Consider the following 56,635-nt stretch of genomic DNA (forward strand, 5'->3'; position numbering starts at 1 on the left):
CGGCCGCCGGCGCTCGCCCACCGCCGGCCGCCGCCGCCCGCCGCGGCCGGCCGCCGGCGCTCGCCCGCCAGGGCAACACACCGAGGAACCCCCAACCCACCGGGTCCGGATCCCGGTGAGTTGACTGCTTCTCGGTGTGTTGCGGTCGGAGGCTCATACGAGTGGCATCCGACCGCCACAGCGCTCGCACAGGCGGCCATCCGACGCTGAACGCATGACGACCCTCGCCCTGCCGGAGAGCCGCGACGTGCAGCTGCCCGACGGCACGCCAGGACCCACGCCGCGGTGGTGGCGTGACGCCACGGCCGGGTTCGGATGGGCCGCAACGCTCTTCGTCGTGGCCCTCTGGGTCGCCGGGGGCGGACTCACCGCCTTCGGGTCGGCCGGCGAGAGCCTCACGAACCTCGGCCGGCTCAGCGGGCTGCTCGCCTCGGTGCTCATGCTGCTGCAGGTGCTGCTCATGGCGCGCATCCCGGTCGTCGAGCAGGCGTGGGGACACGACGAGCTGGCCCGTGTGCACCGCCTCGTGGGCATCACGTCGTTCAACCTCATGCTGGCCCACATCGCCTCGACGATCGTCGGCTACAGCGCCGGCACCGACCTCGGCGTCATCGGCACCTTCGTCGACGAGGTGCTCCACTCACCGGGCATGCTCCTGGCCCTCGCCGGCACCGTCGCCCTCGTCATGGTCGTCGTCACCTCGGTCCGCAAGGCGCGGGCGCGGCTGCGCTACGAGTCCTGGCACCTGCTGCACCTCTACGCGTACCTCGGAGCCGGTCTCGCCCTCCCGCACCAGCTGTGGACGGGCCAGGACTTCACCACCAACGCGATCGCCACGGTCTTCTGGTGGGGCCTCTATGCCGCGGCGCTCGCCGCCGTGCTCGTCTTCCGGGTCGGACTGCCGCTCGTCCGGTCACGGCGGCATCGTCTCGTCGTGTCGCACGTCGTCGCCGAGTCGGCGACGGTCACGTCCGTCGTCATGACGGGGCGCCGGCTCGACCGGCTCCCGGTACGGGCGGGGCAGTTCTTCCAATGGCGGTTCCTCGACGGGCCGGGCTGGACCCGCGCCAACCCCTACTCCCTGTCCGCGGCACCCGACGGCCGAACGCTGCGCATCACCGCCGAGGCGGTCGGCGGGTCGAGCTCACGACTGGCCACGGTGCGACCCGGCACGAAGGTCCTGCTCGAGGGACCGTACGGCCGCCTCCACACAGGCGTGAGCACGGGAACCAAGGTCCTGCTCATCGGTGCCGGCATCGGGATCACCCCGCTGCGGGCGATCCTCGAGGAGCTCCCGCCGGCGCCCGCGCCGAAAGACGGCGTCGTGGTCATCTACCGCGTCGGCACCCAGGCAGACATCGTCCTCGGCGACGAGCTGCTCGACCTCGCGCACTCACGCGGCGGCAGGGTCGTCGCGGTCGTGGGCCATCGCAACCGCGACCGGACCAGCTGGCTGCCCGCCGACTCGAGCCACCTCGGTGATGCCGAGGCCCTGACCCGCATCGTCCCGGACATCGCCGAACGCGACGTCTACGTCTGCGGCCACCCGGCGTGGATGGACTCCGTCATCACCGCCGCGCACCAGGCCGGAGTCCCGCGCCAGGCCGTGCACCACGAACGCTTCAGCTACTGACCTCCCACCACCACGTACGCCCCCACGAATCGAGAGCCCCATGCGCCGGATCGTCCTCTGGGCGATGAGCACCGTGACGGTGCTCGTCCTCCTCTTCAGCTACAGCACCTCGCGCAGCTCGACCGCGGTCGTGGCCGCAGAGACGCGGCAGGTCGTCGTCAGCAGCGCCCCGTCCGGCACCTCAGGCGGCTCCGACTCGGCAGGCGCCAACGACACGTCCGACACCTCCGACACCTCCGGCACGTCGGACACCTCCGAGGCGTCGGCTGCGTCGGCTGCGTCGACCGGGGCGAAGACGTACGCCGGTGACGCCGTGATGACGCGATTCGGCAACGTCCAGGTGCAGATCACGGTCGTCGACGGGACGATCTCCGCGGCCGAGGTGCTCCAGGTGCCGATGGAGGACCGGCACGACCAGATGATCAACTCACGGGCGGTTCCCGTCTACAACGAGGAGACCGTGTCGGCGCAGTCGGCCGACATCGACGTCGTCTCCGGGGCGACCGTGACGTGGGAGGGCTACACGCAGTCCCTCCAGTCGGCCATCGACCAGGCCAACCTGTGAACCGGCCGGCAGCGACGACCACGCCCGTCTCGCGTCGGGCGTGGGTCGAGCGCGTCATGGGGATGCCGGTCAGCATCCACCTGCGCGGCCACGACGTTGACGGCACGGTGGCGCGGGCGGCAGTCGGCGACGCGTACGCCACCCTGCGCGAGATGGACTCGGTCTTCTCGACCTACCGCGACGACTCGGACGTCATGCGGCTGCGCCGGGAGGAGGTCGAGCTCTCCCAGTGCAGCGCCCTCGTCGAGGAGGCGCTCCGCATCGGTCAGCGCGCCGAGGTGCTGACGTGCGGGGCGTTCACGACGTTGCTGCCCACCGGCGACGGTGACCTCTCCTTCGATCCGACCGGCCTCGTGAAGGGATGGGGTGTCGACCTCGCGTCGCGAGCGCTGCGGACGTTGGAAGGCGTGTCGTTCTGCATCAACGCCGGCGGAGACATCCTCATCGGTGGGCACGCGGAGCTGCCGACGGATGGTGCGGACGCGATCGTCTGGCGGGTCGGCATCGAGAACCCCCGTGACCCGCGGCAGATCGCCAGCACCCTGACCTTGACCCGTGGTGCCGTCGCGACCTCGGGCACGGCCGCCAGGGGAGCGCACCTCTACGACCCCGCCGCAAGGGAGCTCGTGGGGCGACCGGGCTCGGTGACCGTGACCGGCCCGACGCTGCTGTGGGCCGACGTCTGGGCGACCGCACTCTTCGTCGGCGGTGACGAGACGAGAGAGGCGTTCGCGCGCGCGACGGACTACCTCTCGACGGCTCTCTGAGGAAGGCGCGCTCTGCTTGCGTCTTGACTTAATTAACCAAGGGCGCAAACAATGGATCGTGCACGCGCTCGACGTCCTAGGAGCCCCGGTCCGCCGACGCATCCTCGTGCTGCTGGCCGACGGTGAACGGTCATCGGGCGAGCTCGCGGCCGCGATCGGTGCCGAGTTCGGCATCTCCCACCCAGCCGTGTCCCAGCACCTGAAGGTCCTACGCGACAACGGGTTCGCGTCGGTGCGCGCGGCCGGCACGCGTCGGCTGTATGCCGTCGACCCCGCGCCGCTGGAGGAGCTCGACGCCTGGGTGGACCAGTTCCGGGGCTTCTGGACCCAGCGGCTCGACGCGCTCGGCACAGAGCTGCGTCGGGGGCGTCGGCGAACCGCGGCTTCCGACCGTCCACCCACCACAGAGGAGCAACCATGACCGCCACCGACCACCTCGCCACCGTCCGCCGGACCGTCTCGTCGGGGGAGCGTGACGGCACCCCGACCAAGGTCGTGTCCATCGCGCAGGACTACCACGTCGGGGTCGACGAGCTCTGGCACGCCATCACGACCGGCGAGCGGATCTCCCGCTGGCTCATGCCGGTCAGCGGTGAGCTGCGCCTCGGCGGTCGTTACCAGCTCGAGGGAAACGCCGGCGGCGAGGTTCTCGAGTGCGAGCCCGGGCGGCGCCTCGCCGTCACGTGGGAGTACGGCGACGAGGTCTCGTGGGTCGTCGCGACGCTCGCGGGTGACGACGAGACGAGCACTCTCGAGGTCGAGCACGTGGCCCACGTCGACCAGGGACGGTGGGACGAGTTCGGTCCCGGTGCCGTCGGCATCGGCTGGGACATGATGTTCCTCGGCCTCTCCCTGCACCTCGCCTCCGGTGGCGCCCCGCGTGACGGGGCGGAGGCGTGGGTCGCCAGTGACGAGGGGCGAGCGTTCATGACTGACAGCGCGAGGTCGTGGCTCGACGCGCAGATCGCCGCCGGGGAGGACGAGCACGCGGCGCGGGCCGCGTCGGAACGCTGCCTCACGGCATACCTCGGCTGACCTCCACGAGCACGCGCAGGCGCCCGTCCGCCACCGGCGGGCGGCGTCCCCATGCCCTCGACCCTTGCGGCTTTCTTGCGGAAACCCTGCGCGCGACAAGCCTTACGGCTTGCAGTTGGCGCTGCAGAGTCAACTCATCGGCGAAACGGTCGGGGGACCGCTCGCCGACAGAGAACCTTCGGGCGAGTGCCCGCCGATCCGGGGAGGAGCGCCATGGCCAGCACCATCAGCACTGACCCTGCAGTGCCGGTGCGCGGCCACGGCGCCTTCCCCGGACGGCGGGCTCACTCGAGGACTTCTTCGGGGGGAGGAGACCAGGCCGGGGTGGGTCGTCAGGTGGGAGGCCGACCCGCCCCGAGCCCGGCTGATGCACCCCGCCGCGGCGCCCCGTCGCCGAGGCGGGGTGCGTCGCGTACCCCCGGCGCTCGTCATGTCCGCTGAGGCGGTCGTGGGCCCGGCCTGTCCCGGACTCACGGTCGACGAGCTCGACCCGGCGGCGCTGTCCCGCCTGGCGTCCGAGCTCGAGAGTGAGGACCTCGCACGCTCCATCGCCGACACCTACCTGCGGATGCTCGACACCCGGCTCGCGCGCGCAGCGTCCGCCCTCGCGAACCACGACGACGTCGCGGCGATGGACGTGCTGCTCAGCCTGCGCGTCTCGTCAGCCACGGTCGGCCTTGTCCGTCTCGAGTCGGCCGTGCTCTGCGTCATCGACGCCGTGCGGCGCGGCGATCCCGACGTGGCCCGCGAGCGCGGAGCCTCGCTGCTCGGGCTCGCCACGAGCGCGCGGTCGGCGCTGCGGTCGCACCTCGACGGCACCCTGCCGACGGGTCCGGGGACGGGTCCGCCGACGGGTCCGGAGTGACCCCTGCGGCGACGCCACCTGCGTGACCTCTGCGCCGACCGGAACGGCATGACTCGCGCCGGCCCGGATCGAGCACGCGACGCTCAGAAGGCGTCCGGCTCCTCCATGCGGTAGCCGACGCCGCGTACCGTGCGGATCGGTGCCCGGTGGCCCGCCGGCCCCAGCCGGCTCAGCTTGCGGCGCAGGTTGCCGACGTGGACCTCGACGAGGTGCTCCTCGGTCCAGCCCGGTCCCCACAGGCTGTCGAGCAGGACTGCACGTGACCACACGCGCCGGGGAGCGCTGATCAGCGTCGTCAGCAGGTCGAACTCGGTGCGCGTCAGGTCGGCCTCGTTGCCGTCGACGGTGACGATGCGGGCCTCGGGGTCGACCGCGATGCGCCCGTGCCGCACGAGCGTGTGCGGGGCGTCGTCGCGGGATGCCTCGTCGGCACGCGCATCGGTCGTGGCCGTCGTCGCCGCGCTGTCGGTGGCCGCCTCGGAACCATTGACCCGGACCGCGCGCGGCCGACGGAACATCGCGTTGACGCGAGCCTGCAGCTCGCGGGGACTGAACGGCTTCGTCAGGTAGTCGTCGGCGCCGATCTCGAGTCCCATGAGGCGGTCGATCTCGTCGGTGCGGGCGCTGATCATGACGACGTACGCCTGGCTGACGTCGCGGACCCGGCGGCACACCTCGATGCCGTCGAGGTCGGGCAGGCCGAGGTCGAGCGTCACGAGGTCGGGGTCGGTGGCGACGACGAGCTCGACGCCGGCCAGACCCGAGGCAGCGGCCGAGACCTCGAAGCCCTGCATCGTCAGGCTGTGCGTGATGAGTTCGCGGATGTCGTCGTCGTCTTCGACGACGACGGCAGTACGCGTGGGGCTCATGCGGTGATTGTTGCAGAATGTTCGGGTTTGACCCGTCAGAACGGCGGGAGTGGCGGATTGCCGCTCACGATGACCCGCCGGGGCCACTCGAGTCTGCGGAGCGACCCAGCTGTGATTCCAGTGCCGATGGGCTCGTCGCGGGCAGGTCGCACACCATCCCGCGACAGACGTATGCCGCCGGCTGGCCGTCGACGAGGGGTCGCCCGGCCAGCAGCGCGATGCCGTCGGCGTCCGGTTCACCACGGACCACGACGAGCCCGGGGCTCGGTGACCGGCGGGCCAGTGCCTCGAGGTCGTCGGCGCGCACCCCGTCGCCGACCACCGCCACCTGCAGCGGCCCGGCGACGAGCGCCTCGGCCACGGAGAGCGACCACCCGCCGAATCGGGGCTCCCGGACGGCGAGCCCGAGGCCCGCGGCCGTGGCCCGGGCTCCGGCATCGAGGGCGGCAACGTCACCGGTGAGCGCACCGAGGGTCACGAGCGCGCCGGCGAGGGCCGACTGGCCCGCCGGCTCGGCGTTGTCGGCGGCGCTCCGCGGTCGCAGGTAGAGAGTCTCGGCTCCCTCTGCCGTGTCGTGGAAGCCGCCGTCGTCCGCGGCGAAGGCCCGCGCGGCGTCGAGGACGTGCCTCGCGGCGTCGAGCCAGCGGACCTCGCCCGTCGCCTGGTGCAGTGCGAGCAGCCCCTCCGCGAGGTTGCCGTGGTCGTCGGCGACGCCACGGGCCGACCCGACGACGCCGTGCCGCGACGCCCGCCGCAGCTCGCCGTCGACGGTGTGCACGTCGAGCACGTGCGCCGCGCAGCTCCGGGCCGCCTCGACCCAGCCGCGCTCGTCGAACGTCGCGCCGGCCCCGGCCAGGGCGGCGACGGCGAGGCCGTTCCACGACGTGACGACCTTGTCGTCCCGACCGGGCTGCGGCCGTTGCGCGCGCGCCGCCAGCAGCCGGGAGCGCACGCGCTCGAACCATGCCGCGTCGTCCGGGTCGACCGGCAGCTGGAGCGTCGACGCGCCGTGCTCGAACGTGCCCTCCGGCGTGACGACGAAGAGGGCGGCGGCCGCGTCGCCGTCCGCGCCGAGCACGTCGCGCACCTGCGCGGGTGTCCACGCGTACGTCAGGCCCTCGACCCCGTCCGCGTCGGCGTCCAGGGACGAGGCGAAGCCTCCGCCCGGGGTCCCGAGGTCGCGGAGCAGGAACTCCACCGTCTCGCGGACCACCCGCTCGGCCAACGGGCTGCGCGTCACCTTCCACCAGGTGGTGTACGCGCGCAGCAACAGGGCGTTGTCGTAGAGCATCTTCTCGAAGTGGGGCACGACCCATGCCGCATCGACGGCGTAGCGCGCGAAGCCCCCGGCCAGCTGGTCGTACATCCCGCTGCGCGCCATGGCCTCGAGGGTGCGCCCCGCCATGGTGAGCGCGAGCTCGGCGCCGGTGCGCGCGTGGTGGCGCAGCAGGAACTCCAGCACCATCGACGGCGGGAACTTCGGCGCACCGCCGAATCCGCCTGCGGTCCGGTCGAACTGGCGCGCCAGCTGCTCGACCGCCGTCGAGAGGGCGACCGGCTCCACGGCGTACGGCGTCGGCGGTTGGAGCGCGCCGGCGAGCGAGGTGGCGATGTGTGTGCCCGATTCGCGGACCTCGTCCTCGCGGGTGCGCCACGCCTCGTCGATGGCGGCGAGCACGCGGAGGAAGTGGTCCCGCGGGTAGTACGTGCCGCAGAAGAACGGCTCGCCCTCGGGGGTGAGGAACACCGTCATCGGCCAGCCGCCGTGGCCCGTCGTCGCCGAGACGGCCGCCATGTAGACCGCATCGATGTCTGGGCGCTCCTCGCGGTCGACCTTGACGGACACGAAGCGCTCGTTGAGCGCCGCCGCAACCGTCTCGTCCTCGAAGGACTCGTGGGCCATCACGTGGCACCAGTGGCAGGCGGCGTAGCCGACCGAGAGCAGGATGGGCACGTTGCGCTCGCGGGCCTCCGCGAACGCCGGCTCTCCCCACTCCTGCCAGTGCACGGGGTTGTCACGGTGCTGGAGCAGGTACGGGCTCGTGGCATCGGCGAGGCGGTTGCTCATGGCTCCACGCTAGGCGACCGTCGTGGCCTGCACGTCAGGCCGCCTGGGCGACCAGCGTCTCCCAACGGATGCGGCGCGCGCGGTACGCGAAGATCGCGAGCTTGGCGAGCTCCTCGACGATGCGGGCCGCGAAGATCCCGACGTAGCCGAGCGGTGTGTGCAGGCCGAGCAGGATCGCCAGCGGCAGCCCGACGAGGAACGCGCCCACGACGTCGCCGAGGATCACGCCACGGACGTCGTTGCCGCTCGGGAGCACGCCGGCGCCGATGATCATGTTGCGCACCTTGACGACCTGGAACACGGCGTTCATGAGGATGCCGACGCCGGCCATGAGCCGCACGTCGGGCCCGGCCTCGCCGTAGAGCGGCTCGAGGAGCAGCACCGACACACCGAAGAGCACGCCGAAGGCGGCGGCCGTACCGATGCCGGCCCGCTTGACGCGCCGGACCCAGGCCACGGCCTCGGCGATGTCGCCGCTGCCGACGGAGCGGCCGACGAGCGTCGTCGTCGCAGCCATGAGGCCGATGCTGCCGACGATGAAGATGCCCTCGAGCGTCGTCACGATCTGGGCCGCAGCCAGGGCCTCGTCGCCGAGCTGCTGGAACACGACGTTGTAGAGAAAGGTGCCGACGGTCCAGAAGAGCTCGGTGACGCCGAGGGGGAGGGCGAGCACGAAGAGCGGGACCACCACCGCCCGCCACTGCGCGCGGCTGTCGGGCAGGCTCCAGCCCACCGTGCGGCGCGCCCCGAACACCATCCACGCGAGGATGATCGTCTTCACCACGGCGGTGACAAGAGTGGCCCAGCCGGCGCCCGCGACCCCGAGCTCCGGGAACGGGCCGAGCCCGGTGACGAGTGAGTACGCGATCGCGGAGTTCGCGACGACCGTGACGAGGGTCGCCAGCATCGGGCTCGACGGCCGTCCGGCCGAGCGGAGCACCCCGGAGAGGATCGCGCTCAGCATGACGGGCAGCGTGGCGAGGACCGTGAGGCGGAAGTAGTCGGTGCCGGCGGCGGCGACCGAGGGTGACGCACCGACGAGCGAGAGCAGGTGGTCGGCGACCAGCCACGGCACGAAGGACACGACCGTCCCGAGGCCCAGGGCGACGACGAGCGCGGCCGTCACCGTGTGGTCGAGCGCCTCGCGGCGACCGGCGCCGACGGCGCGCGCCACGAGGATCGCGACGGACGTGCCCAGTGCACCGAGGGTGACACCGAGGATGAAGGTGAGGCTGTTGGAGAAGCCGACCGCCGCGATGGCGGTGGCTCCGAGGCCGCCCACGACGATCTGGTTGACGAAGTTGAGCACCAGCATCAGGACGAACTCCATGCTCACCGGCACGGCGATGCGCGCGATCTCGCGAGCCGGCGTCGGCGGGGCCGAGCGACGGTCGCGGGCGGGCATGACGAGGCGAGGCATGGGAGTGCCTTTCAACGGACGAGAAGGGGTGTGCCGATCCAGAGTAGATGTTTCGACATCGAATATCGAAACGATTTGATCCGCGGTCTCGACGCGCGGACCCAGGCGCAGGTCAGTCGTTCATCGCCTTGATGATCGTGACCGCGAGACTCACCTGGTCGCGGGCGTGGGCCTGCGACGTGGCGTCGCCCGAGGCGCCGGCGGCGGCGGCGACGGCGTTGTCCGCCTCGCGCACGATCGTCCACGCCCGCGCCCGGCCTTCGTCGATGCCGGCCCGCTCGCAGATGATCTCGAGGCGGCGGCGCAGCGACCACCGGACCTGCGAGCCGGTGCCGAGCTCGTCGGTGCGGTTCCACAGGGCCGGGGCCACCTCGAAGGCGGAGTCCCCGGCCATCGGCTTGGGGTCGATTGCCAGCCACGGCGAGCGATACGCCGCAAGGACGTTCGTGTAGTGCAGGTCGGTGTGGAGCAGCCGCTCCTCGGCTGGTCGTTCCGCGAGCTCCGTTGCGAGGGCGGCGGCCTGGTCGAGGTAGCGGCGGGGCAGCACCGGCGGGGCCGCCCGCAGCTCGTCCGCCTGGCGCAGGGCGTATGCCGTGAGGCTGGGCATGCGCGGGTGTGCCGGACGACGCAGCACCCTGAGGAGGTCGCCGATGACACCGCACGCGTCGTCGATGTCGACGTTGCTGAGGTCGCGGGTGTGCAGGCGCTCGAGCAGCAGGGCGAACCGCGACGGGTCGGCGCGCACGAGCCGCACGGCGCCGTGACCGTTCCAGGCCTGCAGGGCGAGGTGCTCGGTGGCCGCCTCTGGATGGGGCCAGGTGATCTTCAGGACACCCTCACCGCTGACGCCGACGACGTCGCGACCGGCGCCGAGCAGGCGTACCGGGATCACGACGGCGCACACCCCACTGCTCGGGCGACCGATGGGCTCGAGCTCCCACTCGGCGAGCAGGTCGGCGATGAGGCCGGGCAGGTCGTCGATCCAGTCCTCGCCCGACACGTAGCCCATGGACGGACGACCGCTGAGCTCGTGCGCGAAGTGGGCAGGGATGAGGTCGTACATGGGGTCGTAGGTCACGACGCGGCTCCGGGAAAGGCGGTGAGGGGAAGGTCCCAGTCGACCGCGAGGGCCTGGACGTTCGCGCTCCACCGGGCGACGTCCTCGAGGGACGTCGGTGAGGGGTTCGGACCGCCGAGCTCCAGGCCGGCGCCGACGGCCGACGCGAGGGTCAGCGTCGCGAGGCGGCGGGCGTCGGCGGCGGAGGTGACGGGGAACGGCAGTGCCCACCCGCCCGGCGTCGTCGAGGTCGTCCCCGACACGGCGACCTCGAGGCGCGACAGCCCGGCCAGGGTCGACTCCGCCGCGCGACGCTGCTCGCCGGTGCTCTGTGCGGCGACGACCTCGAACGCGTAGACGAGTGGCTGGGTGCGGGCGACGATCGCCGGTCGCACGGGGCTGGGGGACTCGAGGACTGCCACGTCGCGCCCGAGCAGGACGGCCGCGGCCAACCGCTGGGCGTAGGCGGCGGCGAGCAGGTCGCGGGTCGCCGCGGAGGCGCGCGCCACGGCCGTCCACTCCGAGGGGCCGAGCGCGTCGAGCCGGGCCGCGAGCTCCTCGCGGGTGCGCACCGGGTCGTCCGGCCCAGACGCATCGGACGCGGTCGCCGTGGGCGACGACCCGGGCGCGGGTGTTCCGGCGGCCGAGCCGGTCGAGGTCGTGGGCGGCGCGGGTCGAGCGGCAGCGGCGGCGTCGATGACCGTGGTGGGCACACCGGCGTTGGTCAGCCGTCCTCGCAGGACGCGCAGCTGCTCGCGGTTCAGCGCACGGAGCCGGCGCACGGTCGCCCCGGCCTCGGGACCCGCGAGGACCTCGGTCTCGGCCTCCACGAGCCGCGTCAGCCCGGCGACCGCGGACAGCAGCAGCGCCTCGTCGGGAGCCGGGCGGCGCGTCGGCACGGGCGGGGGAGGCGGTGGGACGTCGAGCCGCAACCCACGATCGACCAGGAGCGCGAGGGCGGCCGCACCGCCACCGACGACGAAGAGACGCCGGGGTGGCTGACCGAGACCCGCCATCACCCGTGACCCGAGCCCACGGGTGTCGCCGTCCATGGCGTGATCTTCGCACGCGCCCGGCGGTCTGCGACGACCCGCCGGCGCCGATAGAGTGGAGGGCACGCGGTGCCGGTCCGCCCCTCGGGGCGTCGGCACCGGACATTCGAGAAGAGCAGGAGGCGTCGACTGATGAGCACGGCCCAGGAGATCAGAGCGGCGCTCGAGCCGGTGCTCGCGCCCCTCGGGCTGGTCGTCGAGGACGTCTCCGTGTCTCCTGCCGGCAAGCGGCGCCTCGTGCGCGTGCTCGTCGACTCCGACATCAGCGACCTCGACGTGACCGACGACGCCAGTGCCGTGCCACCGCTCTCGCTCGACGCCGTGGCGGACGCCACCCGTGCGGTGAGCGACGAGCTCGACGCAGGGGACGTCATGGGGCAGGCCCCGTACGTGCTCGAGGTGTCGTCGCCGGGCGTCGGCCGCCCGCTGAGCTCCCGCGACCAGTTCCGCCGTCAGGTCGGACGCCTGGTCGAGGTGACCCACCAGGCCGGCTCCGAGACCGGCCGCCTCACGGCCGTGGGCTCCGACTCGCTCACTCTCGAGGTCCCGGCCACCAAGAAGACCCCGGCCCGCCAGGTGACGCTCGACCTCGACGCCGTGCAGCGCGGCATCGTGCAGGTCGAGTTCAAGCGGGCCGACACCGGCGACGACACCGCCGCCACCGACGACCCGGACGAGACGTCCGCCCTGGAAGGGGACCACTGATGGACATCGACCTCGCCGCCCTGCGCGCTCTCGAACGGGAGCGTGACATCAGCCTCGACGTGCTGATCCCTGCCATCGAGCAGGCGCTCCTCGTCGCCTACCACCGCACCGACGGCAGCCAGCGGCTTGCCCGCGTCGAGCTCGACCGCAAGACCGGTCACGTCATCGTCTGGGCCCGCGAGGAGGGTGAGCTGCTCCCGCCGACGGAGGAGGGCGAACGCCCTCAGCGCGGCGAGCCGGGGCCGGAGTTCGACGACACGCCCGAGGGCTTCGGCCGCATCGCCGCCTCGACGGCCCGGCAGGTCATCGTCCAGCGGCTGCGTGACCTCGAGGACGAGGCGATCCTCGGCGACTTCAAGGGTCGCGAGGGCGACGTCATCTCGGGCATCGTCCAGCAGAGCCAGGACCCTCGGAACGTCCTCGTGGACTTCGGCACCGTGGAGGGCATCCTGCCGCTTGCCGAGCAGGTGCCGGGGGAGCGCTACGGCCACGGCGAGCGTCTGCGCTGCTTCGTGGTCAGCGTCAAGCGGGGTCCCAAGGGCCCCCAGGTGGGGCTGTCACGCACCCACCCCAACCTCGTGCGCACGCTGTTCAAGTTCGAGGTGCCCGAGATCGCCGACGGCACCGTCGAGATCGCGGCGCTCGCCCGCGAGGCAGGGCACCGCACGAAGATCGCCGTGCACAGCAAGGTCGCGGGTGTCAACGCCAAGGGCGCCTGCATCGGGCCGATGGGCGCTCGTGTCCGAGCCGTCATGACCGAGCTGCGAGGCGAGAAGATCGACATCGTCGACTACTCCGACGATCCTGCCTCGTTCGTCGCGGCGGCCCTGTCGCCCGCGCGCGTGCAGTCCGTCGAGATCGTCGACGCGGCCGCCCGCACGGCACGTGTCATCGTCCCCGACTACCAGCTGAGCCTCGCCATCGGCAAGGAGGGCCAGAACGCCCGTCTCGCGGCCAAGCTGACCGGCTGGCGCATCGACATCCGGCCCGACACCGAGGCCGCCGGGGCCCCCGGCGGTGGGGTCGAGGTCGCGCCCGACGACCTCTGAGCGCCCACGAGGACCGCGCCCGGGCCTGCCTCGCCGGCCCGCCGGCATACGTCGGCAGGTCTGTCCGGGCACCCCGTGGAGCGGTGGAGGTCGCAGACGCGGTAGACTCGTCTGTGGCCGACCGGACTGGACTCCGTGCTGAGCCATCCCGCACCTGTGTGGGATGCCGAGGATCGGATAGCTGGTCGGCCCTGCTGCGAGTGGTCGCGGTGACGGAAAGAGATGCCGAGGACTCGTCCTCGGTCATGCTCCGCCCCGACCCGCGACATCGGATGCCGGGTCGTGGTGCATGGCTGCACCCGACGCCCGAGTGCTTCGAGCTGGCAGTGCGCCGCAAGGCGTTCGGACGTGCCCTGCGACTGCAGGCGGCGGTCGACGTGAGCGCGGTCGCACGACACCTCGGCACGCACCACCCGTAGGAAGAGAGCCGGCGCCGTCCGTGAGCGGACGCGTCGGCACAGTCAGAGATCAGTCAACGAACCACAAGGCGGGTTGAAACGCTATGAGCACCCGATGAGTACTCAGCGATGAGCAAGCCCCAGCAATAACCCACGGTTCGGCCACATCCTGTTCAGGCCGGACCAGGAACAGGAGAGATGTGGCTAAGGTCCGGGTCTACGAGCTCGCCAAGGAGCTCGGAGTCGAGAGCAAGACCCTGCTCGCACACTTGAAGAGCCAGGGAGAGTTCGTCCGGTCGGCATCGTCGACCATCGAGCCCCCCGTCGTCCGCAAGATCAAGGAGACGTTCCCCGCGGAACTGCGCTCCGGCGGCGGCACCAAGCCGGCGGCCCCCAGGGCCGCCACCCCCAGCGCGGCCCCCGCCGCGCCCCAGAAGGCTGCCCCGGCGCCGTCGGCTCCGGCCGCGCCCGCCCCGGCAGCCCGACAAGTGTCGGCGCCCGCGCCGTCCGCTCCCGCAGCACCTGCCGCCCACGAGGCCGCCCCGGCTCCGGCCAAGGCCGCTCCCGCACCGGCAGCCCCCGCACCGGCAGCTCCCGCACCGGCAGCTCCCGCACCCAAGGCGCCGGCCCCCGCCGCCCCCGCGGCGTCGGCACCGGCTCCCGTGCAGTCCAGCCGCGACGGTGGTCGCCAGACCTCCGGCGTCCCGGCCTCCCCCCGCCCGGCACCGCGCCCGGGCCAGCCCCGTCCGGGCAACAACCCGTTCGCGCCGAGCCAGGGCATGGGCCAGACCCGTGCGCCCCGGCCCGGTGGCGACGCCGGTCCCCGTCCCGGCAACAACCCGTTCAGCTCCAGCCAGGGCATGCCGCGTCCGCAGCAGCGCCAGGGCCAGCGTCCGGGTGGTCCCGGTGGCGCCCCGCGCCCCGGTGCCCCCGCGGCCGGTCGCCCGGGTGGTGCCCCCGGTGGCGCGCCGCGTCCCGGTGGTCCGCGTCCGAGCCCCGGCATGATGCCCGAGCGCAGCACCGTCGCCCGACCGGGTCAGCGCCCGGCCGGTGGACCTGGCCGTGGTGGCCCCGGCGGCCCCGGCGGCGGCCGTGGCGGCTTCGGCGGTGGACCCGGTGGCCCCGGTGGTCCTGGTGGACCCGGCGGTGCACCAGGCGGCGGCCGTGGCGGTTTCGGCGGCGGTCCCCGCGGTGGCGGCGGTCGTGGTTCCACGGCTGGTGCCTTCGGTCGCGGTGGCGGTCGTCCCGTCCGTGGACGCAAGTCCAAGCGCGCGAAGCGCCAGGAGTTCGAGCAGATGCAGGCGCCGTCGCTCGGTGGCGTCACCGTCCCGCGCGGCAACGGCACGACTGTCATCCGCGTCCGTCGCGGCTCGTCCCTGAGCGACTTCGCCGACAAGATCAACGCCAACCCCGGCGCGCTCGTCACCGTCCTCTTCCACCTGGGCGAGATGGCCACGGCCACCCAGTCCCTCGACGAGGACACCTTCAAGCTGCTCGGCGCTGAGCTCGGCTACGACATCCAGGTCGTCTCCCCGGAGGAGGAGGAGAAGGAGCTCTTCGACTCCTTCAACATCGACCTCGAGACCGGCATCGAGGGTGAGGACGAGGAAGACCTCGAGGCACGTCCTCCGGTCGTCACCGTCATGGGTCACGTCGACCACGGCAAGACGCGCCTGCTCGACGCCATCCGCAACGAGGACGTCGCGGCCGGCGAGGCGGGCGGCATCACCCAGCACATCGGTGCCTACCAGGTGCACAAGGAGCACGAGGGCTTCGAGCGGGCGATCACGTTCATCGACACCCCGGGTCACGAGGCGTTCACCGCCATGCGTGCCCGTGGTGCCAAGGTCACCGACATCGCGATCCTCGTGGTGGCGGCCGACGACGGCGTGATGCCGCAGACGATCGAGGCGCTCAACCACGCCCAGGCGGCCGACGTGCCGATCGTCGTCGCGGTCAACAAGATCGACGTCGAGGGTGCCAACCCCGCCAAGATCCGCCAGCAGCTCACCGAGTACAACCTCATCGCCGAGGAGTACGGCGGCGACACGATGTTCGTCGACGTCTCGGCCAAGCAGGGCCAGAACATCGACGGCCTGCTCGAGGCGGTCCTCCTGACGGCCGACGCGGCCCTCGACCTCCGGGCCAACCCGGAGAAGGAGGCGCGCGGTGTCGCGATCGAGGCCAACCTCGACCGTGGCCGCGGTGCGACCGCGACGGTGCTCGTCCAGACCGGCACGCTGCGCGTCGGTGACTCCATCGTCACGGGTTCGGCCTATGGCCGCGTCCGCGCCATGCTCGACGAGCACGGCAAGAACGTCGACGAGGCCGGGCCCTCCCGCCCGGTCCAGGTGCTCGGCCTCTCCTCGGTGCCGCGCGCCGGTGACACGTTCGTCGTGGCCCCGGACGACCGCACGGCCCGCCAGATCGCCGAGAGGCGTGAGGCGGCCGACCGTCAGGCGAGCCTGGCCAAGGCCCGCAAGCGCATCTCGCTCGAGGACCTCAACGAGGCTCTCGCGGCGGGCAAGGTCGAGACCCTCAACCTCATCCTCAAGGGTGACGTGTCGGGTTCGGTCGAGGCGCTCGAGGACGCCCTGCTCAAGATCGACGTCGGCGACGACGTGGACCTGCGCATCATCGACCGTGGCGTCGGTGCGATCACGATGAACAACATCAACCTCGCGATGGCCTCCAACGCCATCATCATCGGCTACAACGTTCGGGCCGAGGGCCAGAACGCCGACTACGCCGAGCGCGAGGGCGTCGAGATCCGCTACTACTCGGTGATCTACCAGGCCATCGAAGAGGTCGAGGCAGCGCTCAAGGGCATGCTCAAGCCGGAGTACGAAGAGGTCGAGCTCGGCACGGCGGAGATCCGCGAGATCTTCCGTTCGAGCAAGTTCGGCAACATCGCCGGTTCGATCGTGCGCAGCGGCGAGATCAAGCGCGGCTCCAAGGCGCGGATCACGCGCAACGGCGTCGTGGTCACCGAGAGCGTCGAGGTGGCCGGTCTGCGCCGCTTCAAGGACGACGTCACGGAGGTCCGCGAGGGCTACGAGTGCGGTATCAACCTCGGGTCGTTCAACGACCTGCAGCTCGGTGACCTCATCGCCACCTACGAGATGCGCGAGAAGCCTCGCGCCTGAGCTCCACGAGACGGACGGCGCCGATCCCTCCGGGGGTCGGCGCCGTCCGGCGTCTGCGGGCCACCACCCGACCCGCGACGTCCGACTGGGAATGCACGGGCCCCGCGGCCCGCTACTAGGGTGAATCACCACGTCGGACCCGTCCGGCCGCACGTCACACGAAAGCAGAGGTAGCCATGGCTGACCCCGCCCGCGCCCGCAAGATCGCCGACCGGATCAAGGTCATCGTCGCCGAGTACCTCGAGTTCCGGCTCAAGGACGAACGCCTCGGCTTCGTCACGATCACGGACGCCCGTGTCACGGGCGACCTGCAGCACGCGTCGATCTTCTACACCGTCTTCGGCAGCAACGAGGACCGCGCGGCCTCGGCCGACGCTCTCGAGGCCAACAAGGGCCGCATCCGCTCAGCCGTCGGCAAGGGCATCGGCATCCGCCTGACGCCGTCGATCGAGTTCATCGCCGACGCGCTGCCCGAGGGCGCCGCGCACCTCGAGGACCTCGTGGCCCAGACGCGTGCCCGCGATGCCGAGCTGGCTCGCGCCGCCGCGAATGCCAAGCCCGCCGGCGACGCCGACCCGTACCGCAAGCCGGCCGACCGCACCGAGGACGGCGGCGAGTCCGTGGAGTCCCTCGACGAGGTGGACGCGGACGTCGACGCCCGATGACCCGTTCCGGGGGCCTGCTCGTCGTCGACAAGCCGGCAGGGTGGACGAGCCACGACGTCGTCGCCCGCGCGCGCCGGCTCTGCGGCACGCGTCGAGTCGGCCACGCCGGCACCCTCGACCCGATGGCGACGGGGGTGCTCGTCCTCGGCGTCGAGCGTGGCACCAAGCTGCTCACCTTCCTCGTCGGCTGCGACAAGTCGTATGCCGCGACGATCCGTCTCGGCATGTCGACGCTCACCGACGACGCGGAGGGTGAGGTGACGCAGGCGCTCGGGGTCGACGACCTCGACCGCCTCCGGGCGGGGTTGCCCACCGCTGTGGCGGACCTGACGGGAGACATCGAGCAGGTGCCGAGCTCGGTGAGCGCCATCAAGGTCAAGGGCGTGCGCAGCTACACGCGGGTGCGTCAGGGCGACGCCGTCGAGCTGCCCCCTCGGCCGGTCACCGTGAGGCGCTTCGACGTGCTGTCCGTGCGACCGGGCAGCGCCTCCGAGGTCGGACGGGCCATCGAGGTCGTCGATGTCGACGTCGAGGTGGACGTCTCCTCCGGCACGTACGTCCGTGCCCTCGCGCGCGACCTGGGAGCCGCGCTCGGGGTCGGCGGGCACCTGACGGCGCTGCGGCGTACGCGGGTGGGCGGGTTCACGCTCGACGGGGCCGTCTCGCTCGACGCGCTGACCGCCGTCTCCGAGGCCGACGGACCGGACGGCATACCCCTGCTGCCGATCGCCGACGCGGCTCGCGCGCAGCTGCCCGTGCACGAGGTCTCCATGGCGGAGGCCGTGCGCCTCGGCCACGGACAGCGCATCGCGAGCGCGCTGACCGGCTCGGCGGGCGACGACGCGGTGGCCGCGATCGCTCCCGACGGACGCCTGGTCGCGGTGCTCGACGAGACGCGTTCCACGGCGCGCGCCAAGGTGGTCTTCGCCACCTCCATGCCGGGGGCCTGACCGTCGTGCACGACCCCTCCGACCCGGCCACTACAGTGGTCGCCGTGCAGCGCTGGTACGGAATCGACGACATCCCGGCCGACCTCGGCCCGACCGTCGTGACCCTCGGCAACTTCGACGGGGTGCACCGCGGGCACCGGGAGGTCCTGACTCGCGTCGTGCGCGAGGCCGCCGCCCGTGACGCGCTGCCCGTCGCAGTGACGTTCGAGCCGCACCCGATCGCCGTGCTCTACCCGGACCGTGCCCCCGCAGCCGTGATGTCGCTGGGCCAGCGCCTCGACGCCCTCGAGTCCGTCGGTCTCGGCGCGGTCCTCGTCATCGAGTTCACGCGCGAGTTCGCGCAGCAGACGCCCGAGGAGTTCGTCCGCGGCACGTTCGTCGAGGCCCTCGGCGTCGCGGCGGTCGTGGTCGGCAAGGACACCCGCTTCGGGGTGCGAAACTCGGGCGACGTCGAGACCCTTCGCGACCTCGGCGAGGTCCACGGCTTCGACGTCATCGCGCTCGACGACATCGGAGAGGGTGAGGCGGAGGGCGCCCGGTGGAGCTCGACGCAGCTGCGCGCCGAGCTGCTCGCCGGCAAGGTCGACCACGCTGCGCAGATGCTGGGGCGTCCGCACCGCGTCACGGGCACCGTCGTGCACGGCGACCACCGGGGCCGCGAGCTCGGGTTCCCGACGGCCAACCTGTCGCAGGACCACGAGGGCCTCGTGCCCGCCGACGGCGTGTATGCCGGGTGGCTCGTACGTCTCGACCTGGCCGACGGCGACCCCGAGCGCACGCTGCCCGCCGCCGTCTCGGTCGGCACGAACCCCACCTTCGACGGCCACCAGCGCCGCGTGGAGGCGTACGTCCTCGACCGCACCGACCTCGACCTCTACGGTGAGCGCGTCGCCGTCGAGTTCGTCTCGCACCTGCGACCCACGCTGAAGTTCGACTCGATCGAGGTGCTCGTCGAGCAGATGGCCCAGGACGTCGACCGGTGTCGCGAGATCCTCTCGGCGATCGTCCCGTCCTAGCCGCGCGGGGACGGCTGCGCGCCCGCACTGCGGGCGGGTGGTCCTGGCTCCGGGTCGACCTCGGCCTGCTCATCGGCGCCTTCGGCCTCTCGGTCGTCGGGGTCGTGCTCGTGTGGTCCGCGACCCGGGCCGGCGCCGGCGGCACGGCCGCGCTCAAGCAGACGGTGGCCCTCGCCGTCGGGCTTGCGTGCGCTGCAGTCGTCACCCGCCTCGACGTGCGGGCAGTGCGCGCCGCGGCGCCGGTCGTGTACGTCCTGGCGGTCCTCGGCCTCGCGGCGGTCGTGTCGCCGCTGGGTTCGACGGTCAACGGGTCACGGTCGTGGATCCGGCTGCCGGCCGGGATGAGCCTGCAGCCGTCGGAGCTCATGAAGGTGGCCCTCGCCATCGGTCTCGCGATGCTCCTCGCCGAACGGGCCGAGCGCCGGCTGCGCCAGCCGCACCGCGACGTCGCTCTCGCGTGGTTCGTCGCCGGCGTCCCGGTCGTCCTCGTGCTGGCACAACCCGACCTCGGTTCCGCGCTCGTCCTCGTCGCGATGTCGGTGGTCATCATCGCCGCGGCGGGTGCGCCGGCGCTGTGGACGCTCGCGGTCCTCGTGGCGGGCGCTGCTGTCGTCGCGGCGGCGTTCCTCACGCCGGCCCTCTCGACGTACCAGCGCAACCGGCTGCGCGCCTTCCTCGACCCGTCGCTCGACCCGCAGGGCATCGGCTACCAGACTCGCCAGGCGCGCGTCGCGATCGGCTCCGGCGGACTCGGCGGCCAGGGCCTCTTCGAGGGCCGGCAGACGCAAGGTGGCTTCGTCCCCTTCCAGGGGACCGACTTCGTCTTCTCGGTGGCGGGGGAGGAGCTCGGCTTCCTCGGCGCCGCCGGGCTCGTCGTGCTCATCGGGTTCATCGTCGTGCGCTGCGTCGTCGTCGCGCGTCGAGCCGACGCGTTCGGACGCCTCGTGGCGATGGGTGTGGCGGTGTGGTTCGGCGTCCAGGCCTTCGAGAACATCGGGATGAACCTCGGTCTGATGCCGGTCACGGGCCTGCCGCTGCCGTTCGTGTCCAGTGGCGGCTCCTCGCTCATCGCGTCGTGGATCGCGCTGGGTCTCGTCGGGAACGTCGCGTCGACCTCGCACCGCGGGAGGGCGGTCGGCGGGGCGGGGCACGTGGTCCGCTAGTGCCCGGCAGCCATGAAGTTACCCACGGGTCACAGTTCGATGTGGAACGTCGGCGAAAGCGTGACTGGCAGGCCGATTGTTGACATCATCCGGGCATGGCGGGCGCGCGCAGACGCCGATGACGAGCGGCCGCAGTGACAAAGGAGTTCACATGCCCCTCCAGGCACTTGCCGACCGCGACGTCGACCAGGACGTCCTCGACGGTCGCGCTCCCAGCGTGGGCGCGCTCTTCCGCAGCCGCGTGCGCGAGACGCCCGACGCGCCGGCCTACCTCTACTTCGCCGACGGGTCGACCGAGCTGACCACCCTGACGTGGCGACACACCTACGAGAAGGTCGAGCAGTGGGCTTCCGGCCTCATCAGCCTGGGGGTGCAGCTGGAGGACCGGGTCGCGATCGCGGCGACGACGCGTGTCGAGTGGATCCTCGCCGACCTCGCGATCATCTGCGCGGGCGGCGCCACGACGACGGTCTACCCGACGACGATCGCCGAGGACGTCGCCTACATCCTCTCCGACTCGGGCAGCGGCATCGTCTTCGCCGAGAACGAGGAGCAGGTCGCCAAGCTGCAGCAGGTCCGTTCCGAGATCCCGGGCGTGCGCCAGGTCGTCTCCCTGACGGGGCCCGCCAGCGACGACGGCTGGGTCATCACGACCGACGAGCTCGCCGAACGCGGCAAGGAGTGGCTCGAGGCCACTCCCGACCTCGTCGACTCACGCATCGACCAGCTCACCCCGGAGAGCCTCGCCGTCGTCATCTACACGTCCGGGACGACCGGTCGGCCCAAGGGTGTGCGCCTCGTTCACGACAGCGTCGTCTACGAGGGTGCGGTCATCGACGCGATCGGCACGTTGACCAAGGACGACCTCCAGTTCCTCTGGCTGCCGCTCTCGCACGTCTTCGGCAAGATGCTCATCGCGACGGGCCTGCAGATCGGGTTCCCGACCGCGGTCGACGGCCGCGTGGACAAGATCGTCGACAACATGGGCATCGTCAAGCCGACCTTCATGGCCGGCCCGCCGCGCATCTTCGAGAAGGCGCACGGCCGCATCATGCTGATGTTCGCCGGCGAGAAGGGCATCAAGAAGAAGCTCATCGACTGGGCCCTCAAGGTCGGCGGCGAGATGCGCGACGTCCGGGCCCGCGGCGAGGAGCCGTCGCCCGGCCTGAAGCGCCGGCACGACCTCGCCACCAGGCTCGTCCTCCACAAGGTGCAGGAGCGCTTCGGCGGCCGGGTCCGGTTCATGATCAGTGGGTCCGCGCCCCTCAACGCCGACGTCGCGCGCTGGTTCGGTTCGGTCGGCCTGCTCGTCCAGGAGGGCTACGGCCTCACCGAGACGTCGTCGGGCACCACCGTCAACCCGCCCGAGCACGGCTCCTACCAGTACGGCTCGGTCGGCTGGCCGCTGCCCGGCACCGAGGTTCGCATCGCCGACGAGGACGGCGAGATCCTCGTCAAGGGCCCGGGTGTCATGCGCGGCTACCACAACAACCCCGAGGCCACGGCCGAGGTGCTCACGGACGACGGATGGTTCCACACGGGCGACATCGGGCGCGTCGACGACCGGGGCTACCTCTACGTCACGGACCGCAAGAAGGACCTCTTCAAGACCTCGGGCGGCAAGTACGTCGCCCCGGCCGAGATCGAGGCGCGCTTCAAGGGACTGTGCCCGTTCGTCAGCCAGTTCCTCGTCCACGGCGCCGGCCACAACTACGCGACGGCGCTCGTGACGCTCGACCCTGACGCCATGGTCGCCTGGGCGCCGACCGCCGGGCTCGACGGCAAGTCGTACGCCGAGGTCGTGTCCTCCCCGCAGGCGCGCGCGCTCGTCCAGGGCTACGTCGACAGGCTCAACGACAGCCTCAACCGCTGGGAGACGATCAAGAAGTTCACGATCCTCGACAAGGACCTCACCATCGAGGAGGGCGACCTCACGCCGAGCATGAAGCTGCGCCGCAAGGCCGTCACGGAGAAGCACCGGGCCGAGCTCGACGCCATGTACGACGCCTGAGCCATCTGGCTCGCTCCGCTCGCCGTGTTCGGCGCGTCCCGACGTCACGCCTTCCCTCCTCGACTCGCTCGCTAGCGCTCGCATCGCTCGTCAGTCCAGGCGCGACGCGCGCCGAACTCGAGGACCCGTACCATTGACGGATGCCTGGAGAGTCCCTGTTCAACGCCCTCGAGCCACTGCTGGAGCGGGTCAACAAGCCCATCCAGTACGTCGGCGGTGAGCTCAACTCCACGGTCAAGGACTGGCACGTCGGCGGCCACGGCCCCGGCGGCGAGGAGCTCACCACCCGCTGGGCGCTGATGTACCCCGACGCGTACGAGGTCGGCGTCCCCAACCAGGGCGTCATGATCCTCTACGAGGTCCTCAACGAGCGTCCCGACGCCCTCGCCGAGCGCACGTATGCCGTGTGGCCCGACATGGAGGCGCAGCTGCGCGAGGCCGGCCTGCCGCAGTTCACCGTCGACGGCCACCGCTCGGTGCGCGACTTCGACCTCTTCGGCCTCAGCTTCTCGACAGAGCTCGGCTACACGAACATGCTGACCGCGCTCGACCTCGCCGGGATGCCGCTCCACGCGGCCGACCGCGACGTCGACGACCCCATCGTCATCGCCGGTGGCCATGCGGCGTTCAACCCGGAGCCGATCGCGGCGTTCGTCGACGCGGCCATCGTCGGCGACGGCGAGCAGGCGGTCCTCACGGTCACCGACATCGTCGGGGAGTGGAAGGCGCAGGGCCGTCCGGGCGGGCGCCGCGAGGTCCTGCTGCGCCTCGCCCGCACCGGCGGTGTCTACGTGCCCGCCTTCTACGACGTGTCCTACCTGCCCGACGGGCGTATCCAGCGGGTCGCGCCGGCGCCGGACGCGCACGGGGTGCCGTGGCGCGTCGCGAAGCACACCGTCATGGACCTCGACGCGTGGCCCTACCCGAAGCAGCCGCTCGTGCCGCTCGCCGAGTCGGTGCACGAGCGCATGTCGGTCGAGATCTTTCGGGGCTGCACGCGCGGCTGCCGCTTCTGCCAGGCCGGCATGATCACGCGCCCGGTGCGTGAGCGGTCGATCACCGGCATCGGCGAGATGGTCGAGCGCGGGCTCGCTGCGACAGGGTTCGAGGAGGTGGGCCTGCTCTCGCTGAGCTCGGCCGACCACTCCGAGATCGCCGACATCACCAAGGGCCTCGCCGACCGCTATGAAGGCACCCAGACCGGGCTCTCGCTGCCCTCCACGCGCGTCGACGCCTTCAACATCGACCTCGCCAACGAGCTGACCCGCAACGGCCGTCGCTCGGGTCTCACCTTCGCGCCGGAGGGCGGGTCGGAGCGCATCCGCAAGGTCATCAACAAGATGGTCTCCGAGGAGGACCTCATCAACACCGTCGCGGCGGCCTACGGTGCCGGCTGGCGGCAGGTGAAGCTCTACTTCATGTGCGGCCTGCCCACCGAGACCGACGACGACGTCCTCCAGATCGCCGAGCTGGCCAAGAAGGTCATCGAGACCGGGCGCCAGGTGTCGGGCCGTCGCGACATCCGCTGCACCGTCTCGATCGGCGGTTTCGTGCCCAAGCCGCACACGCCCTTCCAGTGGGCCTCGCAGCTCGGCGTCGAGGAGACCGACGCGCGGCTGCTCAAGCTGCGCGAGGCCCTCCGCGCCGACAGGCGCTACGGCAGCTCGATCGGCTTCCGTTACCACGACGGGCAGCCCGGCATCGTCGAGGGGCTGCTCTCGCGCGGCGACCGCCGCGTCGGGCGCGTCATCGAAGCCGTGTGGCGCGACGGCGGCCGCTTCGACGGCTGGAGCGAGCACTTCTCCTACGAGCGCTGGATCCGGTGCGCTGACGAGGCGCTCGCCGACACGCCGGTCGACCTCGCCTGGTACACGACGCGTGAGCGGGGCGAGTCCGAGGTGCTGCCCTGGGACCACCTCGACTCGGGTCTCGACAAGGACTGGCTCTGGGAGGACTGGCAGGACGCCCTCGACGAGACCGAGGTCGACGACTGCCGCTGGACCCCGTGCTTCGACTGCGGCGTGTGCCCGCAGATGGGCACCGAGATCGAGATCGGCCCGACGGGCAAGACCCTTCTGCCGCTGACCGTGCTCGGCTCCGGCCGCGAGGAGCTGCTGGAGCACCAGCACTGAGCCTCGGTCGTCAACGGCCTCGGACGCGCAAGGAACACGGCCCGGCGAGCACGTGCTCGCCGGGCCGTGTCGTCACTCGTGTGCTCAGACGGCGAAGAAGACGCGAGAAGTGTCGGGCACGGAGACGCTCGTCCCGTTCGTCGTGTCGGTCAGGGTGATGTCGCTGTAGGAGACGGAGGCGAGGACGAGACGCTGGCCGCCCGGGCAGCTGAAGTCACCGGCCGAGATCGGGCCCGCGCTGAGGCTCGCCTGGACACGCCCGTTCTTCGACTCGAAGCTTCCGGCTGCGGAGACGTCGTCGTTCACGGTCTCCTTGTCCGCCGCCTGCGGGTGGTTCCCGCCACCGTTGATGCAGGCGTAGACGGCCGAGGCGTCGGCCATCAGCACGTAGTCGATGTTTCCGTTGCCGAGGCCGCGCTCGTCGAACGAGACCACGAGGGCGCCCGAGCCGCTGACCGACGAGTCGACGCTGTGGAACTTGGCTGCGACGGCGGAGGCCGGGCTGGCCATGACGAGGCCCACGACGAGAGCGATGGTGGCGACGAGTGCTGACTTGATGACCTTCATGTGGCGCTTCTTTCCCTGGGTGTAGGTGCCCGGCCCCCGCTCGGGCCTGAGACGACCGCGGCCCTGTTCGGCCCGCGTCGTGCTGGTAGAGGCGGAAGGCGTACCCCCGATACGCCTCCCACGGAAGTGGCGGCATATGCCCGGAAAGTGCCATCAAGGATATCAGGATAAAAGGTACAAAACGGTCAAGCGACAGGTGTCGGGATCCTGATGCGAAGCGTCCGGTTGCCGTCCTTTCCGAGAGGTCGATCGGATCGCGTTCTGTCACAAGCACCGCGGCACACAGACGTGGTCCGGCGAGCGCGCTCGCCGGACCACGTCGTTCATGGTTGGGACTCAGTCGGTCAAGGGCTGGTCACCGTCCCGCCGTTGCTGACAGTCAGAGCCGACGTCTCGTGGCACTTGGGTGAGATGTCATCTTGCGCACTGTTCGTGCTGTCGTAGGCCACCGACCAGGAGAACGTCCCGGACGCCAGCTGCGCCGTCGTGTTCGAGGTCGACACCGTCTGTGGTGAGGCTCCCGACACACTTGCCGTCGTGCTGTAGAGGGCGGTGCCCGTGCAGTCGCCGCTCGGGTAGAGCGCGAACGACACGGTGCCTGCGAGGTTGCCGCTGCCTGCCGGCGCCGAGATCGTGGCTGAGTCGTTCGGCACCCAGCGCTGCGCGGTCGTCATGCTCGACGGGACCGTGTTGACGGTGACGTCCTCGTTGGTGTCCGTGCACGCCGCGTTGTGCGTCACGCCGTTGGTGTTCGGCGCGTTTCCGCTGTAGACGGCGACCCAGTGGTAGTTACCGGGCGCTGTCGGCACGAACTGCGGGTTGGGCGAGTTGTACGTCCCGTTGCCGCTCACGGTGACCGCCGCCGAGGTGTAGACGAGAGTGCCACACCCGGTGTTGCTCGGGCCGAACAGCTTGAACGTGATCGTCCCGCCCGTGGCTGCGCCTGCCGTGCCGGTCAGGTTGATGACCGGGTTGGCCGGCTGGGTCGCCGTGCCGCCGAGGGTGGCGGAGTCGGTGACGGCAGTTCCGAGGTTGACGTCGACACCGGCTGTCGTCGACAGGGTCGGCGTGACCGGGTTGACGGTGAAGCACTCGGTCGCAGCCGAGTCGCTCGACCCGCTGATGTTGTTCGCGGCGTCGCCGCTGAACTCGCCGCGCCAGCAGTACCGCCCGGCCGAGGTGACATAGGCCGTCGGTGACACGACCGTGACGGGGTAGGAGGCCCCGGTCAGGTTGGTGCTGCCGACACTCGTCCCGTTTGCGGTGCAGAGAGCGGGTGAGTCGACCTTGCACAGGAAGAACGCAACCGAGCCGGCCGGGGTGGCGGTGCCGCCCTGGATGGCGACGACAGCCGAGTCCTTGACCGCGACCACACCGGTACCGATCGAGAGGCCACCGGCTGGGATGCTCGCCCCGGCGCCGTCCTTCGGCGTCGTGACGGTCGTCGAGGTGCAGTTGCCGATCGGCGTCACGGGCTGAAGGACGGTGTCCTTGTAGTCAGCCGTGTCCGAGTTGCCGGTGACGGTGCTCGGGATGACGTTGGCGAACGACCGGCAGGCGTTGCTGCCGCCGAACACGGTGTCCGTCAGGTTGAGCGCAGCCTCGCCGAAGAAGCCGTCAGCGCTGTACTCGGCGGCCGAGACGCTCGCGTTGAGGGCGACGGGTGCACCGAGTGTGAGGTTCGGCGCGGTGCCGGACCAGGTCCGCAGGAACAGGTCCTTGCTGCCACCCTGCTGGTCCCACATGATGATGAAGTCGCCGGCCTTGCGGTTGGCCCACGGGTTGCAGCTGGCGATGAGGGAGTCGTTGCTGGCGGAGTAGTCACCACATGCTGCGGGTGGCGGGTTCTGCATGAACTCGAAGGCGATGAAGCCGCTGCCGGTGTTGTTGTCGCGCTCCCACGCGAAGTACAGCCAGTCGTCGCCGTCGGCGTCGCTGCCGGTCCCGAGGAAAGCCTGGCGCAGGTCGACCTGCCCGTTCGGGTTGGTCAGGCCGAGCGTCGGCACCGCATCGCTGTGGATGACACCGATCTTGGTCGTGTTGGAGTTGAGGGGGCCGAGCTCCTTGACATTGCCCTCGGGGTCGGCGAGGGTCTGGTCCGCGTCAGCGCCTGGAACCGTGCCATCGATGCTGAACGGGGGGACGGTGCCGGCCAGGGCGGCCGGGGCCGCGAGAACAGCCATAGGCAGCGCGACGGCTGCCAGCACGGCGAGAAGTTTCCCTCGTAGGCTTCGTCGTTGAGTCGCGCCAGGCCCTCTGCTGGACCTCCCCCGAGTGGCGATCAGTACAGTCATGAGTTCTCCAAGGTGTGATGGAGGACCCGCATCGCTACGGTGCGGGAGGTACCCACCGACCGCTCGTCACGTACCTGCCGCCTCGGCCCCCGACCACTCCACGAGGCAGCCCGGCTCTGGCTCATCGGCCCTGCTGATGGCTACCCAACTGTTGACGTTAGGGTTGCCCGGCGCCGCCCGCGGACGAATGCAGGAAGTCGCCCGTTATGCACTACAAGTCTTTGCAGCGGACGCCGAAAGCCTGAAATGACAGGTCAATTCGCGAAAAGAGATGATCTATACGGGGAATCCGACGTGGGCCAGGGCCTGGCGCACGAGGACGCCGTGCGAGCCCGGCATCTCCCCCCGGACCGCCAGCGACGCCGCCTCCTCGGGAGTCACCCACGACAGGTCGAGCGCGTCCTGCTGAGGCCGGCAGTCACCCATGACGGCGACGACGAAGGCCAGCGACACCGCGTGCTGCCGCGGGTCGTGGAACGGCGTGACGCCGGGGGTCGGGAAGAACTCGGCCACCGTGAACGGCTGGGGCGACAACGGGATGCGGGGCAGGGCCATCGGGCCGAGGTCCGCCTCGACGTGGCGGGTCAGCGCGTCGCGGATGCGCTCGTGGTAGAGCACCCGGCCGCCGACGACCTCCTGACCGATGCCCCCGTCGCTGTCGGCACGCAGGAGCAGCCCGACGTGCGTGACGACGCCCCGGTCGTCGACACGCACCGGGACGGCGTGGACGTAGAGGATGGGGAGCCGGTCACGGGCGTTGTCGAGTTCCTCGCGGCTCAGCCACGCACCGGTCGTCTCCACGTCGTTCATGGCCTCATCCTGCCAAACGTCCCCCGGACGACCCGGCTCGGCCCGTGACGCGGCGCGTCGGTCACCGGAGCGAGCGGACCCACGCCCAGACGACCGCTCCCGAACGGGCGAGCTGGCGGCGGTCGACGACGGATGGCACGTCCTGCGCGGAGTGGTACGCGGCATACGGCACGCTGCCGAGGCGCGCCGCTGGGATGTCGACGGCCTCGAACGACACGTGGTCGCTCGCGCGGTTGGTGCACGCCCGGGTCGGGGTGGCTCCGGACGACGCGGCGCGGATGGCGCGGGCGAGAGCAGGCGTTCCTCGCCCTCCGGAGCAGACGGGCACGGCGGCGGCCCGGACCCCGACCCGGTCGAGCGCGACCATCCCGCGGAGGGCGCGGCGTTGCGTCGCATCGAGGGCCGCGACGAAGTGGCGCGAGCCGAACGCGTACGCGCTCCCGCTGCCGCCGCGAGCCTCCTCGGCACCGAACGCGACGAACCGCACCGGCAGCCCGCCCGGTTGCTGACGGGTCATCCGGGCGACCTCGGCCATGACCATGAGGCCCGACGCGTTGTCCTCGGCTCCGGGCGACTGCGGCACCGTGTCGAGGTGGGCGCCGACGACGACGTGTGGCTGGCGAGCGTCGAAGCCGGGCGGGTCCGCGACGACGTTCACGCTCGAACCGGCCGGCACGCGGACACCCCACGAGATACCCGCCGGGACCCGGAAGGGCTGCAGCCTGACCCGGTACCCGGCCGCGCGGAGCTGTCCGGCGACGTAGGCGGCGGCCCGGTCGCTGGCCGGGCTGGCGGCGTCGCGCGGCCCGATGGCCGACAGCGTCCGTATGCCGCCCATCACCCTGTCCACGTCGAACGTCCCCACGCGTGGCGGCGGAGCTGCTGTTCGGGTCGTCACGCGCGGGGTCGACGTGGTGGCGGTGGGCGCCGAGGACGTCGACGGCGCGAACCCGCTCGTGGCCGACGCCGAGGCGGGGGCTGAGGTCGTCGGGGGAGAGCCCGCCAGCGACGGGCTCGTGCACGCCGTCGCGGTGACGAGGACCGCGGCCACGAGCAGACGGGTCGGTCGCGGGCGCATCATCAACGCTAACCCGGCTAGACTGCGCGCACAGGCGTTCGAACCGTCATCAGCGGTGAGCCTCCGGAAGAACAGAGCGCGAGCTCCCACTAGACCCGGACGGGTGGGCCCGTCACAGCCTTCGACAAGAGCGGCCGTATGCCGTCTGCCCCGTCGGGCGGGCCCGTGCGGCAAGCGGGGTGGTACCGCGGCAGCCTCCAGCAGGAGCACGTCGTCCTCGTGGCAGTGACGAGCGACCAACAGACGCGAACGCAGGAGACCACGAGCATGACCTACCCCAAGGTCACCACGAACGACGACGCCGGACGCGCCCTCGGCGTCCCGTCCAACCCGCGCTTCCCCGAGATCGAGGAGCGCGTCCTCAGGTACTGGGACGAGGACGGCACGTTCATCGCGTCCGTCGAGGGTCGCGACCCGGGCACCGACGGCGACAACGAGTTCGTCTTCTACGACGGCCCACCGTTCGCGAACGGCCTGCCGCACTACGGCCACCTGCTCACCGGCTACGTCAAGGACATCGTGCCGCGGTACCAGACGATGCGCGGCAAGCGCGTCGAGCGCCGTTTCGGCTGGGACACGCACGGCCTGCCCGCGGAGCTCGAGGCGCAGCGCCAGCTCGGGCTCAAGACGAAGCAGGACATCGTCGACCTCGGCATCGACACGTTCAACGACGCGTGCCGCAGCTCGGTGCTGAAGTACACCGGGGAGTGGCGCGACTACGTCACCCGCCAGGCGCGTTGGGTCGACTTCGACAACGACTACAAGACGCTCGAGCCCGGCTACATGGAGTCGGTCATCTGGGCCTTCAAGCAGCTCCACGACAAGGGGCTCGTCTACCAGGGCTTCCGCGTGCTGCCGTACTGCTGGAACGACCAGACGCCGCTGTCCAACCACGAGCTCCGCATGGACGACGACGTCTACCAGATGCGTCAGGACCCGGCCGTCACCGTCGGCCTGCGCCTCGAGACCGGCGAGCTCGCGCTCGTCTGGACGACGACCCCGTGGACCCTGCCGGCCAACCTCGCGATCATGGTCCACCCCGACATCGACTACGTCGTCGTCGAGTCCGACACCACCGGGACGACCGAGCGGTACATCGTCGCCGAGGCGCGGCTGGACGCCTACAAGCGGGAGCTCGGCGACGACGCCGAGAAGCGGATCGTCCAGCGGCTCAAGGGCGCCGAGCTGTTCGGGCGTTCCTACACCCCGCCGTTCACGTACTACGCCGGCCACGAGCGCGCGCACCGCGTCGTCGAGGCCGACTTCGTGACGACGACCGACGGCACGGGCCTCGTGCACAGCGCCGGCGCGTTCGGTGAGGAGGACAAGCTCGTCACCGACCGCGAGGGCATCGCACCCGTCGTGCCCGTGAACGCCGAGGGCCGGTTCACCTACCCCGTCACCGACTACGAGGGCATGCACGTCTTCGACGCGAACGCCCACATCATCGACCACCTCAAGGCGACCACCCGTGGCGAGGGCGCGACCGGCTCGGTCACGCCCGAGACGGTGCTGCTGCGCCGCGAGACGTACGACCACAGCTACCCGCACTGCTGGCGCTGCCGGCAGCCGCTCATCTACATGGCGGTCTCCTCGTGGTTCGTCGAGGTCACGAAGATCAAGGAGCGGATGCTCGAGCTCAACCAGGAGATCGAGTGGACTCCCTCACACATCAAGGACGGCCAGTTCGGCAAGTGGCTCGCCAACGCACGTGACTGGTCGATCTCGCGGAACCGCTTCTGGGGCAGTCCGATCCCGGTGTGGCAGTCTGACAACCCGGAGTACCCGCGCACCGACGTCTACGGGTCCTTCGAGGAGCTCGAGCGCGACTTCGGCGTCACGGTGACCGACCTGCACCGGCCCTTCATCGACACGTTGACGCGGCCCAACCCCGACGACCCCACGGGCAGGTCGACGATGCGCCGGGTCGAGGAGGTCTTCGACGTCTGGTTCGACTCCGGGTCGATGAGCTTCGCCCAGGTGCACTACCCGTTCGAGAACGCCGAGTGGTTCGAGCACCACTTCCCCGGCGACTTCATCGTCGAGTACATCGGCCAGACCCGCGGCTGGTTCTACACCCTGCACATCCTCGCGACGGCGCTCTTCGACCGGCCGGCCTTCAAGACGTGTGTCAGCCACGGCATCGTCCTCGGCTCCGACGGCCAGAAGATGAGCAAGTCGCTGCGCAACTACCCCGACGTGCGCGAGGTCTTCGACCGCGACGGTGCCGACGCCATGCGGTGGTTCCTCATGAGCAGCCCGATCCTGCGCGGCGGCAACCTCGTCGTGACCGAGCAGGGCATCCGAGACGGTGTGCGCCAGGTGATGATCCCGCTGTGGAACGCGTGGTCGTTCTTCGCGCTGTACGCCAACACCGCGCGCGGCGGAGAGGGGTACGAGGCCAAGCGGTCCACGGACTCGACCGACGTGCTCGACCGGTACCTGCTGGCCAAGCTGCGCGAGTTCGTCGGCGACATGACCGAGCAGCTCGACGCGTACGAGATCGCCGCCGCCTGCGACACCATGCGTGGCTTCCTCGACGTCCTGACGAACTGGTACATCCGCCGGTCGCGCGACCGTTTCTGGGGTGGCGAGACCGACGAGTCCCTCGCGGCCTTCGACACGCTGTGGACGGCCCTCGAGACGGTGACGCGCACGATCGCACCGCTCCTGCCGCTCGTCACCGAGGAGATCTGGCGCGGTCTCACGGGGCAGCGCTCCGTCCACCTCGCCGACTACCCGATGGCGGCCGACCTCCCCGCCGACCACGACCTCGTCGTGGGGATGGACCGCGCCCGCGAGGTCTGCTCGGCAGCCTCGAGCCTGCGCAAGGCGCGGGGCCTGCGCGCTCGCCTGCCGCTGGCCGAGCTCACGGTGGTCACGTCCGACCCGGTCGGCCTCGAGCCGTTCGCCGCCATCGTCAAGGACGAGCTCAACGTCAAGGAGCTCACGCTCGTCGACGTCGCGGCTGCAAGCGAGGCCGACTTCGGCGTGAGCCAGCGCCTGTCCGTCAACGCGCGCGCCGCCGGGCCGCGCCTCGGCAAGGACGTCCAGCTCGCCATCAAGGGCAGCAAGACGGGCGACTGGTCGGTCGACGCCGACGGAACCGTCACAGCGGGTGGCCTCGCGCTCGTAGAGGGCGAGTACACGCTCGAGACGGTCGTCGCCGGCGCCGCAGCAGACGCCACGGCCACGGCCATGCTGCCGTCGGGCGGGTTCGTCGTCCTCGACACGACGGTGACGGCCGAGCTGGCCTCCGAGGGACTGGCCCGCGACCTCGTGCGCGCGGTGCAGCAGGCGCGCCGCGACACCGGGCTGCACGTGAGCGACCGCATCAGCCTGACCATCCAGGGTGGTGCCGAGGTCTTCGAGGCCACGGTGACGCATCGCGACCTCATCGTCGGCGAGACGCTCGCCACGCAGTTCGCGTCAGCCGGGCCCGAGCACCGCCTGCCCGATGGCCTGCCGGGATCGCCGACGCAGGTGGTCGTCGGCGACAACCACGCCGCGACGATCCTGGTGGTGAAGCGATGATCACGACCAACCGCGAGGAGCTCGAGGGCCCAGACGGTACCGACGAGCCGGATCGACGGGACGATGACGACGCGGCCCACCGCGCCGAGAACGGCGTCGTCGTGCGCGGCGCGGTCGGCGACGACCTCGGCGGAGTCCTGTCCGTGGGCCACCGGACGTGGCTCGCCACGTACGAGCCGATCGCCGGACCGGAGTACGTCGCGATGGGCCTTGCGAAGTGGTGGACGAGCGACGTCGTCACCGACTCGATCCGCAAGGGCCGCACGCTCGTCGCCGTCAAGGACGACGAGGTCGTCGGCGTCGCGACGTTCGGCACGCAGAACGACGCGTTCGTCATCTGGAAGCTCTACGTCCTGCCCGACCACCACGGGCACGGCATCGGTTCCCGTCTCATGGACGCCGTCGTCGAGCGGGCGCGAGAGGCCGAGCACGACCGGATCACGCTGTCGTACATGGAGGGCAACCAGCTGGCGGCTCGCTTCTACCGGCGTCACGGCTTCGTCGAGACGCATCGAGAGTCGGGCGGGTCCGGCATGCCGGAGAGCGTGTGGATGGCCCGCGAGATCGGCGAGGAGGAGACGGCATGAGCGACGGTCAGGATGCCGGCGCCCTCGCAGCCGCCCGCACCCTCGAGGAGATGAGGCGGATGCGCGAGATCGAGGAGGAGATCGTGTCTCGCGCGCCCGAGAACGACGTCGGCCCCTCGCTCGAGCGCATCCGCGCCGTCATGGAGCTTGCCGGGGACCCTCAGCGCACCTACCCCTCGATCCATCTCACCGGCACCAACGGCAAGACGTCGACGAGCCGGATGATCGACGCCATCCTGCGCGAGAGCGGCCTGTCGACGGGGCGGTTCACCTCGCCCCACCTGCACGACATCCGTGAGCGGATCACCTTGTCCGGCAAGCCGATCCTGCGCGAGAAGTTCATCTCGGCGTATGAGGACGTCGCTCCGCTCATCGACATCGTCGACGCGCGGTCCCTCGAGTCCGGTGGCCGCCGGATGAACTTCTTCGAGGTCCTCGTCGCGATCGCCTACGCCGCCTTCGCCGACGCGCCCGTGGACGTCGCGGTCATCGAGGTCGGCCTCGGCGGGTCCTGGGACGCCACCAACGTCATCGACGCCCAAGTGGCCGTGGTCACGCCCGTCGACCTGGACCACACGCACCTGCTCGGCGACGACGTCGTGGCCATCGCTGAGGAGAAGAGCGGCATCATCAAAGCCGACTCGGTGACCGTCTGCGGCGTCCAGGACGAGGATGTCGCGCGGGTGCTGCTCGATCGGGTCGAGGAGGTGAGCGGCGCTCGCATCGTCTTCGAGGGCAACGACTTCGGCGTCCTCGCCCGAGAGGTCGCCATCGGCGGACAACAGGTCTCGCTGCGCGGTCTGGCGGGGGAGTACCCCGACCTCTTCCTCCCGCTGCACGGCGCCCACCAGGCCAGCAACCTCGCGACCGCCGTCGCTGCCGTCGAGTCGTTCATCGGCGGCGGCGAGCAACCCCTCGACGCCGAGGTGCTCACCGCGGCCCTGGCGACCATGACCTCGCCGGGTCGACTCGAGATCGTGCGACGCTCGCCCACGGTCCTCGTCGACGCCGCGCACAACCCGCACGGTGCACGATCGCTCGTGGCCGCGATCGAGGAGGCCTTCGCGTTCACGAAGCTGGTCGGGCTCGTCGGGATCGTCTCGGACAAGGACGCGGTCGGGATGCTCGAGGTGCTCGAGCCCGCGCTCGACCACATCGTCATCTCCCGCAGCTCCTCACCGCGAGCCATGCCGCCTGAGCGGCTCGGTGCGCTTGCGGTCGAGCTCTTCGGAGAGTCGCGGGTGACGGTCGTGCGCGACCTCCCCGATGCCCTCGAGCAGGCCGTCACGCTCGCCGAGGCGGACGGCATGGGCGGCGGGGTCATCGCCACCGGCTCGGTCATCACGGCAGGCGAGGTGCGCATGCTCCTCGGCAAGACCGACGTCTGACCGACGTCACCCACCGATCCCGACCGACCCCCGACCTAGGCTGGAACTCATGCACCCCATGGTGAAGCTCATCCTCATCCTCGCCGTCATCGCCGTGGCGGTCGTCCTCTGGGGCCGCGTCATGGGCCGCAAGGACCCCCAGCGCCCGCTCGTCGGTCTGACCGACGGCGTCCGCGCGAAGGTCAGCCGTGAGATCAGCGCCGGGCACAAGATCAACGCCATCAAGATCTACCGCGAGGCGACCGGCGCACCGCTCGCCGACGCCAAGCGCGCGGTCGACAGCTGGTTCGTGCCGGGCCAGGGTCCCGGCGTGCGCGACGCCGCGGCGTCGTACACCGAGGGACGTCTCACCGACGAGGCCCGGGCCCGCATCAGCGAGCTCATCCTCGCCGGTCGCCGGGAGGAGGCCATGAGCCTCTACGCCGAAGCCACCGGCGCGAGCGACTCCGAGGCGCAGGCGATCATCCGCACCTGGGACACGAGCCAGAACTACTGACCGTCCAGCGCGACAGCCACCCCACGAGACGACTCACACAGCCGAGGCGAGACCCAACGACATGCGCTCGATCATCTTCTACGGCCAGACCGCCAAGTTCACCTGGCGGATGCTCGCCACCGTCCTCGGCGGCCAGTCGATCTGCATCCTCCTCGGCGCCCTCGTCGCGCGCGGCGTCGCCGCCGCCGACGACGGCGGGGCCCGCAGCACGGCATACCTCCTCGTCGGTCTGGGGCTCGGAGCCCTGTGCGTCGTCGCGGCCGGTCTCATGCGGCGTCCGTGGGGCGTGACGCTGGGATGGGTCGTCCAGGCGCTGACGCTCCTCAGTGCACTCGTCGTCCCGATGATGCTCGTCGTCGGCCTCTTCTTCCTCGCCCTGTGGGTCACCTGCCTCGTCAAGGGAACCCAGGTCGACGCCGAAATGGCCCGGCGCGAAGCGGGATCGGGCGAGGGCGAACCGGCCGATAGGGTGGACGGGTGACCATCGAACGCTCTCTCGTCCTCGTCAAGCCCGACGGTTTCCAGCGCGGCCTCACCGGGGAGGTGCTGCGTCGTATCGAGGCGAAGGGCTACTCCCTCGTCGGTCTGTCGATCCTCACCCCGACCCGTGGGCAGCTGGCCGAGCACTACGCCGAGCACGAGGGCAAGCCCTTCTACGAGCCGCTGGTCGACTTCATGAGCTCGGGCCTCGTCACCGCGGCCGTCATCGAGGGCCAGGACTGCATCAAGGGCTTCCGCAACCTCGCCGGCGCGACCAACCCGACCGACGCCGCGCCCGGCACGATCCGCGGCGACCTCGGTCGCGACTGGGGCCTCAAGGTCCAGCAGAACATCGTGCACGGCTCCGACTCACCCGAGTCCGCGACGCGCGAGATCGGCATCTGGTTCCCCGATCTGCAGGGCTGAGCGGGGCACAATCGCGGCATGACCTCGCGACCGCGGCTACGCCCTCTCGGGCGTGACCTCGCGATCGACCTCGGCACCGCGAACACCCTCATCCACGTCCGTGGGCGCGGGGTGGTCGTCGAGGAGCCGTCGGTGGTGGCGGTCGAGGTCGGCACCGGACGGCTCGTCGCCGCGGGAACGCGGGCCAAGGAGATGCTGGGCCGGGCGCCCGGCACGATCCGGGCAGTTCGGCCGCTGCGCGACGGCGTCGTCTCCGACGCCGACGAGACCGAGCGGATGCTTCGATGGTTCATCGACCAGGTGCGCACGTCGCGTCTGGTCCGCCCGCGGATGGTGCTGTGCGTGCCCAGCGAGGTCACGGGCGTCGAGCGCCGGGCGCTCGAGGACGCCGCGACCCGGTGCGGGGCGCGGCGCGTCTACATGATCGAGGAGCCGATGGCGGCCGCCATCGGCGCGGGCCTGCCCGTCTACGAGACCGCTGCGAGCATGGTCGTCGACATCGGTGGCGGCACGACCGACGTGGCCGTCATCAGCCTCGGCGGCATCGTGACGTCCAGCTCGCTGCGGGTCGCGGGCGACGAGATCGACGAAGCGCTCGTCAGCCACGTCAAGAGCGAGTACTCCCTCCTCCTCGGCGAGCGCAGCGCCGAGGACATCAAGGTCGCAGTCGGTTCTGTCTTCCCGCTGCGCGAGGAGCTGACGACCCGGTTGCGCGGACGTGACCTCGTCACGGGTCTGCCCAAGACGGTGCAGGTCGGTTCGGTCGAGGTGCGTCGGGCCATCGAGGCGCCGGTGCTCCAGATCATCGAGCTCGTCCGCGCGACCCTCGACGTGTGCCCGCCCGAGCTGTCGGGCGACATCCTCGACCGCGGCATCACGCTGACGGGCGGTGGGGCCCTGCTGCGTGGCCTCGACGAACGCATGCGTCACGAGCTCGGTGTGCCCGTCCAGGTCGCCGACGACCCCCTTAGGGCCGTGGCTCGGGGGGCCGGCCGCTGCGTCGACGACTTCGACAGCCTCGAGCGCGTCCTCGTCGGGGATCACCGCCTCTAGTCGCATGCAGCCGTACGCCCGTCGCCGCCTCCTCGTCGTCCTGGCCTCGCTGACCCTCGCGCTGCTCGTCGCCGACCTCGCCGGCTGGGCCGTCGCCGACGGCGTCCGCCGCGTGGGCGGGCTCGTGCTGGGGCCGGCGCAACGTGCCCTCTCGGCGGCCCCGCGGGACGAGATCGACGCGGTCGAGCGGGACAACGTGCGGCTGCGCAGCCTTCTCGCCGAGCGGGAGCGGCAGCTCGACGCGGCCGGGCGCCTGGGGGAGCTCCTCGGCTCCGACCAGACGGCGGGACGACGGCTCGTCCCGGCCCGGGTCGTCGCGACCGCCCTCCGCCCCCTCGGAGGTCGCAGCGTCACGCTCGACGTCGGCTCGCGTGACGGTGTCCACGCCGACTCGACCGTCGTCTCCGCCGAGGGGCTCGTCGGACGGGTCGTCACGGTGGCGCCGTGGACCAGCGACGTGCAGGTGCTCGGCAGCACCGGCTCCGTCGTCGCCGTGCGGGTCGGGCCGGCCGGCACGCTCGGCACCGTTTCGCCTCCGGCCCCTGGCGACTCGCAGGCCCGCCCCCGTGGCTCCCTGAGGCTCTCGCTCATCGCGCCGTCCACACCCGTGGTCGGTGACGTCGTGCGCTCGCTCGGCAGCGTCGACGAGACGCCGTATGCCGCCGGGCTCGTCGTCGGGACCGTGACCGCCGTCGACCCCGACCGCGGGCAGGTTGCACGGGGCGCCACCGTGCGTCCGGCCGTCGACCTCGACGCCATCGACGTCGTCGCCGTGCTCGTCCCCACCGCGCGCGCGGCGCCGAGGACGGCGTCGATCGCGACGGGCGGCGCCCGATGAGGCCGACGCCGCTGGGAGTGCTGCGGACGGCATACGTCCTCGTGGCGGCGCTCGTCGCGGCTACGGTGCTGCCCCGGTTCGGCATGGCGCCGCAGTGGGTGCCCGACCTCGTGCTCGTGGGCGTCGTCGCGACCGCGGTGCTGCGGGGTCCGGTCCACGGCGCTCTCGTCGGACTGCTCGCCGGCTGGGTCGCCGAGCTCATGCCCCCGGCAGGCACCCCGCTCGGCCTCACCCAACTGCTCACCATGGTCGCGGGCCTCGTCAGTGGCCTCTTCCGGCGGCCGTCGTCGCGCTCGCGGCTGCGTGCGCCGGCCGCGCTGCTCGCGGCGGCCGGCGTGGTTCTCATCGGCCGGCTCGCCTCGGCGGTCCTCGCCGAGGGCAGCGTCGACCTGGGCGACGGCGCGTGGCGGCTCACCTCGACGGTCGCCGTGGGTGTCCTGCTCCTGCCCGTGCTCCTCGCAATCGACCGATCGCTCGTGCGCCGGCGGCTCGGATGAGGCCGCGACAGCCGTCGACGGCACGCGGGGCGGCCCGGCCTCGGGTGGGCGTCGCCGGGGTGGTGCTCGTGCTGCTCGTGACACTCTTCGGCCTGCTCCTCGGCCGGCTGGGGCAGCTCCAGCTCGTCCAGGGTCCCGAGCTCGCCCGGGCAGCGAGCACCGTCAACACCCGCACCATCACCGACCACGCCGTGCGCGGACGCATCCTCGACCGTTCGGGCGAGCCCCTCGTCGGCAACACCTTCGACACCGTCGTCACCCTCGAGCGGTCGGTCCTCGTCGAGTCGGCCGACGGGGGTCGGGCCCTCGTCTCGCGGGTGGCAAATGCGCTCGGGCTGCCCTTCGACCGGCTGTGGGGCAAGACGATGCTGTGCGGCACGGCGGGCGCACCGCCGGCACCCGTGTGCTTCAACGGCTCGCCCTACGTCCCGATCCCGGTCGCGACGGGTGTCGACGCCAGACGAGCCCTGACGCTCGTCGAGCAGCCGGAGAAGTTCCCCGGAGTGGCCGTGACGACCGAGCCGACGCGGGGCTACCCGCGGCCCGCCGGCGCCCTCGCCTCGCACCTGCTCGGCTGGGTCGCACGTGCCGACGCCGACGAGGTGACCCGCAGCGGCGGGCGCATCGACGCCGAGGACGTCGTCGGCCGCTCGGGCCTCGAGGCGCAGTACGACGCGGTGCTGCGTGGCGGCAACGGCACCACCGTCGTCGCCATCGACCCGCGCGGCATCGTCACCGGCACGGTCAGCACGACGGCGCCCGTGCCGGGCCGGGACGTCGTGACGCACCTCGACGCCCGTCTCCAGGCCCGCACCGAGTCAGCCCTCTCCCGGGCGATCGCGTCGGCGCGGGCGCAGAAGCAGCGCGCCGACACGGGCGCCGCGGTCGTGCTCGACGTGACCAGCGGCGCCGTCGTCGCGGCCGCCAGCTACCCCTCCTACGACCCGTCGGTCTTCGCCGGGGGCATCAGCAGCGCCGACCTCGCCCGCCTCGGCGACGCGCGCGCGGGCACACCGCTGCGGTCGCGCCTCACCGCCGAGACGTTCCCGCCGGCCTCGACCTTCAAGGTGGTCTCGGTGCCCGCGGCCGTCAACGCGGGCGCGGAGCTCGACGGCCGGTACGACTGCTCGCCGAGCGTCTCGATCGGCGGTCGCCGCTTCAACAACTTCGAGTCCCGCGGCTACGGCCTCATCGACCTCCACACGGCGCTCGTCGTCTCGTGCGACACCGTCTTCTACCGTCTCGCGTATGCCGCGTGGCTCGAGCAGGGCGGGCTCGCCGCGCCGGTCTCGACCGCGGACCCGTTCGTGGCGATGGCCAGGGCGTTCGGGCTCGGTCGGCGTACCGGCGTCGACGTGCCGGGGGAGGCGGCCGGGCGCGTGCCCGACCGCGCGTGGAAGGAGGAGTACTGGCTGGCCACGAAGGACGAGTCCTGCCGCCGCGCGGGGACGGGCTACCCCCAGGTGGAGCGCACCGACCGCGCGCGCGCCGACTACCTCGAGCGCCTCGCCACCGAGAGCTGCGCCGCGGGCTACCAGTACCGCGCCGGCGATGCCGTCAACTTCTCCATCGGTCAGGGCGACACCGCCGTGACGATCCTCCAGATGGCGGGCGTCTACGCCGCGATCGCCAACGGTGGCACGCTGTGGCAGCCGCAGGTCGCGGCCGCCTTGCGTTCCGCAGACGGGGCGGCGACGACGATCGCACCGAGACGGGTCGGCACGGTGCCCCTGCGACGCGACGTCCTCGCGTACGTGCGCGACGCCCTCGCCGACGTCACGCGGCCCGGCGGCTCGGCCGGCACGGCATTCGCGGGCTTCCCGCAGGACCGCTACCCGGTCGCCGGCAAGACGGGCACCGGAGAGGTCTTCGGCAAGCAGGCGACCGCGTGGTTCGCCGGCTACGGCCCCACGACGAGACCGAGGTATGCCGTCGTGGTCGTCGTCGGCCAGGGCGGCTCGGGCTCGAAGGTCGCGGCCCCTGCCGTGCGCCAGATCTTCGATGCGATCCTTGCCCTGGGGCTCTAGCCCACGAGGACACCCGACCCGAGAGGCCCGAGCGTGGACGACTACCTGAGGAGCGACGCCCCGGTCATCGAGGCGCTCGACCGGGCCTGGGACCGGAGCCGGCTCAGCGTGCGCACCCGGTTCGAGCGCCTGCGCGCGCGGGGCTTCCTGCTCGCCCAGTGCGCCGTCGCGGCCGGTGTCGCGTGGTGGGTCGCGACCGACCTCGTGGGTCACGTCACGCCGTTCTTCGCCCCGATCGTCGCGGTGATCTGTCTGGGCATGTCCTACGGCCAGCGGCTGCGGCGGGTCTTCGAGGTGGCCGTAGGAGTCGCGGTCGGCGTCTTCGTCGCCGACGTCTTCGTCCATGTGGCAGGCAGCGGCCCGTGGCAGATCACGGCCGTCGTGCTCGTCTCCATGAGTCTGGCCACCCTGCTCGACGGAGGGCCCGTCGTCGTGACCCAGTCGGCGGTGCAGGGCATCGTCATCGCGGCCCTCGTCGCCTCGCCGGGGCAGGCCTTCACGCGGTGGACCGACGCGCTCATCGGCGGCGGGATCGCCCTCGTTGCAGCGACGGTCGTGCCTCAGGCGCCCCTGCGACGGCCTCGCGTCGCTGCGGCCGAGGCCGTGCGCAAGATCGGCGAGCTGCTGCGTCGTGCTGCGTCGAGCGCGCACGACGGCGACGTCGCGCTCGCCGCCGAGGTGCTCGCCTCGGCCCGCGGCACCGAGTCGCTCCTGCGCGAGCTGCGGGCCGCGGCCGACGAGGGCCTGTCCGTGCTGACGTCGTCACCGTTCAAGCGCCAGCACGCGGTCGGCGTCCGCAAGATGGTCGACCTCGTCGAGCCGCTCGACCGGGCCATGCGCAGCACGCGTGTCCTGGTGCGCCGCGTCACGGTCGCGGTCGGTCGGGGGGAGCCGCTGCCGCCGGGCTACGAGACGCTGCTGCTCGAGCTCGCTGAAGCCACCGACGTCATGGGTCGAGCCCTGTCGGAGAATGCGTCACCCGAGATCGGTCGCCCGGCGCTGCTCGTCGTCGCGGCAGGCACCGGGGAGGTGCCGCGGACCTCGAGCCTCGCGACCGAGACGGTGCTGGCCCAGATCCGCTCGACGGTCATCGACCTGCTGCAGGTGACCGGGCTCGACGTCGACCAGGCCATCGCGGCCCTCCCACCCGAGCGCCCCCGCGACACCTGACACCCGCGTCCCCCTACGTCGAGTGGGCACTTTCACCCGCCCACATCAGTCGAGTGGGCACTTTCACCCGCCCGGAGGCGGGTGAAAGTGCCCACTCGACACGATGGGTCAGACGGAGGGGGTCGTCTCGTGCGGCCCGACCGGCAGCTTCTCCACTCGAGGGTCACCCGCATCGGCGAAGTAGTCCGCCGGGATGGTCTCGTCCCGACCCTCGTCGACCTTGCCCGCGCGGAACGCGAACGTGAGCACGGCCGCGACGAGGACGTTGATCACGAAGGCCGTCAGCGCGATGTAGCCCATCTGCCCGATGACCGGGATGTTGGCGACGGACCCGCCGAAGTTGGACTTCGTCACCGGGTTCACGACGTTGTACGCCGCGATGGTGCCGTAGACCATGCCGACCGCCCAGCCGATGAGCAGGGCTCGACGGTGGAACCACCGCGTGTAGAGGTAGAACACGATCGCCGGGAACGTCTGGAGGATCCAGATGCCACCGAGGAGCTGGAAGTTGATCGCGTTGCTCTTGTCGAGCGTCAGCACGAAGACCAGCGCGAACGCCTTGACCACCAAGGAGGTCAGCTTCGACACCTTGGCCTCCTGCTCGGTCGTCGCGTCTGGCTTGAGCCACGCCTTGTAGATGTTGCGGGTGAACGTGTTGGCCGCCGCGATCGACATGATCGCGGCCGGCACCAGCGCGCCGATGGCGATCGCCGCGAAGGCCACCCCCGCGAACCACGACGGGAACATGTCCTCGAAGAGCTGCGGGATCACCAGCTGGGCGTTCGGCTTGCCGTCGAGGCCGATCGGCTTCGTGCCGGCAGCGATCGCCACCCAGCCGAGCAGCGCAAGCAGGCCGAGCACGAACGAGTAGGCGGGCAGGATCGCGGCGTTCTTGCGAATCGTGTTGCGGCTCTTGGCCGAGAGCGTCGCCGTGATCGAGTGCGGGTACATGAACAGGGCGAGCGCCGACCCGAGCGCCAGAGTGCCGTAGGCCCAGTACTGCGCGGCAGCCGGAACGAAGGCGCCGTTGGGCTTCCCGGTCGCCGGGTTGGTCGCCGCCATCTTCTCCTTCGCCGAGTCGAAGATGTTGTCCCATCCGCCGACCTTGGACGGCAGGTAGATGACGGCCACGATGATGACGAGGTAGATGAGGATGTCCTTGACGAACGCGATGATCGCCGGCGCGCGCAGCCCCGAGGTGTACGTGTAGAGCGCGAGCACGAGGAAGGCCACGAGCAGGGGGAGGTCCTTGGCGAGCACGTTGTCCCCGCCGCCGACGCCGGCCACCTCGAGCACGGCCTGGATGCCGACGAGCTGCAGGGCGATGTACGGCATCGTCGCGAGGAAGCCGGTGACGGCGACGGCGAGCGAGAGGCCCCGCGAGCCGGACCGGCCCTGGACGAAGTCGGCCGGCGTGACGTAGCCGTGCCGGTGCGACACCGACCAGAGGCGGGCCATGAACACGAAGATGATCGGGTAGAGCACGATCGTGTAGGGCACGGCGAAGAAGCCGTTGACGGCGCCGAAGGCGAACATCGCGGCGGGCACCGCGACGAAGGTGTACGCGGTGTAGAGGTCGCCGCCGAGCAGGAACCACGTGATCCACGTGCCGAACGAACGGCCACCGAGACCCCACTCGTCGAGACTCTCCATGCTCGTCGGGCGACGCCAGCGAGAGGCCCAGAAGCCGGCTCCGGCGACGACGACGAAGAAGAAGATGAGGACGGCGAGTGCGACGCCGTTGACTCCGGTCTGCGTGTTCATCGGCGCTCACCGCCAAGTCCGTCGTTCTCGCCGTCGAGATACTCGTCGCCCTCGGGGTTCATCGGCCGGTGCGGGCGTGCCTTGAGCACGATCCGGTAGGCGGCGTAGGTCATTCCGGAGCACAGGAAGACCCACAGGAACTGGTACCAGATGAAGAAGGGGAACCCGCCGAGCCGTGGCTCGTCCTTGGCGTAGGTGCCGACGAGCAGCAGTGCCACGACAGGGATCGCGAGCAGCACGCCGGCCAGGGCCAGCAGCCCCTTGTTCGCCGGCGGGGCGTGGTAGTGGTGGTGCGGTGCGTGACTCACGCATGACCTCCGTTGGTCAGGGCCGGACGACTCCGGCCGTGCGTCGCGGAACATACCCTTGCGCGGCGCCCAAATGTGTCCTGCGACACCCGGACTTGCAGTCTCTCACCAGTTACGGCCGCCGTCGCGCCCGCTGGCCGGGCAGCGTCCTCGACTCCGACCGCCCCCGGATAAGGTGTCGCGCATGGCTGATTTCGATGTCGTTGTGCTCGGTGCTGGTCCCGGTGGCTACGTCGCGGCGATCCGCGCGGCCCAACTCGGCAAGAAGGTCGCCGTCGTCGAGAAGCAGTACTGGGGTGGGGTGTGCCTCAACGTCGGCTGCATCCCCAGCAAGGCGCTCCTTCGCAACGCGGAGATCGCGCACATCATCACGCAGGAGAAGAAGACCTTCGGCATCGACGGCGACGCGACGATGTCCTACGCCGTGACGCACTCGCGCAGCCGCGGGGTGGCTGACGCGAGCGCCAAGGGCGTGCACTACCTGATGAAGAAGAACAAGATCGAGGAGATCGACGGCTGGGGCACCATCACGAGTGCCACGTCGCTGGACGTCGCGCTCAACGACGGCTCCCGGCGCACCGTGACCTTCGACAACCTCATCATCGGCACCGGCTCGGTGACCAGGATGCTGCCCGGAGTGCAGGTCAGCAAGAACGTCGTCACCTACGAGGAGCAGATCCTCGACGCCGACCTGCCGGGCTCGATCATCATCGCCGGCTCGGGCGCCATCGGCGTCGAGTTCGCCTATGTCATGAAGAACTTCGGTGTCGACGTGACCATCGTCGAGTTCCTCGACCGGATGGTGCCGACCGAGGATGCCGACGTCTCCAAGGAGCTCCTCAAGCAGTACAAGAAGCTCGGCGTGAAGGTGCTCCTCGGCACGAAGGTCGAGGGCGTCGAGGACACCGGCTCCGGTGTACGCGTCACGGTGAGTCCTGCGGCCGGCGGTGACCAGCAGGTGCTCGAGGCGGACCGCCTGCTGTCCGCGATCGGCTTCGCCCCTCGGATCGAGGGCTTCGGCCTCGAGAACCTCGGCGTGACGATGACCGACCGCGGCGCCATCGAGGTCGACGCGCGAGGGCGCACCAGCGTCCCCAACGTCTACGCGATCGGCGACGTCACCGGCAAGCTCATGCTGGCCCACACCGCCGAGGCGATGGGCGTCGTGGCGGCCGAGACGATCGCCGGTGCCGAGACCATGGAGATCAACTTCGACATGATCCCGCGGGCCACCTTCTGCCAGCCACAGATCGCGTCCTTCGGCTACAGCGAGGCGCAGGCTCGCGAGAAGGGGTACGACGTCAAGACGGCGAGCTTCCCGTTCTCCGCGAACGGCAAGGCGCGTGGCATGGCCGAGGGCGTGGGCTTCGTCAAGATCGTGGCCGACGCGCAGCACAACGAGATCCTCGGCGCCCACATGATCGGCCCCGAGGTCACCGAGCTGCTCCCGGCCCTCACGCTCGCCCAGCAGTGGGACCTCACTGCCGACGAGGTCGCCCGCAACGTCTTCGCTCACCCGACGCTGAGCGAGGCCATGAAGGAGGCCGTCGAGGGCATCGCCGGCCACATGATCAACCTCTGAGATCAACCTCTGAGTTCAACCACTGAGATCAACCACTGAGATCAACCACTGAGCCGACTCGGACAGCACGACGCCCCCGCAGGATCGCGGAGGCGTCGTCACGTGCGGTTGTCGCGCAAGCGATCAGTACCAGTGCTTCCTGCCACCGACCGCGCGACCCGTGGCACCGAGCAGGAACAGGACCGCCCCGATGACGATGAGGATGATGCCGATCGTGGTCAGGATGCCGATGTTGGCCAGCCAACCGACGAGCAGCAGGATGATTCCGAGAACGATCATGGTGTCGCTTCGCTCCTTCGATCAGGTAATCCCTAGCATCGAGAGGCATACCCGGGCGGGAGCAAGAGGTAACACCCGGCCGCAAACGGCCGCAGCGGCATACGTCTCGATTAGGGCGCGGCAGGCCACGCTGTTAACCTTGGGGGTGCCGTAGACCGGCCGCGGATCGATAGCGCCCAGGTGGACATGCCCTGGAGCACCGCGCAACGAGATGAGAAGGAGTCGGTTCATCCATGCCTTTGGACACTGACGTGAAGAAGCAGATCATGACCGAGTACGCCACCGCTGAGGGCGACACCGGCTCCCCCGAGGTGCAGATCGCGATGCTGACGCAGCGCATCAAGGACCTCACCGAGCACGCTCGGGCCCACAAGCACGACCACCACAGCCGTCGTGGTCTCCTCCTGCTCGTCGGCCGCCGCAAGCGCATGCTGCGCTACCTCGAGGCGACCGACATCGAGCGCTACCGTTCGCTGATCAAGCGACTCGGCCTGCGTCGATGAGTTCGTGACGAAAGGCGGTCACCGCGTTCTGCGGAGACCGCCTTTCGTCGTAGGTGCGGGCAGCCGACGCCCGTCGACCACCGCACCAGGGCCGACCGGCCCGAAGAAGGAACACCACGCACACAACGACGATGTGCGCGGGCACATGAGAAAAAGAAAGCGAGGGCCCCTTTCATGGAGGGTCCAGACATCACCTTCGCCGAAGCCGTCATCGACAACGGCAGCTTCGGCACCCGCACGGTCCGGTTCGAGACCGGCCGACTGGCCCGCCAGGCCGGCGGCGCCGTCACGGCATACCTCGACGACGACACGATGCTGCTGTCGACCACGTCCGCGGGCAAGACCCCGAAGGACCAGTTCGACTTCTTCCCCCTGACGGTCGACGTCGAGGAGCGGATGTACGCGATCGGCAAGATCCCCGGCAGCTTCTTCCGCCGCGAGGGTCGCCCGTCCACCGAGGCCGTGCTCACCTGCCGCCTCATCGACCGCCCGCTGCGCCCGACCTTCAAGAAGGGCCTGCGCAACGAGGTCCAGGTCATCATCTCGGTGTTCTCGCTGAACCCCGACCACCAGTACGACGTGCTCGCCATCAACGCCGCGAGCGCCTCGACGCAGATCTCCGGCCTGCCCTTCTCGGGCCCCATCGGTGGCGTGCGCGTGTCGCTCATCGACGGCCAGTGGGTCGCCTTCCCCAACTTCTCCGACATCGAGCGCTCCGTCTTCGACATGGTCGTCGCGGGCCGCGTCGTCGGCGACGACGTCGCGATCATGATGGTCGAGGCCGAGTCGACGGAGTCGACGTGGGACCTCGTCAAGAACGAGGGCAAGCAGGCCCCGACCGAGGAGGTCGTGGCCCAGGGCCTCGAGGCCTCGAAGACGTTCATCAAGCAGCTGTGCGAGGCCCAGGCCCGGCTCGCCGCCGAGGCCGCCAAGCCGGTCCAGGAGTTCCCCGTCTTCCTCGACTACGAGGACGACGTCTACGCCGCTGTCGAGGGCGCCGTCGAGGCCGACACCACCGCCGCTCTGACGATCGCCGGCAAGCAGGAGCGCGAGGACCGCCTCGACGAGATCAAGGCCGCCGTCAAGGCGCAGCTCGCGGAGCAGTTCGAGGGTCGTGAGAAGGAGGTCTCCGCCGCCTTCCGCTCGGTCCAGAAGAAGCTGATCCGCCAGCGCATCCTGCGCGACAAGGTCCGCATCGACGGCCGTGGCCTCGCCGACATCCGCGCCCTGGGCGCCGAGGTCGAGGTCCTGCCACGCGTGCACGGCTCGGCGATCTTCGAGCGTGGCGAGACCCAGATCATGGGTGTCACGACGCTCAACATGCTCAAGATGGAGCAGCAGCTCGACACGCTGAGCCCCGTCACGCGCAAGCGCTACATGCACAACTACAACTTCCCGCCCTACAGCACCGGTGAGACCGGCCGCGTCGGTTCGCCGAAGCGCCGCGAGATCGGTCACGGCGCCCTTGCCGAGCGTGCGCTCATGCCGGTCCTGCCGACCCGCGAGGAGTTCCCGTACGCGATCCGTCAGGTGTCCGAGGCCCTCAGCTCCAACGGCTCGACCTCCATGGGCTCGGTGTGTGCCTCGACCCTGTCGCTGCTCAACGCCGGTGTGCCGCTGCGCGCCCCGGTCGCCGGCATCGCGATGGGCCTCGTGTCCGACACCGTCGACGGTGAGACGCAGTACGCCGCGCTCACCGACATCCTCGGTGCGGAGGACGCCTTCGGGGACATGGACTTCAAGGTCGCCGGCACCAAGGAGTTCGTCACGGCCATCCAGCTCGACACGAAGCTCGACGGCATCCCCGCGTCGGTGCTCGCCGGCGCGCTGACCCAGGCCCGCGACGCGCGTCTGCACATCCTCGACGTCATGGCGGAGGCCATCGACGTGCCCGACGAGATGAGCCCGTACGCCCCGCGCATCATCACGGTGAAGGTCCCCGTCGACAAGATCGGTGAGGTCATCGGCCCGAAGGGCAAGATGATCAACCAGATCCAGGACGACACGGGCGCCGACATCTCGATCGAGGACGACGGCACCGTGTTCATCGGTGCGGTCGACGGCCCCTCGGCAGAGGCGGCACGCGCGGCGATCAACGCCATCGCGAACCCGCAGATGCCGGAGGTCGGCGAGCGCTTCCTCGGCACGGTCGTCAAGACGACCACGTTCGGCGCGTTCGTCTCGCTGCTGCCCGGCAAGGACGGCCTGCTGCACATCTCCGAGGTGCGCAAGCTCGTCGGCGGCAAGCGGATCGACAACGTCGACGACGTCGTCAAGATCGGCCAGAAGATCCAGGTCGAGCTCAAGGAGATCGACCCGCGCGGCAAGCTGAGCCTCGCCGCGGTCCTTCCCGAGGGTGCGGGCGACGCCGCCGAGGCCGCGCCGGCCGACGCTGCGAGCGCCGAGGCCCCCGCGGAGGTCTGACCGGAAGGTCCGTCCCGGATCGTCACGAGCGGCCCGTCACCCCATCGGGGTGGCGGGCCGCTCGACGTCCCCGGACGTCAGAAGATCGCGTTGACGATGTTCCAGCCGGTACTGACGAGGACGCGGGGCTTCCACGTGTTGTCGGCGTTGCGCGCGTACAGCCAGAGCCGGCCACCGGAGTCGCGTGCCAGCACGTCCGGGGTCCGGTCGCCGTTGAAGTCGCCGGGGCTCATGATCGCGGTCAGGCCGTTCCAGCCGGTGCCGACGAGTACGCGCGTCGCGAGGCTGCCCGTCCCGGTGCCCGGGTAGAGCCACAGGTAGCCGGTCGCGCGCTCGCGTGCGAGCAAGTCCGCCCGGCCGTCACCGTTGAAGTCACCCGGTGCGACGACGGCGCTGAAGCGGTTCCAGTCCGACCCGATCGTGACGCGGGGCAGCCATCCGCCGGTCCCATTGCCCGGGTAGAGGTAGAGGGCGCCGGACGAGGTCCGTCGTGCGACGACGTCCATGCGGCCGTCACCGTTGAAGTCGCCGGCCCCGACGATGGCGTTCATGATCTGCCAGCCCGTGCCCACTCGAAGGGCAGGCAGGACCCAGCCGCCGCGGCCGTTGCCCCGGTAGAGCCAGAGGTCACCGGTCGACGCGTTACGTGCCAGCACGTCGTGTGCGCCGTCCCCACTCACGTCCCCTGGGGTCTCGAGGGCATTGAACGCGCCCCAGCCGGTGCTGATCTGCACGCTCGCTGCGTGGCTGCCGGTACCCGTGCCGGCGTAGAGCCGGAGAGCCGCGGTGGACGTCCATCGAGCCAGGACGTCGTTCTTCCAGTCACCGTTGAAGTCGGCCGTGCTGTTCGACAACGAGGCCCGTGGCACGGCGAGCGCCGTGAAGGCATAGGGCTCGCAGGTGCGGTCGTAGTCACGCGTGTCGTCGTACCACTGGGAGACGTAGACGCGGCCCCCTGAGAAGCTCGGCTGCGTGCACCGGTCGAGCGCCTCGGCGGGGTAGTCGAGCCGTCCTGCTGTGGCCCACACCGGCACGCCGGGCAGGCGCCACGAGCCGACGATCTCCTGCCAGCCGTTCGTGTACGAGTAGAAGCCGTAGGCGTAGCCCGCGTCACCCAGTCCGCGCATCAGCCCCTCGACGACGTGACGGTTCTCCGCCCGGCGCAGCGTGGTTCCCGTCGGCCAGGGCTGTTTGGGCCGCGGCTCGACGTCGATCCAGACGACGGGTGGACGCCAGCCGATGCGGCTCAGGGTCGCGGCGGCGTACTTGGCCTCGGCGTAGCCGACGTTGGACAGCTGTCCGGCGCGGGTGCTCGACGACCACGGCCCAGAGGCCTTGTACGTGCTCAGCTGCGTGCTCGTGGGGAACGTCGCCATGGCGTACCCGTGGATGGGCTTGGAGCGGCTCTTGGCCCACTGGACCTGCGAGGCCACGCACGGGTTCTCCGTGAACGCCAGTCCCTTCGTCAGCCCGATGATGACGAACTGCGTGCTCTCCGGCGGCATCGGCAGCCCGAAGCCGCCCTGTGCGGTCGAGCACTGCGGCCACGAGATGTCGTGGCCGAACATCACGGCTGCCTGGGCGCTCGGTGCCACCACGAGGCCGAGGGCGAGCCCGATGGCGGCGAGCGGGGCGAGGGCCAGGCGACGGAGTCGGCTCCGGAGCCCGGAGCGGGGTGGGGGGACGAGCATGGGGACCACTTCCTACAAGTGCCTCCAGTGTGCGCCTTCTCCCAGCGGACTCCCAGCCTTCTCTTCCCACGATGGGTCCGTATGCCGTGCGCGCCGTCGCGTGGCCGCGGCGGCTCGTTAGGCTGGCGGGCGTGAGCGACTCGACACAGCAGCCGTCCCGCGAGATCAAGGTCGCCGTCATCGGCGCGAACGGCCGGATGGGCTCCGAGGCCGTCAAGGCGGTCGAGGCGGCCGGCGGGCTTGCGCTCGTCGGGACCTACGGCTCCGGCGACCAGCTGGGTGACCTCGGTGGGGCCGACGTCGCGGTCGAGCTGACGGTCCCCGGCGCCTCGCCCGCCAACGTCGCCCACTGCATCCAGCGCGGCGTCCACGTCGTCGTCGGCACGACCGGCTGGGACGACGCCGCGCTCGAGACGCTGCGCGAGCAGCTCGTCGAGGCACCGCCCGCCGGCAGCGGTGCCGGGGTGGGGGTCCTCATCGCCCCGAACTTCGCGATCGGTGCGCTGCTCATGATGTCGTTCGCCGCCAAGGCAGCGCCGTTCTTCGAGTCGGTCGAGGTCATCGAGCTGCACCACCCGGCCAAGGTCGACGCGCCCTCAGGAACCGCGGCCCGCACGGCCGAGCTGATCGGGCGCGCCCGCCTCGAGGCCGGCGTGCCGGCCGTTCCCGACGCGACCACCCACGACCCCGACGGCGCCCGCGGGGCCACCGTCCACGGCATACCCGTGCACTCGGTGCGGCTGCGTGGGCTCACCGCGCACCAGGAGGTGCTGCTCGGCAACGCGGGGGAGGTGCTGACCCTGCGGCACGACTCGTTCGACCGCGGCAGCTTCATGCCGGGCGTCATCGCCGCGGTGCGCGCCGTCGGCGACCATCCCGGCCTCACGGTCGGGCTCGAGCACTACCTCGGCATCGCCTGAGACTCGCACGCGTGGCCATCCCGAAGGTCGTCCTCTTCTACGCGTTCCGGCCGCTCGCCGATCCGGAGGCCCTACGCCTGTGGCAGCGCGACCTCTGTGTGGGTCTTGGTCTGCGCGGACGAATCCTCTTGTCGCGCCATGGGATCAACGCCACGGTGGGCGGCGACGTGACGGCGCTCAAGACGTACGTCCGCAAGACGCGGGAGTACTCTCCCTTCCACGACATCGACGTCAGGTGGAGCGACGGCACCGGGCTCGACGACGCCGGCAGGACGCTCGACTTCCCGCGGCTCGTCGTCAAGGCGCGCGACGAGATCGTGTCGTTCGGCGTGCCGGACGAGGTCGCCGTCGACGAGCAGGGGGTCGTCGGGGGCGGCATCCGTCTCACGCCGGACGAGCTCGACACGTTGGTGGCCGAACGGGGTGACGACGTCGTCCTGTTCGACGGCCGCAACGCGGTGGAGGCGCAGGTCGGCCGGTTCCGGGGCGCGGTCGTGCCGGACATCCGGCACACGAGCGACTTCGTGCGCGAGCTCGACGCAGGCCGCTGGGACGAGCTGCGGTCGCGGCCCGTCGTGACGTACTGCACCGGCGGCATCCGGTGCGAGGTCCTGACGACCCTCATGCGCTCGCGCGGGTTCGAGGAGGTCTACCAGCTCGACGGGGGCATCGTCCGCTACGGCGAGCAGCGCGGCGACCGGGGGCTCTGGGAAGGGCACCTCTACGTCTTCGACGAGCGGATGACCGTCGGCTTCAGCGACGCCGCCGCCCATCTCGCCGAGTGCCACGCCTGCGGCGCACCGACGAGCCGCCTGCACAACCGCGAGGACCTCCCCGGCCGGCCGCTGCAGCCGGTCTGCGACCTGCACGCCTGACGAGCTCTCCGCAGCGCTCACCGTCCCCGGGCGGCCGGACGGACACATCGTGTCGCCCCGGACGTCGGGCCCGCCGCAGGATGAGCCCGAGGTGGCGGGCCCTCACGTGTCGTCGTGGCCCGGCCCGTCGTGCCGTTCGAGGACCTCCGCCGGCGCGCGCATCCGCCACGCGTCGGTCACCAGCTCCTCGAGCCGGCCGACATCGACGCGGTCGAGCAACAGCATCGCTAGCGGAAGGCCGTCGTAGACCGGCGTCGTGAAGAAGAGGTCGGGCTCACCGAGGACGAGAGCCTGCTTCTCGGCCTCGTCACCGACGTAGAGGACAGCGATGTCGGTGCGGATGACACGCCGCTGGCCGGGTCTGCGCTCCGGGTAGGACCAGACGAAGCCCTTGTTGCCGACCCGGAAGTCGAACCCGTCGCTGGCGATCTCCTCGACCTCCGGAAGGGCGAGGGCCAACCGCCGCACGTCGTCGGCATCAGCCATTCTCAGGCCCACCCGAGCGCGCGCAGGATCGCGGCGGTCGCCGCACCGAGCACGACGACGACGACGAAGGGGGCGCGCAACAGGAGCGCGACGACCGCCACGCCGACGGCCACCGCGCGCGCGTCGAGCACGAACGCGCCGCCCGTCCCGGTGAACGCCTGCGTCGCCACGAGCGCCGCGAGGAGGGCGATCGGCAGCGCCCCGGTGATGCGCCGCACCCGCGGTCCGTCGAGCAGGGCCGCGGGCACGACGTGCCCGGCGAGCTTGAGGCCGAAGGCGATCGCAGCGGCGACGAGGAGCGCGGTCCACATGCTCACGGGCGCTCCCTCCGCGGCACGCGCCAGGCGAGGAGAGCCGCTGCGGCAGCTGCCACCACGGGTATGCCGGGCGGCATCGTCGGCGACAGCACGACCGCCACGACGGCGCCCACCACGGCGATGGCCACCGCGTCGCGGTCGCGCAGGCGTGGCCAGAGCAGCGCGGTGAAGGCCGCGCACGCCGCGGCGTCGAGGCCGTAGGTGCGTGGGTCGCCGATGAGGTTGCCGATGAGCGCTCCGGCGAGAGTCGTGAGGTTCCACAGCACGAACACGCTCAGGCCGGTGAGCCAGAAGCCGAGGCGAGACGTGCGCGGGTCGCCCTGGGCGACAGCGACGGCCGTCGACTCGTCGATCGTGAGGTGCGCGGCCGCGACCCGTCGAGCGCCACGCACACCGAGCAGGTGCGTCAGCTCGAGCGCGTAGAGGCCGTTCCTGATGCCGAGCATCGACGAGGCGGCGATCGCGGCCGGTGCCGCGTGCAGGCCGCCCGCCACGATGCCGACGAACGCGAACTGCGAACCGCCCGTGAACATGAGCAGTGACAGCGCCATCGCCTGCCACGTGTCGAGGCCCGCCGCGACGGCGAGCGCGCCGAAGCTGATGCCGTAGGCACCGGTCGCGACACCCACGGACAGGCTCTGCCGCACGACGGCGCGGCGCGCCCCCGGGTCCGTCCCTTCGGTCACGCCTGCTCCGAGCCCTCGGCGTCGACGACGCTCGCCGACAGGCGCACCTCACGTGCAGTGCGGCCCTCCTCGGACACCACGCGCTCACGGTGGGCGCCGTCGGCCTCGAGACCTGCCGCCACGAGGAAGCCGCGGGTCTCGTCGGCGTCAGCCAGGACCCAGGCCGTCAGCATGCGCGCGCCGCGCCCGCGTGCCGTGTCGACAGCTGCGTTGAGCAGGCGCGAGCCGTGCCCCTGGCGGCGTGCGTCGGGGTGGACGCCGAGGACGAGCAGCTCCGCGGCCGCGGCACCGTCGGGGTCCGGCGAGGGACCCACCGCAGCGAAGCCGACGACCTGCTCGCCGGCGCACGCGACGAGCAGCAGGTGGTCGGGCGAGGGCGCGTCACCGAGCGAGGCGCGCCAGGCGTTCGTGAAGGGACGCGGGTCGAACTGCTCGACGACCTCGTGGGGCAGCACGCCGGCATACGCCGCCCGCCACACGACCGCTTGCACGAGCCCGACGGCCGGTGCATCGGACACCCGCGCCACGCGCACCGACGCGTCCGCCACCGGCCCCGCCTCGTGCGCGTGGTCGTGCCCGTGCCCGTGCCCGTGGTCGTGCCCGTGGTCGTGCCCGTGGTCGTGCGCATGCCCGTCGGTGTGCTCGTGTTCGTGTGCCACCACGGCATCCTCTCAGGCGGCGACGACCGCGCCGCCCGTCGCCTCGTCATCGCGACCGCGGACCCGGCTTTGGACGCCCTCGGGGCCATCTCGCATACTGGACTCATGTATGGCAACGACGTCATCGACCCGAACGAACCGCTGAACGCGGCCGAGACCGACGCGTACGACGCGGCAGCGGCCCACGACGAGCAGCGCGACAGTCGAGACGGCGTCGGTGACGACTTCGATGCCCTCATCGCAGCCGACCAGCGCATCGAGCCCCGCGACGCGATGCCCGAGAGGTACCGAGAGACGCTGGTCCGCCAGATCGCCCAGCACGCGCACTCCGAGATCATCGGCATGCAACCCGAAGGCAACTGGATCAGCCGGGCCCCGTCGTTGCGTCGCAAGGCCATCCTCATCGCGAAGGTGCAGGACGAGGCGGGCCACGGGCTCTACCTGTACAGCGCCGCCGAGACGCTCGGCGTCGACCGGCAGGAGCTGCTCGACCGGCTCCACGACGGCAAGCAGAAGTACTCCTCGATCTTCAACTACCCGACCCTCACGTGGGCCGACTGCGGAGCCATCGGCTGGCTCGTCGACGGCGCGGCGATCATGAACCAGGTGCCCCTCTGCCGATGCTCCTACGGTCCCTACGCGCGCGCCATGATCCGCGTCTGCAAGGAGGAGTCGTTCCACCAGCGGCAGGGCTTCGAGATCCTGTGGACCCTCATGCGTGGCACCGAGGCCCAGCAGGCGATGGCCCAGGACGCCGCCAACCGCTGGTGGTGGCCGGCGCTCGCGATGTTCGGCCCGCCTGACACCGGCGAGGCCGCCACGGGCGGGCACACGGAGCAGTCGATGGCGTGGGGGATCAAGCGGTTCGCCAACGACGACCTGCGCCAGAAGTTCGTCGACATGATGGTGCCGCAGGCCGAGAAGCTCGGCATCGTCCTGCCCGACCCCGAGCTGCGCTGGAACGACGAGCGCGGCCACTACGACTTCGGCGAGATCGACTGGGACGAGTTCTGGCAGGTGCTGCGCGGTGACGGCCCCTGCAACGCCGAGCGCATCGCGCACCGCCGTCGCGCCCACGAGGACGGCGCCTGGGTGCGCGAAGCCGCCACCGCGTATGCCGTCAAGCACGCCACGAGGACCAAGGAGAGTGCCGCGTGAGCGGAGCCACGAACCCGCCCCGCACCGACTCGCACGATCCGCAGGCTCCTGCCGAGGCTCCCCACGCGGAGCGCAGCTGGCCGCTCTGGGAGGTCTTCGTGCGCGGCAAGCGCGGCCTGTCGCACGTGCACGTCGGCTCGCTGCACGCCCCCGACGCGACGCTAGCCCTGCGCAACGCGCGCGACGTCTACACCCGCCGCCAGGAGGGCGTCTCGATCTGGGTGGTTCGCGCCGACGACGTCACCGCGAGCAGCCCCGCCGAGAAGGACTCGTTCTTCGACCCGGCTGCTGACAAGGTCTACCGGCACCCGTCGTTCTACGACGTGCCCGAGGATGTCGAGTACCTGTGAGCGAGAACGTGACCCACCCGGCTGCGGCCACCTCCGCGGCCGAGTCCGCCGAGCGTGAGCCGCTTCCGGGAGCAGCCGAGAACGTCGGGCGCGGCGAGAAGCCCTACGCGGCACACCTGCTCGGTCTGGCCGACGACGCGATGGTCTACGCCCAGCGCCTCTCCGAGTGGATGACCAACGCCCCCCAGATCGAGGAGGACATGGCGCTCGGCAACATCGCGCTCGACCTGCTCGGCCAGGCGCGCGCCCTCTACCCGTACATCGGCTCCATCGACGGCACGGGCCGCGGCGAGGACGACTACGCGATGCAGCGCGACGAGCGCGAGTGGCGCAACGTCCACCTCGTCGAGCAGGAGCGTGGTGACTTCGCCGACGAGATGGCGCGGCTGCTGTGGTTCTCGGCCCGCCAGGTCGAGCTCCACACCGCGCTGGCCGGCTCCGGCGACGACGTCGCCGCGGGCGTCGCAGGCAAGGCCCTCAAGGAGGTGCGCTACCACCTCGACCACGCTTCGCTGTGGGTCGTGCGCCTCGGCGACGGCACCGACGAGTCGCACCGCCGCATGCAGGCGGCGCTCGAGCGCGTGCTGCCATATCTCCCAGAGCTCTTCGACGACGACGAGGCGTCGGTCCTGGCAGCCGGTCTCGGCGTGGGCGTGCTGCCGTCCAGCCTGCACGACGCCGTCGTGGCCCGAGTGGCCCGCGTCGTGGACGAGGCCACCCTGACCTTGCCGAACGACTCGCCGTGGCGCTCGCGCGGCGGTCGCGACGGAGTGCACTCGCGGCCGATGGGTTACCTCCTCGCCGAGATGCAGCACATCGCGC

The 56,635-nt window shown here is 71.1% G+C and carries 52 protein-coding genes (1 of these 52 cut by a window edge); 35 read left to right on the forward strand and 17 right to left on the reverse strand.

What is annotated here, in order from left to right; all coding sequences use genetic code 11:
* Positions 1-214: 214 nt before the first annotated feature.
* The 6 genes from ACFQU3_RS01400 (at position 215) to ACFQU3_RS01425 (ending at position 4,865) form a co-directional block, all read left to right on the forward strand.
* Positions 215-1,633: a ferric reductase-like transmembrane domain-containing protein gene (locus ACFQU3_RS01400; RefSeq protein ID WP_385905385.1), complete on the forward strand. Its 1,419-nt coding sequence runs from the start codon at positions 215-217 to the stop codon at positions 1,631-1,633.
* A 40-nt stretch (positions 1,634-1,673) separates the two neighbouring features.
* Positions 1,674-2,198 (forward strand): FMN-binding protein, encoded by a 525-nt coding sequence (locus tag ACFQU3_RS01405; RefSeq protein WP_385905388.1) that lies wholly within the window; start codon positions 1,674-1,676, stop codon positions 2,196-2,198.
* On the forward strand, positions 2,195-2,965 hold the full coding sequence (locus ACFQU3_RS01410; protein ID WP_385905391.1) for an FAD:protein FMN transferase: 771 nt from the start codon (positions 2,195-2,197) through the stop codon (positions 2,963-2,965). The genes ACFQU3_RS01405 and ACFQU3_RS01410 overlap by 4 nt, the downstream gene beginning before the upstream one ends.
* Before the next feature lie 58 nt (positions 2,966-3,023).
* Complete coding sequence (locus ACFQU3_RS01415; protein ID WP_385905394.1) at positions 3,024-3,386, forward strand: ArsR/SmtB family transcription factor; 363 nt, start codon at positions 3,024-3,026, stop codon at positions 3,384-3,386.
* Positions 3,383-4,000, forward strand: a complete 618-nt coding sequence (locus ACFQU3_RS01420; protein WP_385905397.1) for an SRPBCC domain-containing protein — start codon at positions 3,383-3,385, stop codon at positions 3,998-4,000. The genes ACFQU3_RS01415 and ACFQU3_RS01420 overlap by 4 nt, the downstream gene beginning before the upstream one ends.
* 430 nt (positions 4,001-4,430) lie before the next feature.
* Positions 4,431-4,865, forward strand: coding sequence for a hypothetical protein (locus tag ACFQU3_RS01425; protein ID WP_385905404.1), 435 nt, complete (start codon positions 4,431-4,433; stop codon positions 4,863-4,865).
* A gap of 83 nt (positions 4,866-4,948) precedes the next feature.
* On the opposite strand, the gene ACFQU3_RS01430 is transcribed toward ACFQU3_RS01425, so the two are convergent.
* The 5 genes from ACFQU3_RS01430 to ACFQU3_RS01450 form a co-directional block, all read right to left on the reverse strand.
* Positions 4,949-5,734: a response regulator transcription factor gene (locus ACFQU3_RS01430; protein ID WP_385905407.1), complete on the reverse strand. Its 786-nt coding sequence runs from the start codon at positions 5,732-5,734 to the stop codon at positions 4,949-4,951.
* A 64-nt stretch (positions 5,735-5,798) separates the two neighbouring features.
* Positions 5,799-7,802, reverse strand: coding sequence for a thioredoxin domain-containing protein (locus ACFQU3_RS01435; RefSeq protein WP_385905410.1), 2,004 nt, complete (start codon positions 7,800-7,802; stop codon positions 5,799-5,801).
* Positions 7,803-7,836: 34 nt separating this feature from the next.
* Positions 7,837-9,222: an MATE family efflux transporter gene (locus ACFQU3_RS01440; RefSeq protein WP_385905413.1), complete on the reverse strand. Its 1,386-nt coding sequence runs from the start codon at positions 9,220-9,222 to the stop codon at positions 7,837-7,839.
* Positions 9,223-9,334: 112 nt separating this feature from the next.
* Complete coding sequence (locus tag ACFQU3_RS01445) at positions 9,335-10,300, reverse strand: aminoglycoside phosphotransferase family protein (RefSeq protein WP_385905416.1); 966 nt, start codon at positions 10,298-10,300, stop codon at positions 9,335-9,337.
* Positions 10,297-11,331 (reverse strand): hypothetical protein, encoded by a 1,035-nt coding sequence (locus ACFQU3_RS01450; protein ID WP_385905419.1) that lies wholly within the window; start codon positions 11,329-11,331, stop codon positions 10,297-10,299. Before ACFQU3_RS01450 ends, ACFQU3_RS01445 begins: the two co-directional genes overlap by 4 nt.
* 132 nt (positions 11,332-11,463) lie before the next feature.
* On the opposite strand from ACFQU3_RS01450, the gene rimP reads away from it, so the two are divergent.
* The 10 genes from rimP (at position 11,464) to ACFQU3_RS01500 (ending at position 24,566) form a co-directional block, all read left to right on the forward strand.
* The gene (gene rimP, locus ACFQU3_RS01455; RefSeq protein WP_385905422.1) at positions 11,464-12,036 is read left to right on the forward strand and encodes a ribosome maturation factor RimP; all 573 of its coding nucleotides are present in this window, start codon (positions 11,464-11,466) and stop codon (positions 12,034-12,036) included.
* A complete protein-coding gene (nusA, locus tag ACFQU3_RS01460) occupies positions 12,036-13,085 on the forward strand; it encodes a transcription termination factor NusA (RefSeq protein ID WP_385905425.1) in 1,050 nt (349 codons plus the stop codon). Before rimP ends, nusA begins: the two co-directional genes overlap by 1 nt.
* 209 nt (positions 13,086-13,294) lie before the next feature.
* Positions 13,295-13,504, forward strand: coding sequence for a YlxR family protein (locus ACFQU3_RS01465; RefSeq protein WP_385905428.1), 210 nt, complete (start codon positions 13,295-13,297; stop codon positions 13,502-13,504).
* A 179-nt stretch (positions 13,505-13,683) separates the two neighbouring features.
* Complete coding sequence (gene infB, locus ACFQU3_RS01470; protein ID WP_385905431.1) at positions 13,684-16,629, forward strand: translation initiation factor IF-2; 2,946 nt, start codon at positions 13,684-13,686, stop codon at positions 16,627-16,629.
* Positions 16,630-16,805: 176 nt separating this feature from the next.
* Positions 16,806-17,294, forward strand: a complete 489-nt coding sequence (rbfA, locus tag ACFQU3_RS01475) for a 30S ribosome-binding factor RbfA (RefSeq protein ID WP_385905434.1) — start codon at positions 16,806-16,808, stop codon at positions 17,292-17,294.
* Entirely contained in the window at positions 17,291-18,244 is a 954-nt protein-coding gene (truB, locus tag ACFQU3_RS01480; protein WP_385905437.1) for a tRNA pseudouridine(55) synthase TruB, read from the forward strand. Before rbfA ends, truB begins: the two co-directional genes overlap by 4 nt.
* A 44-nt stretch (positions 18,245-18,288) precedes the next feature.
* Complete coding sequence (locus tag ACFQU3_RS01485) at positions 18,289-19,260, forward strand: bifunctional riboflavin kinase/FAD synthetase (protein WP_385905440.1); 972 nt, start codon at positions 18,289-18,291, stop codon at positions 19,258-19,260.
* The gene (rodA, locus tag ACFQU3_RS01490; RefSeq protein ID WP_385905442.1) at positions 19,224-20,423 is read left to right on the forward strand and encodes a rod shape-determining protein RodA; all 1,200 of its coding nucleotides are present in this window, start codon (positions 19,224-19,226) and stop codon (positions 20,421-20,423) included. Before ACFQU3_RS01485 ends, rodA begins: the two co-directional genes overlap by 37 nt.
* Before the next feature lie 151 nt (positions 20,424-20,574).
* Positions 20,575-22,434, forward strand: coding sequence for an AMP-dependent synthetase/ligase (locus ACFQU3_RS01495; RefSeq protein WP_385905445.1), 1,860 nt, complete (start codon positions 20,575-20,577; stop codon positions 22,432-22,434).
* Positions 22,435-22,574: 140 nt separating this feature from the next.
* On the forward strand, positions 22,575-24,566 hold the full coding sequence (locus tag ACFQU3_RS01500) for a TIGR03960 family B12-binding radical SAM protein (RefSeq protein WP_385905448.1): 1,992 nt from the start codon (positions 22,575-22,577) through the stop codon (positions 24,564-24,566).
* Positions 24,567-24,650: 84 nt separating this feature from the next.
* Here ACFQU3_RS01500 and ACFQU3_RS01505 read toward each other — a convergent pair whose 3' ends face one another.
* The 4 genes from ACFQU3_RS01505 to ACFQU3_RS01520 all read right to left on the reverse strand — a co-directional run bounded on the left by ACFQU3_RS01505 (position 24,651) and on the right by ACFQU3_RS01520 (position 29,315).
* A complete protein-coding gene (locus ACFQU3_RS01505) occupies positions 24,651-25,133 on the reverse strand; it encodes a hypothetical protein (RefSeq protein ID WP_385905451.1) in 483 nt (160 codons plus the stop codon).
* A 344-nt stretch (positions 25,134-25,477) separates the two neighbouring features.
* A complete protein-coding gene (locus ACFQU3_RS01510; RefSeq protein WP_385905454.1) occupies positions 25,478-27,340 on the reverse strand; it encodes a hemagglutinin in 1,863 nt (620 codons plus the stop codon).
* A 363-nt stretch (positions 27,341-27,703) separates the two neighbouring features.
* A complete protein-coding gene (locus tag ACFQU3_RS01515) occupies positions 27,704-28,237 on the reverse strand; it encodes an NUDIX hydrolase family protein (protein WP_385905457.1) in 534 nt (177 codons plus the stop codon).
* A 61-nt stretch (positions 28,238-28,298) separates the two neighbouring features.
* The gene (locus ACFQU3_RS01520) at positions 28,299-29,315 is read right to left on the reverse strand and encodes a M28 family metallopeptidase (protein WP_385905460.1); all 1,017 of its coding nucleotides are present in this window, start codon (positions 29,313-29,315) and stop codon (positions 28,299-28,301) included.
* Between the two features lie 267 nt (positions 29,316-29,582).
* Between ACFQU3_RS01520 and ileS the strand changes: the two genes are divergently transcribed.
* The 11 genes from ileS to ACFQU3_RS01575 all read left to right on the forward strand — a co-directional run bounded on the left by ileS (position 29,583) and on the right by ACFQU3_RS01575 (position 41,811).
* Positions 29,583-32,849 (forward strand): isoleucine--tRNA ligase, encoded by a 3,267-nt coding sequence (ileS, locus tag ACFQU3_RS01525; RefSeq protein ID WP_385906575.1) that lies wholly within the window; start codon positions 29,583-29,585, stop codon positions 32,847-32,849.
* Entirely contained in the window at positions 32,846-33,436 is a 591-nt protein-coding gene (locus ACFQU3_RS01530) for a GNAT family N-acetyltransferase (RefSeq protein WP_385905463.1), read from the forward strand. The genes ileS and ACFQU3_RS01530 overlap by 4 nt, the downstream gene beginning before the upstream one ends.
* Entirely contained in the window at positions 33,433-34,824 is a 1,392-nt protein-coding gene (locus ACFQU3_RS01535) for a bifunctional folylpolyglutamate synthase/dihydrofolate synthase (RefSeq protein ID WP_385905466.1), read from the forward strand. Before ACFQU3_RS01530 ends, ACFQU3_RS01535 begins: the two co-directional genes overlap by 4 nt.
* Positions 34,825-34,873: 49 nt before the next feature.
* Positions 34,874-35,320: a hypothetical protein gene (locus ACFQU3_RS01540; protein ID WP_385905469.1), complete on the forward strand. Its 447-nt coding sequence runs from the start codon at positions 34,874-34,876 to the stop codon at positions 35,318-35,320.
* A 61-nt stretch (positions 35,321-35,381) separates the two neighbouring features.
* Positions 35,382-35,801, forward strand: coding sequence for a DUF4233 domain-containing protein (locus ACFQU3_RS01545; protein ID WP_385905472.1), 420 nt, complete (start codon positions 35,382-35,384; stop codon positions 35,799-35,801).
* Complete coding sequence (ndk, locus tag ACFQU3_RS01550) at positions 35,798-36,226, forward strand: nucleoside-diphosphate kinase (RefSeq protein ID WP_385905475.1); 429 nt, start codon at positions 35,798-35,800, stop codon at positions 36,224-36,226. The genes ACFQU3_RS01545 and ndk overlap by 4 nt, the downstream gene beginning before the upstream one ends.
* A gap of 18 nt (positions 36,227-36,244) precedes the next feature.
* The gene (locus ACFQU3_RS01555) at positions 36,245-37,279 is read left to right on the forward strand and encodes a rod shape-determining protein (protein WP_385905477.1); all 1,035 of its coding nucleotides are present in this window, start codon (positions 36,245-36,247) and stop codon (positions 37,277-37,279) included.
* 4 nt (positions 37,280-37,283) lie between these two features.
* Complete coding sequence (mreC, locus tag ACFQU3_RS01560; RefSeq protein ID WP_385905479.1) at positions 37,284-38,117, forward strand: rod shape-determining protein MreC; 834 nt, start codon at positions 37,284-37,286, stop codon at positions 38,115-38,117.
* Positions 38,114-38,614 (forward strand): rod shape-determining protein MreD, encoded by a 501-nt coding sequence (locus ACFQU3_RS01565; protein WP_385905482.1) that lies wholly within the window; start codon positions 38,114-38,116, stop codon positions 38,612-38,614. Before mreC ends, ACFQU3_RS01565 begins: the two co-directional genes overlap by 4 nt.
* Entirely contained in the window at positions 38,611-40,641 is a 2,031-nt protein-coding gene (mrdA, locus tag ACFQU3_RS01570; RefSeq protein ID WP_385905485.1) for a penicillin-binding protein 2, read from the forward strand. The genes ACFQU3_RS01565 and mrdA overlap by 4 nt, the downstream gene beginning before the upstream one ends.
* Positions 40,642-40,674: 33 nt before the next feature.
* On the forward strand, positions 40,675-41,811 hold the full coding sequence (locus ACFQU3_RS01575; protein WP_385905487.1) for an aromatic acid exporter family protein: 1,137 nt from the start codon (positions 40,675-40,677) through the stop codon (positions 41,809-41,811).
* A gap of 108 nt (positions 41,812-41,919) precedes the next feature.
* Here ACFQU3_RS01575 and mctP read toward each other — a convergent pair whose 3' ends face one another.
* Together mctP and ACFQU3_RS01585 are read right to left on the reverse strand one after the other, a co-directional pair.
* Positions 41,920-43,575 carry a monocarboxylate uptake permease MctP gene (mctP, locus tag ACFQU3_RS01580; protein ID WP_385905489.1) on the reverse strand — a complete coding sequence of 552 codons (1,656 nt, stop codon included), beginning with the start codon at positions 43,573-43,575 and terminating at the stop codon, positions 41,920-41,922.
* Entirely contained in the window at positions 43,572-43,883 is a 312-nt protein-coding gene (locus tag ACFQU3_RS01585; protein WP_385905492.1) for a DUF3311 domain-containing protein, read from the reverse strand. The genes mctP and ACFQU3_RS01585 overlap by 4 nt, the downstream gene beginning before the upstream one ends.
* A gap of 184 nt (positions 43,884-44,067) precedes the next feature.
* Between ACFQU3_RS01585 and lpdA the strand changes: the two genes are divergently transcribed.
* Complete coding sequence (gene lpdA / locus ACFQU3_RS01590; protein WP_385905495.1) at positions 44,068-45,465, forward strand: dihydrolipoyl dehydrogenase; 1,398 nt, start codon at positions 44,068-44,070, stop codon at positions 45,463-45,465.
* A gap of 123 nt (positions 45,466-45,588) precedes the next feature.
* Here the strand turns inward: lpdA and ACFQU3_RS01595 are convergent, their stop codons facing one another.
* Positions 45,589-45,744 (reverse strand): DUF6131 family protein, encoded by a 156-nt coding sequence (locus ACFQU3_RS01595; protein WP_385905497.1) that lies wholly within the window; start codon positions 45,742-45,744, stop codon positions 45,589-45,591.
* 233 nt (positions 45,745-45,977) lie between these two features.
* Here ACFQU3_RS01595 and rpsO point away from each other — a divergent pair, with 233 nt between their 5' ends.
* Together rpsO and ACFQU3_RS01605 are read left to right on the forward strand one after the other, a co-directional pair.
* On the forward strand, positions 45,978-46,247 hold the full coding sequence (gene rpsO, locus ACFQU3_RS01600) for a 30S ribosomal protein S15 (protein WP_385905500.1): 270 nt from the start codon (positions 45,978-45,980) through the stop codon (positions 46,245-46,247).
* Between the two features lie 174 nt (positions 46,248-46,421).
* Positions 46,422-48,671 carry a polyribonucleotide nucleotidyltransferase gene (locus ACFQU3_RS01605; protein WP_385905503.1) on the forward strand — a complete coding sequence of 750 codons (2,250 nt, stop codon included), beginning with the start codon at positions 46,422-46,424 and terminating at the stop codon, positions 48,669-48,671.
* 77 nt (positions 48,672-48,748) lie between these two features.
* Here the strand turns inward: ACFQU3_RS01605 and ACFQU3_RS01610 are convergent, their stop codons facing one another.
* Entirely contained in the window at positions 48,749-50,362 is a 1,614-nt protein-coding gene (locus ACFQU3_RS01610; RefSeq protein ID WP_385905506.1) for an FG-GAP-like repeat-containing protein, read from the reverse strand.
* Between the two features lie 131 nt (positions 50,363-50,493).
* Between ACFQU3_RS01610 and dapB the strand changes: the two genes are divergently transcribed.
* Together dapB and ACFQU3_RS01620 are read left to right on the forward strand one after the other, a co-directional pair.
* On the forward strand, positions 50,494-51,282 hold the full coding sequence (gene dapB, locus ACFQU3_RS01615; protein ID WP_385905509.1) for a 4-hydroxy-tetrahydrodipicolinate reductase: 789 nt from the start codon (positions 50,494-50,496) through the stop codon (positions 51,280-51,282).
* Positions 51,283-51,293: 11 nt separating this feature from the next.
* The gene (locus ACFQU3_RS01620; RefSeq protein WP_385905512.1) at positions 51,294-52,157 is read left to right on the forward strand and encodes a rhodanese-related sulfurtransferase; all 864 of its coding nucleotides are present in this window, start codon (positions 51,294-51,296) and stop codon (positions 52,155-52,157) included.
* Positions 52,158-52,259: 102 nt separating this feature from the next.
* Here the strand turns inward: ACFQU3_RS01620 and ACFQU3_RS01625 are convergent, their stop codons facing one another.
* Genes ACFQU3_RS01625 through ACFQU3_RS01640 form a run of 4 tightly spaced genes read right to left on the reverse strand, consistent with a single transcriptional unit; the run spans position 52,260 to position 54,305 of the window.
* Positions 52,260-52,643 carry an MmcQ/YjbR family DNA-binding protein gene (locus ACFQU3_RS01625; RefSeq protein WP_385905515.1) on the reverse strand — a complete coding sequence of 128 codons (384 nt, stop codon included), beginning with the start codon at positions 52,641-52,643 and terminating at the stop codon, positions 52,260-52,262.
* Positions 52,644-52,645: 2 nt separating this feature from the next.
* Positions 52,646-52,954 (reverse strand): AzlD domain-containing protein, encoded by a 309-nt coding sequence (locus ACFQU3_RS01630; RefSeq protein WP_385906578.1) that lies wholly within the window; start codon positions 52,952-52,954, stop codon positions 52,646-52,648.
* 2 nt (positions 52,955-52,956) lie between these two features.
* Positions 52,957-53,646: an AzlC family ABC transporter permease gene (locus ACFQU3_RS01635; protein ID WP_385905517.1), complete on the reverse strand. Its 690-nt coding sequence runs from the start codon at positions 53,644-53,646 to the stop codon at positions 52,957-52,959.
* The gene (locus ACFQU3_RS01640; protein WP_385905520.1) at positions 53,643-54,305 is read right to left on the reverse strand and encodes a GNAT family N-acetyltransferase; all 663 of its coding nucleotides are present in this window, start codon (positions 54,303-54,305) and stop codon (positions 53,643-53,645) included. The genes ACFQU3_RS01635 and ACFQU3_RS01640 overlap by 4 nt, the downstream gene beginning before the upstream one ends.
* Positions 54,306-54,410: 105 nt before the next feature.
* Between ACFQU3_RS01640 and paaA the strand changes: the two genes are divergently transcribed.
* The 3 genes in view from paaA to paaC are tightly spaced (each overlapping or abutting the next) and all read left to right on the forward strand, a layout consistent with a single transcriptional unit that may run on beyond the window.
* Positions 54,411-55,463 (forward strand): 1,2-phenylacetyl-CoA epoxidase subunit PaaA, encoded by a 1,053-nt coding sequence (gene paaA, locus ACFQU3_RS01645; protein WP_385905523.1) that lies wholly within the window; start codon positions 54,411-54,413, stop codon positions 55,461-55,463.
* The gene (paaB, locus tag ACFQU3_RS01650) at positions 55,460-55,813 is read left to right on the forward strand and encodes a 1,2-phenylacetyl-CoA epoxidase subunit PaaB (protein WP_385905527.1); all 354 of its coding nucleotides are present in this window, start codon (positions 55,460-55,462) and stop codon (positions 55,811-55,813) included. The genes paaA and paaB overlap by 4 nt, the downstream gene beginning before the upstream one ends.
* Positions 55,810-56,635, forward strand: the 5' portion of a protein-coding gene (paaC, locus tag ACFQU3_RS01655; protein ID WP_385905530.1) for a 1,2-phenylacetyl-CoA epoxidase subunit PaaC. Its footprint extends 26 nt past the window's final position; the window shows 826 of its 852 coding nt (coding positions 1-826); it begins with the start codon at positions 55,810-55,812; its stop codon lies off the right edge, out of view. Before paaB ends, paaC begins: the two co-directional genes overlap by 4 nt.

This window comes from Terrabacter sp. GCM10028922 (assembly GCF_042666095.1).
GTDB lineage: Bacteria > Actinomycetota > Actinomycetes > Actinomycetales > Dermatophilaceae > Terrabacter.

Coding starts and splice junctions, on each gene's coding strand:
- ACFQU3_RS01400 (WP_385905385.1), top strand. CDS start 215: ATGACGACCCTCGCCCTGCCGGAGAGCCGCGACGTGCAGCTGCCCGAC.
- ACFQU3_RS01405 (WP_385905388.1), top strand. CDS start 1,674: ATGCGCCGGATCGTCCTCTGGGCGATGAGCACCGTGACGGTGCTCGTC.
- ACFQU3_RS01420 (WP_385905397.1), top strand. CDS start 3,383: ATGACCGCCACCGACCACCTCGCCACCGTCCGCCGGACCGTCTCGTCG.
- ACFQU3_RS01425 (WP_385905404.1), top strand. CDS start 4,431: ATGTCCGCTGAGGCGGTCGTGGGCCCGGCCTGTCCCGGACTCACGGTC.
- ACFQU3_RS01430 (WP_385905407.1), bottom strand. CDS start 5,734: ATGAGCCCCACGCGTACTGCCGTCGTCGTCGAAGACGACGACGACATC.
- ACFQU3_RS01435 (WP_385905410.1), bottom strand. CDS start 7,802: ATGAGCAACCGCCTCGCCGATGCCACGAGCCCGTACCTGCTCCAGCAC.
- ACFQU3_RS01440 (WP_385905413.1), bottom strand. CDS start 9,222: ATGCCTCGCCTCGTCATGCCCGCCCGCGACCGTCGCTCGGCCCCGCCG.
- ACFQU3_RS01450 (WP_385905419.1), bottom strand. CDS start 11,331: ATGGACGGCGACACCCGTGGGCTCGGGTCACGGGTGATGGCGGGTCTC.
- rimP (WP_385905422.1), top strand. CDS start 11,464: ATGAGCACGGCCCAGGAGATCAGAGCGGCGCTCGAGCCGGTGCTCGCG.
- nusA (WP_385905425.1), top strand. CDS start 12,036: ATGGACATCGACCTCGCCGCCCTGCGCGCTCTCGAACGGGAGCGTGAC.
- rbfA (WP_385905434.1), top strand. CDS start 16,806: ATGGCTGACCCCGCCCGCGCCCGCAAGATCGCCGACCGGATCAAGGTC.
- truB (WP_385905437.1), top strand. CDS start 17,291: ATGACCCGTTCCGGGGGCCTGCTCGTCGTCGACAAGCCGGCAGGGTGG.
- ACFQU3_RS01495 (WP_385905445.1), top strand. CDS start 20,575: ATGCCCCTCCAGGCACTTGCCGACCGCGACGTCGACCAGGACGTCCTC.
- ACFQU3_RS01500 (WP_385905448.1), top strand. CDS start 22,575: ATGCCTGGAGAGTCCCTGTTCAACGCCCTCGAGCCACTGCTGGAGCGG.
- ACFQU3_RS01505 (WP_385905451.1), bottom strand. CDS start 25,133: ATGAAGGTCATCAAGTCAGCACTCGTCGCCACCATCGCTCTCGTCGTG.
- ACFQU3_RS01515 (WP_385905457.1), bottom strand. CDS start 28,237: ATGAACGACGTGGAGACGACCGGTGCGTGGCTGAGCCGCGAGGAACTC.
- ACFQU3_RS01520 (WP_385905460.1), bottom strand. CDS start 29,315: ATGCGCCCGCGACCGACCCGTCTGCTCGTGGCCGCGGTCCTCGTCACC.
- ileS (WP_385906575.1), top strand. CDS start 29,583: ATGACCTACCCCAAGGTCACCACGAACGACGACGCCGGACGCGCCCTC.
- ACFQU3_RS01530 (WP_385905463.1), top strand. CDS start 32,846: ATGATCACGACCAACCGCGAGGAGCTCGAGGGCCCAGACGGTACCGAC.
- ACFQU3_RS01535 (WP_385905466.1), top strand. CDS start 33,433: ATGAGCGACGGTCAGGATGCCGGCGCCCTCGCAGCCGCCCGCACCCTC.
- ACFQU3_RS01540 (WP_385905469.1), top strand. CDS start 34,874: ATGCACCCCATGGTGAAGCTCATCCTCATCCTCGCCGTCATCGCCGTG.
- ACFQU3_RS01545 (WP_385905472.1), top strand. CDS start 35,382: ATGCGCTCGATCATCTTCTACGGCCAGACCGCCAAGTTCACCTGGCGG.
- ACFQU3_RS01555 (WP_385905477.1), top strand. CDS start 36,245: ATGACCTCGCGACCGCGGCTACGCCCTCTCGGGCGTGACCTCGCGATC.
- mreC (WP_385905479.1), top strand. CDS start 37,284: ATGCAGCCGTACGCCCGTCGCCGCCTCCTCGTCGTCCTGGCCTCGCTG.
- ACFQU3_RS01565 (WP_385905482.1), top strand. CDS start 38,114: ATGAGGCCGACGCCGCTGGGAGTGCTGCGGACGGCATACGTCCTCGTG.
- mrdA (WP_385905485.1), top strand. CDS start 38,611: ATGAGGCCGCGACAGCCGTCGACGGCACGCGGGGCGGCCCGGCCTCGG.
- mctP (WP_385905489.1), bottom strand. CDS start 43,575: ATGAACACGCAGACCGGAGTCAACGGCGTCGCACTCGCCGTCCTCATC.
- lpdA (WP_385905495.1), top strand. CDS start 44,068: ATGGCTGATTTCGATGTCGTTGTGCTCGGTGCTGGTCCCGGTGGCTAC.
- ACFQU3_RS01595 (WP_385905497.1), bottom strand. CDS start 45,744: ATGATCGTTCTCGGAATCATCCTGCTGCTCGTCGGTTGGCTGGCCAAC.
- rpsO (WP_385905500.1), top strand. CDS start 45,978: ATGCCTTTGGACACTGACGTGAAGAAGCAGATCATGACCGAGTACGCC.
- ACFQU3_RS01605 (WP_385905503.1), top strand. CDS start 46,422: ATGGAGGGTCCAGACATCACCTTCGCCGAAGCCGTCATCGACAACGGC.
- ACFQU3_RS01610 (WP_385905506.1), bottom strand. CDS start 50,362: ATGCTCGTCCCCCCACCCCGCTCCGGGCTCCGGAGCCGACTCCGTCGC.
- ACFQU3_RS01625 (WP_385905515.1), bottom strand. CDS start 52,643: ATGGCTGATGCCGACGACGTGCGGCGGTTGGCCCTCGCCCTTCCGGAG.
- ACFQU3_RS01630 (WP_385906578.1), bottom strand. CDS start 52,954: ATGTGGACCGCGCTCCTCGTCGCCGCTGCGATCGCCTTCGGCCTCAAG.
- paaA (WP_385905523.1), top strand. CDS start 54,411: ATGTATGGCAACGACGTCATCGACCCGAACGAACCGCTGAACGCGGCC.